The 55148-nt window shown below is 72.5% G+C and carries 52 protein-coding genes, 3 tRNA genes, 1 other RNA gene and 4 pseudogenes (2 of these 60 cut by a window edge); 29 read left to right on the top strand and 31 right to left on the bottom strand.

The window, feature by feature from the left end; genetic code table 11:
• From ACYVMZ_RS23850 to ACYVMZ_RS23810, 9 genes and pseudogenes are all read left to right on the top strand, one after another.
• On the top strand, positions 1 to 323 hold the final stretch of the coding sequence (locus ACYVMZ_RS23850) for a DUF2797 domain-containing protein (protein WP_461082878.1). Its footprint begins 559 nt before the window's first position; 323 of the gene's 882 nt are visible here — the last part of the coding sequence; the start codon falls outside the window, past its left edge; its stop codon occupies positions 321 to 323.
• Between the two features lie 160 nt (positions 324 to 483).
• Entirely contained in the window at positions 484 to 894 is a 411-nt protein-coding gene (locus ACYVMZ_RS23845) for an antibiotic biosynthesis monooxygenase family protein (protein WP_461082876.1), read from the top strand.
• A 94-nt stretch (positions 895 to 988) separates the two neighbouring features.
• Positions 989 to 1787: pseudogene (locus ACYVMZ_RS23840) on the top strand (amidohydrolase family protein).
• 106 nt (positions 1788 to 1893) lie between these two features.
• Positions 1894 to 2634 (top strand): response regulator transcription factor, encoded by a 741-nt coding sequence (locus tag ACYVMZ_RS23835; protein ID WP_461082874.1) that lies wholly within the window; start codon positions 1894 to 1896, stop codon positions 2632 to 2634.
• On the top strand, positions 2631 to 4244 hold the full coding sequence (locus ACYVMZ_RS23830) for a sensor histidine kinase (RefSeq protein ID WP_461082872.1): 1614 nt from the start codon (positions 2631 to 2633) through the stop codon (positions 4242 to 4244). The genes ACYVMZ_RS23835 and ACYVMZ_RS23830 overlap by 4 nt, the downstream gene beginning before the upstream one ends.
• Before the next feature lie 14 nt (positions 4245 to 4258).
• Complete coding sequence (locus ACYVMZ_RS23825) at positions 4259 to 5737, top strand: bifunctional glycosyltransferase family 2/GtrA family protein (protein ID WP_461082870.1); 1479 nt, start codon at positions 4259 to 4261, stop codon at positions 5735 to 5737.
• Between the two features lie 2 nt (positions 5738 to 5739).
• Positions 5740 to 7875, top strand: coding sequence for an ArnT family glycosyltransferase (locus tag ACYVMZ_RS23820; protein ID WP_461082868.1), 2136 nt, complete (start codon positions 5740 to 5742; stop codon positions 7873 to 7875).
• Between the two features lie 92 nt (positions 7876 to 7967).
• Positions 7968 to 9530, top strand: a complete 1563-nt coding sequence (locus ACYVMZ_RS23815) for an MFS transporter (RefSeq protein WP_461082866.1) — start codon at positions 7968 to 7970, stop codon at positions 9528 to 9530.
• Between the two features lie 166 nt (positions 9531 to 9696).
• The gene (locus ACYVMZ_RS23810; protein WP_461082864.1) at positions 9697 to 10464 is read left to right on the top strand and encodes a TetR/AcrR family transcriptional regulator; all 768 of its coding nucleotides are present in this window, start codon (positions 9697 to 9699) and stop codon (positions 10462 to 10464) included.
• A gap of 31 nt (positions 10465 to 10495) precedes the next feature.
• Here the strand turns inward: ACYVMZ_RS23810 and ACYVMZ_RS23805 are convergent, their stop codons facing one another.
• Both ACYVMZ_RS23805 and ACYVMZ_RS23800 read right to left on the bottom strand, forming a co-directional pair.
• Positions 10496 to 10966, bottom strand: a complete 471-nt coding sequence (locus ACYVMZ_RS23805) for a PPOX class F420-dependent oxidoreductase (protein WP_461082862.1) — start codon at positions 10964 to 10966, stop codon at positions 10496 to 10498.
• Positions 10967 to 10975: 9 nt separating this feature from the next.
• On the bottom strand, positions 10976 to 11329 hold the full coding sequence (locus ACYVMZ_RS23800) for an STAS domain-containing protein (RefSeq protein ID WP_461082860.1): 354 nt from the start codon (positions 11327 to 11329) through the stop codon (positions 10976 to 10978).
• A gap of 218 nt (positions 11330 to 11547) precedes the next feature.
• Here ACYVMZ_RS23800 and ACYVMZ_RS23795 point away from each other — a divergent pair, with 218 nt between their 5' ends.
• Positions 11548 to 12270, top strand: a complete 723-nt coding sequence (locus ACYVMZ_RS23795) for an ANTAR domain-containing protein (RefSeq protein WP_461082858.1) — start codon at positions 11548 to 11550, stop codon at positions 12268 to 12270.
• 57 nt (positions 12271 to 12327) lie between these two features.
• Entirely contained in the window at positions 12328 to 13041 is a 714-nt protein-coding gene (locus ACYVMZ_RS23790; protein WP_461082856.1) for an ANTAR domain-containing protein, read from the top strand.
• Here ACYVMZ_RS23790 and ACYVMZ_RS23785 read toward each other — a convergent pair.
• From ACYVMZ_RS23785 to ACYVMZ_RS23775, 3 genes are all read right to left on the bottom strand, one after another.
• Positions 13024 to 13845 carry a YceI family protein gene (locus ACYVMZ_RS23785; protein WP_461082854.1) on the bottom strand — a complete coding sequence of 274 codons (822 nt, stop codon included), beginning with the start codon at positions 13843 to 13845 and terminating at the stop codon, positions 13024 to 13026. The genes ACYVMZ_RS23790 and ACYVMZ_RS23785 overlap by 18 nt on opposite strands.
• Positions 13846 to 13936: 91 nt before the next feature.
• On the bottom strand, positions 13937 to 16423 hold the full coding sequence (locus ACYVMZ_RS23780) for an MFS transporter (RefSeq protein ID WP_461083002.1): 2487 nt from the start codon (positions 16421 to 16423) through the stop codon (positions 13937 to 13939).
• Between the two features lie 94 nt (positions 16424 to 16517).
• On the bottom strand, positions 16518 to 17027 hold the full coding sequence (locus ACYVMZ_RS23775) for a MarR family winged helix-turn-helix transcriptional regulator (protein WP_461082852.1): 510 nt from the start codon (positions 17025 to 17027) through the stop codon (positions 16518 to 16520).
• Between the two features lie 196 nt (positions 17028 to 17223).
• Here ACYVMZ_RS23775 and ACYVMZ_RS23770 point away from each other — a divergent pair, with 196 nt between their 5' ends.
• A complete protein-coding gene (locus ACYVMZ_RS23770) occupies positions 17224 to 17418 on the top strand; it encodes a hypothetical protein (protein WP_461082850.1) in 195 nt (64 codons plus the stop codon).
• 259 nt (positions 17419 to 17677) lie between these two features.
• Here the strand turns inward: ACYVMZ_RS23770 and ACYVMZ_RS23765 are convergent, their stop codons facing one another.
• From ACYVMZ_RS23765 to ACYVMZ_RS23730, 8 genes are all read right to left on the bottom strand, one after another.
• Entirely contained in the window at positions 17678 to 18580 is a 903-nt protein-coding gene (locus ACYVMZ_RS23765) for an RNA polymerase sigma factor SigF (RefSeq protein WP_461082848.1), read from the bottom strand.
• Between the two features lie 290 nt (positions 18581 to 18870).
• Positions 18871 to 19755, bottom strand: coding sequence for an RNA polymerase sigma factor SigF (locus ACYVMZ_RS23760; protein WP_461082846.1), 885 nt, complete (start codon positions 19753 to 19755; stop codon positions 18871 to 18873).
• A 151-nt stretch (positions 19756 to 19906) separates the two neighbouring features.
• Positions 19907 to 20200: a Dabb family protein gene (locus ACYVMZ_RS23755; protein ID WP_461082844.1), complete on the bottom strand. Its 294-nt coding sequence runs from the start codon at positions 20198 to 20200 to the stop codon at positions 19907 to 19909.
• Complete coding sequence (locus ACYVMZ_RS23750; protein ID WP_461082842.1) at positions 20197 to 20376, bottom strand: hypothetical protein; 180 nt, start codon at positions 20374 to 20376, stop codon at positions 20197 to 20199. The genes ACYVMZ_RS23755 and ACYVMZ_RS23750 overlap by 4 nt, the downstream gene beginning before the upstream one ends.
• Before the next feature lie 93 nt (positions 20377 to 20469).
• A tRNA-Ser gene (locus tag ACYVMZ_RS23745) sits at positions 20470 to 20554 on the bottom strand.
• A 62-nt stretch (positions 20555 to 20616) separates the two neighbouring features.
• A complete protein-coding gene (gene tadA / locus ACYVMZ_RS23740) occupies positions 20617 to 21048 on the bottom strand; it encodes a tRNA adenosine(34) deaminase TadA (RefSeq protein ID WP_461082840.1) in 432 nt (143 codons plus the stop codon).
• 56 nt (positions 21049 to 21104) lie between these two features.
• Positions 21105 to 21650, bottom strand: coding sequence for a tRNA adenosine deaminase-associated protein (locus ACYVMZ_RS23735; protein WP_461083000.1), 546 nt, complete (start codon positions 21648 to 21650; stop codon positions 21105 to 21107).
• A 416-nt stretch (positions 21651 to 22066) separates the two neighbouring features.
• Positions 22067 to 22297: a hypothetical protein gene (locus ACYVMZ_RS23730; RefSeq protein ID WP_461082838.1), complete on the bottom strand. Its 231-nt coding sequence runs from the start codon at positions 22295 to 22297 to the stop codon at positions 22067 to 22069.
• Between the two features lie 139 nt (positions 22298 to 22436).
• On the opposite strand from ACYVMZ_RS23730, the gene upp reads away from it, so the two are divergent.
• Positions 22437 to 23072 (top strand): uracil phosphoribosyltransferase, encoded by a 636-nt coding sequence (gene upp / locus ACYVMZ_RS23725; protein WP_461082836.1) that lies wholly within the window; start codon positions 22437 to 22439, stop codon positions 23070 to 23072.
• A gap of 62 nt (positions 23073 to 23134) precedes the next feature.
• Here upp and ACYVMZ_RS23720 read toward each other — a convergent pair whose 3' ends face one another.
• The 7 genes and pseudogenes from ACYVMZ_RS23720 to ACYVMZ_RS23690 form a co-directional block, all read right to left on the bottom strand.
• Complete coding sequence (locus ACYVMZ_RS23720) at positions 23135 to 23746, bottom strand: LytR C-terminal domain-containing protein (RefSeq protein ID WP_461082998.1); 612 nt, start codon at positions 23744 to 23746, stop codon at positions 23135 to 23137.
• Positions 23747 to 23869: 123 nt separating this feature from the next.
• Positions 23870 to 24166 (bottom strand): type II toxin-antitoxin system VapB family antitoxin, encoded by a 297-nt coding sequence (locus tag ACYVMZ_RS23715; RefSeq protein WP_004943146.1) that lies wholly within the window; start codon positions 24164 to 24166, stop codon positions 23870 to 23872.
• Between the two features lie 241 nt (positions 24167 to 24407).
• Positions 24408 to 24542 (bottom strand): hypothetical protein, encoded by a 135-nt coding sequence (locus tag ACYVMZ_RS23710; RefSeq protein WP_461082834.1) that lies wholly within the window; start codon positions 24540 to 24542, stop codon positions 24408 to 24410.
• A 109-nt stretch (positions 24543 to 24651) separates the two neighbouring features.
• Entirely contained in the window at positions 24652 to 25017 is a 366-nt protein-coding gene (locus ACYVMZ_RS23705) for a hypothetical protein (protein ID WP_461082832.1), read from the bottom strand.
• 31 nt (positions 25018 to 25048) lie between these two features.
• Entirely contained in the window at positions 25049 to 25717 is a 669-nt protein-coding gene (locus tag ACYVMZ_RS23700) for an HdeD family acid-resistance protein (protein ID WP_461082996.1), read from the bottom strand.
• 651 nt (positions 25718 to 26368) lie between these two features.
• Positions 26369 to 26980, bottom strand: coding sequence for an HhH-GPD-type base excision DNA repair protein (locus tag ACYVMZ_RS23695; protein WP_461082830.1), 612 nt, complete (start codon positions 26978 to 26980; stop codon positions 26369 to 26371).
• Positions 26981 to 27004: 24 nt separating this feature from the next.
• Positions 27005 to 27138, bottom strand: a pseudogene (locus ACYVMZ_RS23690) (SIP domain-containing protein); the annotation flags it as partial.
• Between the two features lie 106 nt (positions 27139 to 27244).
• Between ACYVMZ_RS23690 and ACYVMZ_RS23685 the strand changes: the two are divergent.
• The 4 genes from ACYVMZ_RS23685 to ACYVMZ_RS23670 all read left to right on the top strand — a co-directional run bounded on the left by ACYVMZ_RS23685 (position 27245) and on the right by ACYVMZ_RS23670 (position 32660).
• Entirely contained in the window at positions 27245 to 29368 is a 2124-nt protein-coding gene (locus ACYVMZ_RS23685; RefSeq protein WP_461082828.1) for a penicillin acylase family protein, read from the top strand.
• A gap of 10 nt (positions 29369 to 29378) precedes the next feature.
• A complete protein-coding gene (locus tag ACYVMZ_RS23680) occupies positions 29379 to 29987 on the top strand; it encodes a GNAT family N-acetyltransferase (protein ID WP_461082994.1) in 609 nt (202 codons plus the stop codon).
• Entirely contained in the window at positions 29984 to 30463 is a 480-nt protein-coding gene (locus tag ACYVMZ_RS23675; RefSeq protein WP_461082826.1) for a cupin domain-containing protein, read from the top strand. Before ACYVMZ_RS23680 ends, ACYVMZ_RS23675 begins: the two co-directional genes overlap by 4 nt.
• A gap of 154 nt (positions 30464 to 30617) precedes the next feature.
• Complete coding sequence (locus tag ACYVMZ_RS23670; RefSeq protein WP_461082992.1) at positions 30618 to 32660, top strand: copper resistance CopC/CopD family protein; 2043 nt, start codon at positions 30618 to 30620, stop codon at positions 32658 to 32660.
• Here the strand turns inward: ACYVMZ_RS23670 and ACYVMZ_RS23665 are convergent.
• Complete coding sequence (locus ACYVMZ_RS23665; protein ID WP_461082824.1) at positions 32602 to 33507, bottom strand: DUF72 domain-containing protein; 906 nt, start codon at positions 33505 to 33507, stop codon at positions 32602 to 32604. The genes ACYVMZ_RS23670 and ACYVMZ_RS23665 overlap by 59 nt on opposite strands.
• 93 nt (positions 33508 to 33600) lie before the next feature.
• Positions 33601 to 34023: a hypothetical protein gene (locus ACYVMZ_RS23660; RefSeq protein WP_461082822.1), complete on the bottom strand. Its 423-nt coding sequence runs from the start codon at positions 34021 to 34023 to the stop codon at positions 33601 to 33603.
• 166 nt (positions 34024 to 34189) lie between these two features.
• Between ACYVMZ_RS23660 and ACYVMZ_RS23655 the strand changes: the two genes are divergently transcribed.
• From ACYVMZ_RS23655 to ACYVMZ_RS23645, 3 genes are all read left to right on the top strand, one after another.
• Complete coding sequence (locus tag ACYVMZ_RS23655) at positions 34190 to 35455, top strand: sensor histidine kinase (RefSeq protein ID WP_461082820.1); 1266 nt, start codon at positions 34190 to 34192, stop codon at positions 35453 to 35455.
• Positions 35452 to 36120 carry a response regulator transcription factor gene (locus ACYVMZ_RS23650; RefSeq protein WP_461082818.1) on the top strand — a complete coding sequence of 223 codons (669 nt, stop codon included), beginning with the start codon at positions 35452 to 35454 and terminating at the stop codon, positions 36118 to 36120. Before ACYVMZ_RS23655 ends, ACYVMZ_RS23650 begins: the two co-directional genes overlap by 4 nt.
• A gap of 106 nt (positions 36121 to 36226) precedes the next feature.
• A complete protein-coding gene (locus tag ACYVMZ_RS23645) occupies positions 36227 to 38428 on the top strand; it encodes an MMPL family transporter (RefSeq protein WP_461082816.1) in 2202 nt (733 codons plus the stop codon).
• Here ACYVMZ_RS23645 and ACYVMZ_RS23640 read toward each other — a convergent pair.
• Complete coding sequence (locus tag ACYVMZ_RS23640) at positions 38379 to 38954, bottom strand: TetR/AcrR family transcriptional regulator (RefSeq protein WP_461082814.1); 576 nt, start codon at positions 38952 to 38954, stop codon at positions 38379 to 38381. The genes ACYVMZ_RS23645 and ACYVMZ_RS23640 overlap by 50 nt on opposite strands.
• An 85-nt stretch (positions 38955 to 39039) precedes the next feature.
• Between ACYVMZ_RS23640 and ACYVMZ_RS23635 the strand changes: the two genes are divergently transcribed.
• A complete protein-coding gene (locus ACYVMZ_RS23635; protein WP_461082812.1) occupies positions 39040 to 39489 on the top strand; it encodes a DUF1707 SHOCT-like domain-containing protein in 450 nt (149 codons plus the stop codon).
• A 217-nt stretch (positions 39490 to 39706) separates the two neighbouring features.
• Positions 39707 to 40501 carry an Fpg/Nei family DNA glycosylase gene (locus ACYVMZ_RS23630; RefSeq protein ID WP_461082810.1) on the top strand — a complete coding sequence of 265 codons (795 nt, stop codon included), beginning with the start codon at positions 39707 to 39709 and terminating at the stop codon, positions 40499 to 40501.
• Between the two features lie 61 nt (positions 40502 to 40562).
• On the opposite strand, the gene ACYVMZ_RS23625 is transcribed toward ACYVMZ_RS23630, so the two are convergent.
• On the bottom strand, positions 40563 to 40988 hold the full coding sequence (locus ACYVMZ_RS23625; RefSeq protein WP_461082808.1) for a PIN domain-containing protein: 426 nt from the start codon (positions 40986 to 40988) through the stop codon (positions 40563 to 40565).
• On the bottom strand, positions 40985 to 41263 hold the full coding sequence (locus ACYVMZ_RS23620) for a ribbon-helix-helix domain-containing protein (protein WP_461082806.1): 279 nt from the start codon (positions 41261 to 41263) through the stop codon (positions 40985 to 40987). Before ACYVMZ_RS23620 ends, ACYVMZ_RS23625 begins: the two co-directional genes overlap by 4 nt.
• Before the next feature lie 137 nt (positions 41264 to 41400).
• On the opposite strand from ACYVMZ_RS23620, the pseudogene ACYVMZ_RS23615 reads away from it, so the two are divergent.
• Positions 41401 to 41526: pseudogene (locus ACYVMZ_RS23615) on the top strand (integrase); the annotation flags it as partial.
• A gap of 79 nt (positions 41527 to 41605) precedes the next feature.
• On the opposite strand, the gene ACYVMZ_RS23610 reads toward ACYVMZ_RS23615, so the two are convergent.
• Positions 41606 to 41693: transfer RNA gene (locus tag ACYVMZ_RS23610), tRNA-Ser, on the bottom strand.
• A gap of 73 nt (positions 41694 to 41766) precedes the next feature.
• On the opposite strand from ACYVMZ_RS23610, the gene ffs reads away from it, so the two are divergent.
• The 6 genes from ffs to ACYVMZ_RS23580 all read left to right on the top strand — a co-directional run bounded on the left by ffs (position 41767) and on the right by ACYVMZ_RS23580 (position 51295).
• Positions 41767 to 41861: signal recognition particle sRNA small type (ffs, locus tag ACYVMZ_RS23605), an RNA gene on the top strand.
• A gap of 230 nt (positions 41862 to 42091) precedes the next feature.
• Entirely contained in the window at positions 42092 to 44533 is a 2442-nt protein-coding gene (locus ACYVMZ_RS23600) for a DNA polymerase III subunit gamma and tau (RefSeq protein ID WP_461082804.1), read from the top strand.
• A 101-nt stretch (positions 44534 to 44634) separates the two neighbouring features.
• On the top strand, positions 44635 to 45888 hold the full coding sequence (purD, locus tag ACYVMZ_RS23595; RefSeq protein ID WP_461082802.1) for a phosphoribosylamine--glycine ligase: 1254 nt from the start codon (positions 44635 to 44637) through the stop codon (positions 45886 to 45888).
• 491 nt (positions 45889 to 46379) lie between these two features.
• The gene (locus ACYVMZ_RS23590; RefSeq protein WP_461082800.1) at positions 46380 to 48440 is read left to right on the top strand and encodes a hypothetical protein; all 2061 of its coding nucleotides are present in this window, start codon (positions 46380 to 46382) and stop codon (positions 48438 to 48440) included.
• Between the two features lie 335 nt (positions 48441 to 48775).
• Positions 48776 to 50275, top strand: a complete 1500-nt coding sequence (locus ACYVMZ_RS23585) for a N,N-dimethylformamidase beta subunit family domain-containing protein (protein WP_461082798.1) — start codon at positions 48776 to 48778, stop codon at positions 50273 to 50275.
• A gap of 120 nt (positions 50276 to 50395) precedes the next feature.
• On the top strand, positions 50396 to 51295 hold the full coding sequence (locus ACYVMZ_RS23580) for a phosphoribosylaminoimidazolesuccinocarboxamide synthase (RefSeq protein WP_461082796.1): 900 nt from the start codon (positions 50396 to 50398) through the stop codon (positions 51293 to 51295).
• A gap of 42 nt (positions 51296 to 51337) precedes the next feature.
• Here the strand turns inward: ACYVMZ_RS23580 and ACYVMZ_RS23575 are convergent.
• From ACYVMZ_RS23575 to ACYVMZ_RS23555, 5 genes and pseudogenes are all read right to left on the bottom strand, one after another.
• Positions 51338 to 51413: transfer RNA gene (locus ACYVMZ_RS23575), tRNA-Gly, on the bottom strand.
• A gap of 23 nt (positions 51414 to 51436) precedes the next feature.
• Positions 51437 to 52057, bottom strand: coding sequence for a response regulator (locus ACYVMZ_RS23570; protein WP_461082794.1), 621 nt, complete (start codon positions 52055 to 52057; stop codon positions 51437 to 51439).
• 661 nt (positions 52058 to 52718) lie between these two features.
• Positions 52719 to 53865: pseudogene (locus tag ACYVMZ_RS23565) on the bottom strand (sensor histidine kinase); the annotation flags it as partial.
• The gene (locus ACYVMZ_RS23560) at positions 53847 to 54647 is read right to left on the bottom strand and encodes an ABC transporter permease (RefSeq protein WP_461082792.1); all 801 of its coding nucleotides are present in this window, start codon (positions 54645 to 54647) and stop codon (positions 53847 to 53849) included. The gene ACYVMZ_RS23560 and the pseudogene ACYVMZ_RS23565, both read right to left, overlap by 19 nt.
• Positions 54644 to 55148, bottom strand: partial view of an ABC transporter ATP-binding protein gene (locus ACYVMZ_RS23555; RefSeq protein WP_461082790.1) — the 3' portion only. Its footprint extends 485 nt past the window's final position; 505 of the gene's 990 nt are visible here — the last part of the coding sequence; its start codon lies off the right edge, out of view — the gene reads right to left on this strand; its stop codon occupies positions 54644 to 54646. The genes ACYVMZ_RS23560 and ACYVMZ_RS23555 overlap by 4 nt, the downstream gene beginning before the upstream one ends.

The raw sequence follows: 55148 nt of genomic DNA, 5'->3' as shown, positions 1-55148 counted from the left end.
TGACGCTCGGGGGGTGGCCGGAGTCGCTGGTGCCCGAGCCGTTCCGGGCCGTGGATCACGTCGGGGTGTTCGGGCTGGAGGGCCTGCCGACCGCCCGCGGCGAGGTGACCGAGCTCGTCGCCTCGGGTGTGGTGAGCGGGGAGCTGGTGGCGGCGGCCGGGCCGGACCTGCATCTGGCGACCGGGCGCGGGGTCGTCGTCCTCGACACACGGTTGATGAACGGGTGGGAGCTGGTTCCGGCCGGGGGTGGGGAACTGGCCGTTCCTGTGCGGGAGTTCAGGGAGGCCGGGGAGGTCGCGGGGGTGCAGGACGGGTTGTTCTGACCTCGGCCGCATATCAAGAAGCCGAGACAGCATGGATCCCGTTCGGCAAAGGGGTGGACCCGGCGTCCCGGCAGGCCCGATCGTGGGCGACATGAGCGACCACCGTATGGCACCTGTCGGGCCTGTGGACTCTGTCGGCCCTCTGGACCCTGTCGGGCCTGTGGACCATGTCGGCTCCGCCGCACCCGCACCCGCACCGGCACCCGCCGCACCCGATCCGGTCACATCCGTCCCCGCCGCACCCGTCCCCGCCCAGGAACCCCCTTACTACGCCGTCGTCTTCACCTCCGTCCGCACGGACGACGACGCCGGCTACGGCGAGACCGCCGAGCGCATGGAGGAACTGGTCCGCGAGATCCCCGGGTTCCTGGGCATGGACCACGCGCGGACGCCGGGCGGGCTGTCGATCACCGTCGGCTACTTCCGGGACGCCGCCGCGATCGAGGAGTGGCGCGGCGACGCGGAGCACCGTACGGCGCAGAAGAGGGGGCGCGAGCAGTGGTACGAGCGATACACGGTGCATGTCGCCAAGGTGGAGCGCAGCCACGGGTACGAGCGGGGGCGTGACTGACGTGCGCGTGGGTGTGGGCGAGGAGGCGGGTGAGGTCCGCCGCTTCCAGGAGCGGCTGGGCCTGCCCGGCCTCGTCGACGTCCACACCCACTTCATGCCCGAGCGTGTCCTGCGCAAGGTGTGGGACTACTTCGACGCGCTCGGACCGCTGACCGGCGGGGTGGAGTGGCCGATCACGTACCGGGAGGGGGAGGCCGAACGGGTCGCGGTGCTGCGGGAGTTCGGGGTGCGCGCGTTCACGGCGATGCTCTACCCGCACAAGCCGGGCATGGCGCGGTGGCTGAACGGCTGGGCGGCCGACTTCGCCCGTCGTACCCCCGACTGCCTGCACACCGCGACGCTCTTCCCCGAGCCGGGCGTCGAGGACTGCGTCCGGGAGGCCGTCGAGGCGGGTGCGCGGGTCTTCAAGGCGCATGTGCAGGTGGGGGGCGTACGACCCCGCCGACGAACTCCTCGACAGCGCCTGGGGGTTGCTCGCCGAGGCCGGGACGCCCGTGGTGATCCACTGCGGCTCGGGGCCCGCGCCCGGCAAGCACACCGGGCCCGAGCCGATCGCCCGGGTGCTGGCCCGGCATCCCCGGCTGCGGCTGGTCGTCGCGCACCTGGGGATGCCCGAGTACGAGGACTTCCTCGACCTGGCCGAGCGGTACGGCGAGGTGCGGCTGGACACGACGATGGCGTTCACCGACTTCAGCGAGAGGCTCATGCCGTTCCCCCGGCGGGCCCTGCCCCGGCTGGCCGGGCTCGGCGAGCGGATCCTGCTCGGCTCGGACTTCCCCAACATCCCGTATCCGTACGTCCATCAGCTCCACGCCCTGGAGCGGCTGGGCCTCGGGGAGGAGTGGCTGAGAGGGGTGTGCCACGACAACGCGGCGCGGCTGTTCGGGCTGTGAGGCCGGGGCATTCCCAGGAGTTCCCTGAGAGGCACCTGTGCGTTTCTCAGACAAATCACAGGTTCTCGAAAGGACGCTCTCAGAGCGCCCCGACATCGTGGCGAGCATGACCACGATCTCGCCCCAGGGGCGCACCGAACTGCTGAGGCCGGACGGGAGCCCGGTCCGGGTGCTTGTGGTGGACGACGAGCAGTCGATCACCGAGCTGCTGTCCATGGCCCTGCGCTACGAGGGCTGGCAGATCCGCACCGCGGGGGACGGACAGGGTGCCGTCCAGACCGCGCGCGACTTCCGGCCCGACGCCGTCGTGCTGGACATGATGCTGCCGGACATGGACGGGCTGACCGTGCTCGGACGGCTGCGCCGCGAGCTGCCGGACGTGCCCGTGCTCTTCCTGACCGCCAAGGACGCCGTCGAGGACCGGATCGCCGGGCTGACCGCCGGCGGTGACGACTACGTCACCAAACCGTTCAGCCTCGAAGAGGTCGTCGCGCGGCTGCGCGGGCTGATCCGCCGCTCCGGCGCCGCCGACCGGCGCTCCGACTCGCTGCTGGTCGTCGGCGACCTCACCCTCGACGAGGACAGCCACGAGGTCACCCGGGGCGGCGACTCCATCCACCTGACCGCCACCGAGTTCGAGCTGCTGCGCTTCCTCATGCGCAACCCGCGGCGCGTGCTCAGCAAGGCGCAGATCCTCGACCGCGTGTGGTCGTACGACTTCGGCGGCCAGGCCAACGTCGTCGAGCTGTACATCTCGTACCTGCGGCGGAAGATCGACGCCGGACGTGAGCCGATGATCCACACCCGGCGCGGCGCCGGCTACATGATCAAGCCCGCGGCGTCATGAGCATGCGACGACGGTCGCGTACGCAGCGGAAAACCGGCAGGCAGCCGCGAGTGGGCAAGCCGCGCACGCTGCGGACCCGGCTCGTCGTCGCGTCCGTGGTGCTGATCGCCGTGGTGTGCGCGGTGATCGGGACCGTGACCACGCTCGCCCTGCGGTCGCATCTGTACGAGCAGCTGGACGGGCAGGTCGAGGACGCCGGCAAGCGTCTGTCGGGGCCCATGAAGCCCAGGGGCGGAATCGACTCGGAGTTGCCGGACAGGCTCACCGGCTTCGTCAAGGGGCCGACGCTGCCGAAGACCATCGCCGCCGAGGCCGGCACCGACGGCACGGTCACCCGGGCGGTCATCGCCGAGAAGGCCTCCACCGACAACGGCCCCTTCGAGCAGAACCTGCCCGTCGCCCTCGACGACGAGCAGAAGGCCGCCCTCGCCAAGGTGCCCACCAGGGGGACGCACACCGCCGACATCCCCGGCCTCGGCGAGTACCTGGTGCGGTACGTCGTCGGAGAAGAGGGCAGCTACTACGTCGCCCTGCCCACCGAGTCGGTCACCAACACCATCAACACCCTCATCCTGGTGGAGATCAGCGTCACCGCCGCCGGCCTGGCCGCCGCCGGTCTGGCCGGCCACGTCCTCGTCGGCGTCGCCACCCGCCCCCTGCGCAGGGTCGCCGCCACCGCCACCCGGGTCTCCGAACTCCCCCTGCACACCGGCGAGGTGAACCTCAGCGAGCGCGTCCCCGACTCCGAGTGCGACCCGCACACCGAGGTCGGCCAGGTCGGCGCCGCCCTGAACCGGATGCTGGACCACATCCACGGCGCGCTGCACGCCCGCCAGCAGAGCGAGACGCGGGTACGGCAGTTCGTCGCGGACGCCAGCCACGAACTCAGAACCCCCCTCGCCTCCATCCGCGGATACGCCGAACTCACCAGACGGGGACGCGAACAGGTCGGGCCCGACACCCGGCACGCCCTCGGCCGGATCGAGTCCGAGGCCGGACGTATGTCCCTGCTCGTCGAGGATCTCCTGCTCCTCGCCCGGCTGGACGCCGGACGGCCGCTGCAGTTCGAGCAGACCGACCTCGTCCCGATCGTCGTGGACACGGTCAGCGACGCGCGCGCGGCCGGCCAGGACCACGTCTGGCGCCTCGACCTGCCCGACGAGCCCGCGCTCGTCCCGGCGGACGCGGCCCGGCTCCAGCAGGTCCTCGTCAACCTGCTCGGCAACGCCCGCAGCCACACCCCACCGGGTACGACGGTCACCGCGCGCGTGCAGCGGCGCGGCCCGTGGCTGTGCGTGGACGTCGAGGACGACGGCCAGGGCATCCCGCCCGACCTGCTCCCGCACGTCTTCGAACGGTTCGCGCGCGGCGACTCCGCGCGCACCCGCGCCACCGGCTCGACCGGACTGGGCCTGGCCATCGTGCAGGCCCTGGCGACCGCGCACGGCGGTGCCGTGACCGTCGACAGCGTGCCCGGACGCACCGTCTTCACGGTGCACCTGCCCGCGCTCACCCCGCAGCCCCAGCCGCAGCCGCAGCCGGACATGAACCGGCAACAGCACTCACAGGCACGCCACAGCGTCACCACACGGGCACGACAGGACACTTGACGAAGGTCGGTTCCATGCGAACCGATTCCTCTCCCGGCACCCTGCCGGCGCGGGAGCACCTCCCGGCCGCCGGAGCCGGTACGCCTGTCCTGGACGTAGTGATCCCCGTCTACAACGAGGAGAAGGACCTCCAGCCGTGCGTCCGCAGACTGCACGAGCACCTCACGCGCACGTTCCCCTACGCGTTCCGCATCACGATCGCGGACAACGCGTCGACAGACACCACCCCGCAGGTGGCCGCGCGGCTGGCGGCGGAGCTCGCGGAGGTCACCTCCGTCCGCCTGGAGCAGAAGGGCCGCGGCCGGGCGCTGCGGACGGTCTGGTCGGCCTCGGACGCCCCGGTCCTCGCCTACATGGACGTGGACCTGTCCACCGACCTCAACGCCCTGCTCCCGCTGGTGGCCCCGCTGATCTCCGGTCACTCGGACCTCGCCATCGGCTCCCGGCTCGCCCGCGCCGCCCGTGTCGTACGCGGTCCCAAGCGGGAGTTCATCAGCAGGGCGTACAACCTCGTCCTGCGCGGCTCGCTCCAGGCCCGCTTCTCCGACGCCCAGTGCGGCTTCAAGGCGATCCGCCGTGAGGTGGCACGCGTGCTGCTGCCCCTCGTCGAGGACACCGGCTGGTTCTTCGACACGGAGATGCTGGTGCTCGCCGAGCGCGCGGGCCTGCGTATCCACGAGGTCCCCGTCGACTGGGTCGACGACCCCGACTCGACCGTGCACATCGTCCAGACGGCGACCGACGACCTCAAAGGCGTGTGGCGGGTCGGCAGGGCCCTGGCCACCGGTTCCCTGCCGCTGGACCGGCTCACCCGGCCCTTCGGCGACGACCCGCGCGACCGCGAGCTCAAGGACGTTCCCAAGGGGCTGGCCCGGCAGCTGGTCGGGTTCTGCGTGGTCGGCGGCCTGTCCACCCTCTTCTACCTGCTGCTCTACACCGGCTTCCGCCAGTTCGGCGGCTCGCAGTTCGCCAACGCGCTCGCCCTGCTGGTCTCGGCGATCGCCAACACCGCCGCCAACCGGCGGCTCACCTTCGGGTTGCGCGGCCGCGGCGGCGCCGTACGGCACCAGGCGCAGGGCCTGGTCGTCTTCGGCATCGGTCTCTCCCTGACCAGCGGCTCGCTCGCCGCCCTGCACGCGGCAACCTCCACCCCGGCGCGCTCCACGGAACTGGCGGTCCTCATCGCCGCCAACCTCGCCGCCACCGTGCTGCGCTTCCTGCTCTTCAGGGCGTGGGTGTTCCCCGACCGACGCGACTACGACCGAAGCGACTACGACCGGCGCGACCACGACCGGCAGCCGTCGTCCGTCGAGGCCGAGCACAACCCGTCCTCGCCGACCTACCCCACCGCGTACCGGCGACCGACGCCATACCAGTACGCCCCGTACGACACCACCGAGTTCCGCGCCGGTGACGCCGCGGACCGCACCAGGAGGGACGCGACCCTGCATCTGCAGCCGGTGCGTCCGGCCGACACCGACCCGAGGGACTGACGATGGCCATCTCCCACGACCGGACGACCCGCCCGGCGAGTACGAGTCCCCCGGCCGACCCCACGGCCTGGCAGCGGCCCGCCGCCCCCGAGTCGGGCGAGCCCGGGCAGCCCTTCCTGCGGAGACTGTGGCGCGGCCGGCCCGAGGATCCCCGCTGGGTGCGCCCGGCCTTCCTCGGCCTGCTGCTGGTGATCGGCGCGCTGTACACCTGGAACCTCACGGCCTCCGGGTATGCCAACTCCTTCTATTCGGCGGCCGTCCAGGCGGGCAGCAAGTCCTGGAAGGCGTTCTTCTTCGGGTCGCTGGACGCGTCCAACGCCATCACCGTCGACAAGCCCCCGGGCTCCCTGTGGCCGATGTCGCTGTCGGTCCGGCTGTTCGGCCTGAACTCCTTCGCGGTCCTGTTCCCGCAGGTGCTGATGGCGGTGGCCACGGCCGGTGTGCTGTACGCGGCCGTCCGCCGCCGGTTCAGCGCCGCGGCCGGGTTCCTCACCATGGCGGTGTTCGCGCTCACGCCCGTCGCCGCGCTGATGTTCCGCTTCAACAACCCGGACGCCGCCCTCGCGCTGCTGATGGCCGCCGCGGTCTACTGCACGCTGCGCGCCCTGGAGAAGGCGCAGACGAAGTGGCTGGTGTGGGCCGGTGTCGCCATCGGCTTCGCCTTCCTGGTCAAGACCCTGCAGGCCTTCCTGATCCTGCCGGTGCTCGCGCTGGTGTACGTGGCCCTCGCGCCGACCGGCCTGGGCAGGCGCATCGGCCAGGTGCTGCTCGCCGGGCTCGCGATGGCCGTCGCGGGCGGCTGGTGGGTCGCGATCGTCGAGCTGTGGCCGGCTTCCTCACGCCCGTACATCGGCGGATCGCAGAACAACTCCTTCCTGGAGCTGACCTTCGGCTACAACGGCCTCGGCCGCATCAACGGCAACGAGACCGGCAGCGTCGGCGGCGGGGGTGGCAACGGCGGCGGCAACTGGGGCGAGACCGGCTGGGACCGGATGTTCAGCTCCAACATCGGCGGTCAGATCTCCTGGCTGATCCCGGCCGCGCTGCTCCTGCTGGTGGCGGCCCTCTGGACGACGCGCAAGGCCAAGCGCACCGACACGGCCCGCGCCGCCTTCCTCCTCTGGGGCGGTTCGCTGCTGATCACCATGGTGATCTTCAGCTTCATGCAGGGCATCTTCCACGAGTACTACACGGTCGCCCTCGCCCCCTACATCGCGCCGCTGATCGGCATGGGCGCGGCCGTGCTCTGGGAGGAGCGCGGCAGGGTCTGGGCGTCGCTGACCCTCGCGGCCGCGATGACGGCGACCGCGGTGTGGGGGTACGTCCTGCTCAACCGCTCCTCCGACTACCTGCCCTGGCTGAAGTGGCTGGTGCTGGTCGGCGGTCTGGTGGCCGCGCTGGGCCTGATCTTCGTGGGCAGGCTGGGGGGTCATCTGGCCATGGGCGTCGTCGGGTTGGGCTTCGTCGCCGCGCTGGCCGGTCCGACGGCGTACACCCTCACCACGCTGAACGAGGGGCACACCGGCTCGATCGTCACGGCCGGTCCGGCGGTCGCGGGCGGTCGCGGGGGCCCGGGCGGCGGTGGCCCCGGCGGGGGTGGCGGTCCCGGTGGCGGTGGCTTCCCGGGCGGTGGCCAGAACCAGCAGGGCCAGCAGAACCAGCAAAACCAGCAGAACGGCAACGGCACCACCCAGCCCCGGCCGGGCAACGGCTTCCCCGGTGGCGGAATGGGCGACGGCGGCCGGGGCGCCGGCGGCATGGGCGGCCTGCTCAACGGCGCCAGCGTCGGCTCCGAGGCCAAACAGCTGCTGGAGACCGACGCCGACCAGTACACCTGGGTCGCCGCGGCCATCGGCTCCCAGAACGCCGCGAGTTACCAACTGGCCACCGGCGAACCGGTGATGGCCATCGGCGGCTTCAACGGCACGGACCCGTCCCCCACGCCGGCCCAGTTCAAGAAGTACGTGGCCGAAGGAAAGATCCACTACTTCATCGCCTCCGGCGGCACGGGCGGCGGCCCGGGCGGCAGCGGCGACGGCACCTCCGCCCGGATCACCGAGTGGATCGAGGCCAACTTCAAGAAGGTCACCGTCGGTTCGGCCACCTTCTACGACCTCACGCAGAAGGCGAGCAGCTGACGGTTCTCCGACGAGGGGCGGTGGCGTGAAGCCACCGCCCTTCCCCGTATCTCCGTTGTACAGCGTATGGGAGCTGTTCTACGGTGTACGGCATGACAACGTCCCCCAAGGTTCCGCAGGACCAGGACCAGGACCAGGACCAGGAGCAGGACCAGGGCCAAGACCAGAACGAGGCCCCGGAGCAGGCCCAGGGCGGCCATCCCCAGCGCTGGCTGATCCTCGGTGTCATCTGCCTCGCGCAGCTCACCGTGCTGCTCGACAACACCGTCCTGAACGTCGCCATCCCCTCGCTCACCCGCGAGATGGACGCGGCGACCTCCGACATCCAGTGGATGATCAACGCGTACTCGCTGGTGCAGTCGGGTCTGCTGCTCACCGCGGGCAGCGCCGCCGACCGCTACGGCCGCAAGAAGATGCTGCTCGCGGGGCTGGTGCTGTTCGGCGTGGGCTCGCTGGTGGCCGGACTCGCCGACACCTCCGGCCAGTTGATCGCGGCACGGGCGGGCATGGGCGTGGGCGGCGCCCTGCTGCTGACCACCACACTCGCCGTGGCGATGCAGATCTTCACGCCCGAGGAGCAGCCCAGGGCGATCGGCATCTGGAGCGCGGTCAACGCGCTCGGATTCGCCACCGGCCCCCTCATCGGCGGCTTCATCCTGAACCACTACTGGTGGGGCGCGATCTTCCTGATCAACCTGCCGGTCGCGGCGCTGGGCCTGGCCGCCGTCGCGGCTCTCGTCCCCGAGTCCAAGAACCCCCGGGGCGACCGCCCGGACCTGCTCGGCGCCCTGCTCTCCACGATCGGCATGGCGTCCCTGGTGTACGCGATCATCTCCGGTCCCGAGCACGGCTGGACGTCCGGCCGGGTGCTGCTCACGGCGGGTGTCGCCGTGGTGGTCCTCGGCGCCTTCGCGTACTGGGAGAGCCGCATCCCGTACCCCATGCTCGACATGTCCTTCTTCAGGAACCGCCGGTTCACGGGCGCGGTCGCCGGTGCGGTGCTGATCACCTTCGGCATGGGCGGGGCGCTGTTCCTGCTGACCCAGCATCTGCAGTTCGTCCTCGGATACGACGCCCTGGAGGCGGGACTGCGGACCGCTCCGCTGGCCCTGGCGGTCGTGGCGCTGAACTTCACCGGGCTGTCGGCGAAGTGGACGGCGAAGCTGGGCGCGCCCGTGTCGATCCTGCTGGGCATGGTGCTGATGTCGGCGGGCCTGGTGTCGATCGCGACGCTGGCCTCCGGAGGTTACACCGGCACGCTGCTGGGGCTGCTGCTGATCGGCGTGGGCTGCGCGGTCGCCAACCCGGCCATGGCCCACGCGATCATGAGCGCCATTCCCCGGGAGAAGGCGGGCGTCGGTGCCGGGGTCAACGGCACGCTGGCGGAGTTCGGCAACGGGCTGGGTGTCGCGGTGCTCGGGGCTGTGCTCACCTCGCGGTTCGGGGCGTTGATTCCCGTCGCGGCGAGTTCGCTGCCCGCGGCGCTGGCGGCCGCGGGGTCGGCTAAGGAGAGGGAGGTGATCACCGAGGCGTTCTCCTCCGGGTTGGAGACCAGTCAGTCGGTGGGGGCGTTGGCCGTGTTGCTCGGGGGGTTGGTCGCGGCTGCGTTGTTGCGCAGGGCGGAGCGGGCAGACTCGGGGGCGGTGGGCGCCTGATGGCTCGGGTGGTCCGCTGGTCGTGCGGCTGCCGGTCGTTGGTGGTTGATCGCGCCCACGCGGCGGAGCCGCACGTCGGCACGGCCCCGCGCCCCTGCAGGGGCCCCCGCGCCCCTGCAGGGGCGCCTAGCATGACCGGCACTGGAAAGCTGAGGAAGGTTGTGCCATGGCGGAGGCAGCCGAGCGGGCCGAGCGGGTGGTGGGGGGCAGTGTCTGGCTGAAGGACAAGGCGCGCCGGGGCGGACGCGGCGGAGGGCAGCCGTCGGGGCTGGACCGGGAGCGGATCATCGCGGTCACCGTGCGGCTGCTGGACGCCGAGGGGCTGGCCAAGTTCTCCATGCGCCGCCTGGCCGGTGAGCTCGGTGTCACCGCGATGTCCGTGTACTGGTACGTCGACACCAAGGACGACCTGCTCGAACTCGCCATGGACGCGGCCATGGGCGAACTGCGGCTGCCCGACCCGAACGCCGACGAGGACTGGCGCGACCAACTGCGCACGCTGGCCCGGGAGTACCGGGGGCTGCTGGTGCGCCACCCCTGGCTGTCGCCGCTGGCCGGCACCTACCTCAACCTCGGCCCCAACTACCTGTCGTTCTCGCGCGTGGTGCAGCGCGTGCTCCGCAGGACGGGGCTGCCCACACACCGTGTGACGAGCGCGATCGCGGCCGTCTTCCAGTTCGTGTACGGCTACGGCACCATCGAGGGCCACCTCTTCGCCCGGGTGGCCTCCACCGGCATGACCCTGGACGACTACTTCCAGCACGCCATGAGCACGGTCAGCGAGGCCCCGCAGGCCGCCGAGGTCATCCAGGAGTCCAAGGAGATCATGGCGGCCCGGGGCGGCGACACGGTGGCGGAGATGCTGGAGCGCGACTTCGAGTTCGCCCTGGACCTGCTGGTCGCCGGCATCGAGGCGATGGTGGCCCGCGGCTGAGCCGCCCGCCCGTGGCTGACCCGCACCTGGCCTACCCCTCCTCGACCAGCCGTGCCGGGAAGCCGCCCGTGGCCACCGGCCCCCACGTCTCGGGCGTGATCCGGATGATCGACTTGCCCTGCTTGACCATCGCCTCGCGGTACTCGTCCCAGTCGGGGTGCACCCCGGCGATGTTCCGGTAGTACTCCACGAGCGGTTCCACGGAGTCCGGTGTGTCGATGACCTCGGCCGTGCCGTCGATCTGGACCCACGGCCCGTTCCAGTCGTCGCTGAGGACGATCACGCTGACCCGCGGGTCCCGCTTGGCGTTGCGGGTCTTGGCCCGCTCCGGGTAGGTGGAGACCACGATCCGGCCCGAGTCGTCGACCCCGCAGGTCAGCGGCGACCCCTGCGGGCTGCCGTCGGCCCGCCGGGTCAGCAGGATCGCGCGGTGCCGGGGGCGTACGAAGTCCAGCAACTCGTCGAGGGAGACGCGGGTGCTGGTCGCGATATTGGGTGACATGGGGCCAGCCTAGGCCGCCAGCGCCTCGGCGAGGTTGTCGTACACCGGGACGTCCCGGCGCAGTCCGGTCAGCTCCAGGACCCGCCTGGCCACGCCCTCCGCTTCCGCCACCACGGACACCCGCGCCCCGGGCGGCAGCCGGTGGCGTACGTCGTTGATGAGGCGGATTCCCTGGGAGTCCATGAAGTGCGTCGCGGTGAGGTCCAGGACCAGCACCTGCAGCCGGTCGGCACGGCTCTGAACTGCGGACATGATGAGCGTGAGCAGCTCGGTGGCGTTGCAGAAGTCGATCTCGGAGGGCAGTGCGAGCAGGACGCGGCCGGGCTGGTCGCGTAGCTCGACGGGATTCGGGAGGAAGGTCACGGCACTCACCTGGCAGACGTTCGTCCGGATTCCGGTAAGGCCGCTTCCTGACCCGTCGGCCCATTCCACCACGGCGGGGGGCGGCTGCGAAAGCGCCTCCTGCCCCCCGCCGGACGGACGTCACCTCGGCGCAACCGAGCAGCTAAAGTGCTGTCCGTCCTGTGCTCGCAGTCGGGAATGTGCTGCGGAGCTCTCCTGCGCACGGTCGTTGACCGTGCATGCCGAAGAGGTTCGTGGTGTCTGCGTCCGAGTTTTCTGATTTGCCCCGTTTTCCGGCTGGCATCGAGCTGGCGGAAGCGCTGACGGTGGCGGCTCGGCAACTGCACGAGACCCCTACTCCGCACAGCACCCTGCGCACCGCGGTCCGGCTGGCGGTGGACCTCATGCCCGGCGCCGAGCACGCCGGCGTCTCCGTCATCGAGCGCAGCAACCAGCGCCGTACGGTCGCCTGGACCGACGAGGTCGTACGCTCCGCCGAGACCCGGCACACCGGCCGTGACCAGCAGCCGTACTGGGAACGGCTGTGGACCAGCCCGGTGGTGCGGATAACGGACAGCGAGGCCGACGACGGCGGGGACGTGCTGTCCGGTCTGGGCCTGCGCTCGGCGCTGTCGCTGCGGCTGCGCGCCGACCGCCGCCGGCTGACCGTGCTCACCGCGTACGCCCGCAAGCCGGGCGTCTTCGACGAGCACGCGACCCGGATCGGGCGGCTGTTCACCGCGCACGTCAGCATCGCCCTGGACTCGGCGACCGAGCGCGAGCAGCTCACCGAGGCCATGCACACCCGGGACCTGATCGGCCAGGCCACCGGCATCCTCATGGAGCGCCTGGACATCGACGCGGCCGGGGCCTTCGAGAGCCTGGTGCGGGCCTCGCAGCGGGAGAACGTCAAGCTGCGCGAGCTCGCCCGCCAGATCGTCGACGCTCACAACACCCCATGAGGGACAGCGGGTTACATCATGGGCGTTAACAGTCGTTGACTGGATACCCGTACGGTCATGAGATCCGAGACGTCCGACACGCTGGACCAGGCGATGGTGCGCAGCAGCGGTCTCGACACCCTGCTGCGCGATCTGACCGACCGCGCGGTGCAGGAGGTGCCCGGCGCCGCCGCGTGCAGCATCACCGTGCGCCGTGCCGACCGGCTGCTCACGCTGGCGGGCAGCAGCGGCCTGCCCAGCGGACTCGACCAGAGGCAGTACGAGAACGGCTCGGGCCCCTGCGTCGAGGCCGCCGAGACCGGCACCGAGCAGTACGCCCCGGACCTGGCTGCGGAGTCCCGCTGGCCCTCGTACACGCAGTACGCGCTGTCCGCCGGCGTCCGCAGCGTGCTGGCGTTGCCGCTCGACGTCGACGGCGAGACGACGGGCGCCGCGCTCAACTTCTACGGCCTGCGGCCCGCCGCGCTGGACACGGCCCGGGACGCGGCCCGTACCTTCGCCGCCCGGGCCACGGACGCGATCAACGTGGCCCTGCACATCGAGCGCCGCCGCCAGTCGGCGGCCGACGTGCGCACCGCCCTGCTCTCCCGCAGCGTCATCGACCAGGCGATCGGCATCCTCATGGCCCGCGAGCGGATCGACGCCCGCATCGCGCTGGAGCGGCTGCGCCGCGTCTCGCAGGAGAAGAACGTCAAACTACGGGATCTGTGCAGCCAGTTGGTGGCCAGAGTCGCCGAGCGCGCCGACGCCCCGTCACGCCGCCGGCAGTGACTCGCCCTGCACGGCCTGGATGTCCAGCTCCACCCTGAGCGTCGTACCGACGGCCGCGATGCCCGCCTGCAGCACCTGGTTGTAGTGCATCGCGAAGTCCTCGCGCCGCAGCTCGGTCGTGGCCCGGAAGGCGGCCCGTACGCCGCCCCACGGGTCCGGGCCCGTGCCGAGGTAGGCCAGGTCCAGGTCGACCGGCCGGACGACCCCGTGCATGCCCAGCTCGCCGTGCAGGGTCCAGCGCTCGGAGCCGGCCGCGGTCAGGCCCGTGGAGCGGTAGGTGATCTCGGGAAACCTCTCCACGTCCAGGAAGTCCGCGGACCGCAGGTGAGTGTCCCGCATGCCGTTGCCCGTGTCGATCGAGGCGGCCCTGATCACCGCCTCCACCCGGGACTTGGTGACATCGTCCGGGGCGATCTCGATCGCCCCCGAGAACTCCGTGAACCGGCCGTGCACGCTGGAGATGCCCAGGTGCTGCGCCACGGCGGCCACGCTGGAGTGCACCGGGTCGATGGTCCACGGCCCCGGCGGCGGCAGCTCGGTGCCGCCCTGCCGGGCCAGTGTCACCGTCCCGACCTCGGCCCGCCCGCTCGCCGTGACGATCGCACTCGCGGCGGCGGGCGCGTACCCGACGGCCGTGACGATGACGGTGTACGCCCCCGGCTCCAGCGGTGTCGCGTCCCGTACGGCCCCCTCCGCGTCCGCCTCGGCGCGCAGCACCTGCGTGCCGGTCATGTCGGTCACCGTGACGACCGCGTGCGACACGGCCCACCCGTCCCGGGTACGGATCCTCGCGGTCAGTCCCATCTCACGTAACTCCCTCGGATAAGAACCGGCCCGTGGCGGGGCGCGCCTGAAGCTCGTCAGCGCGCTCGCCCGCCACGGGCCGGGGTGTGGACTACTCGCCGGGGTGGGCGAGTTCGATGTCGTGGTCGTCGATGCCCGTGCCGGTCACGGTCAGGGCGGTCGCCACCGGCGGGTAGCCCGTGGCGATGACGGTGTACTCGCCGCCGTCCAGGTCGGTGAAGGCGTACGCCCCGTCCGCACCGGTCGTGGCCGAGCCGACCACGTTGCCCGCCGCGTCGACCAGCGTCACCCGGGCGTCGGCGAGCGGCCCGTGCGGAGCCCGTACGACGCCCTGGACCCGGGCGCCCGCGTCCAGGTCGACCTCGATCCGCGTCACCCCGGTGCCGCCCACCTCGACGGGCAGGGCGCGCGGCCGGTACCCGGCGGCGTTCACCGCGACGGTCACCGCCCCCGGCACCAGCTCGGCGAGCGAGAACTCGCCCTGCTCACCGCTCGTCCCGGTGGCCAGCAGATCCCCGCGCACATCGGTGACGATCACCATCGCGTCCTTCACCGGCAGCCCGCTCCCGGCGGCCCGCACGACACCGCTCAGGCCACTGGTGCCGCTGAGCATGATGTCGTACGCGACCGGCTCGCCGTTCACGACCACCGTGGACGCCTGCGGCTGGTGACCGTCGGCGGAGGCGATCAGGACGTACGAACCGGAGCCCGGCGCGTGCAGCGTGTAGGAGCCGTCGGCCTGCGCCACGGACCGGCCCAGCTGGCGCCCGGCCAGTGAGATCAGTGTGACGGCGGCCTGCGGCACGGGCGCGGATTCGGCACCGCGCACGAAGCCGCGCACCGGTATCCCGCCGCCCGAGGCGGTCTCCTCGGGGCGGGCGACCGTGGCGACGGCCGCGAGCCGCTGCGTGGCCGTGTCCTGGCCGGAGACCTCGGTGTCCGCGACGGCCCAGCTCGGCACGTTCCCCTGCACCTTCTCCCGCACCTTCTCCTGCTCGGCGACCGGAGCGGATGCCTCGGCCGGCGCCTCGGCCGGGGTCCCGGCGGGTGCCTCCGCCTCCGCGGCCTGCGCCAGCGCGCCCTTGGTCCGCAGCGGAACCTCCTTGATGAAGACGGCCACCAGCAGGGCGAGCAGGGCCAGCGGTGCCGAGTAGAGGAAGACGTCACCGACGCCGTGGCCGTAGGCGGACTCCACCACCGTACGGACCGGCGCGGGCATCGCGTCCAGGTCGGGGATGTTCCCCTCGGCCGTGCCGGCGTGGCCGAGGGACGCGCCCTGGGCGCCGAGGCCGGCCATGCCGTCCTTGACGTAGTCGGTGATCCGGTGCGCCAGCACCGCGCCCAGCGCCGAGACGCCCACGGCACCGCCGAGGGACCGGAAGAAGTTCACGGTGGAGCTGGCCGCGCCCAGGTCGGTCGGTGCCACCTGGTTCTGCGTGCACAGCACCAGGTTCTGCATCATCATGCCGATGCCGAGACCCAGCAGGGCCATGAAGATCGCCAGGTGCCAGTACGGGGTGTCGTACCGGATCGTGCCCAGCAGGGCGAGGCCCGCGGTCACCAGCACACCGCCGGCGAGCAGCCACGCCTTCCAGCGGCCGGTGCGGGTGATGACCTGGCCGGAGACGGTGGAGGAGACGAACAGACCGGCGATCATCGGGATGGTCATGACGCCGGACATCGTCGGCGACTTGTCCCGGGCCAGCTGGAAGTACTGGCTGAAGAAGACGGTGCCCGCGAACATCGCGACCCCGACGAACAGCGAGGCCAGCGAGGCCAGCGTGATGGTCCGGTTGCGGAACAGCCGCAGCGGGATGATCGGCTCGCTCGCCTTCGCCTCGACGAGGACGAAGACCCCGAGCAGGACCACGGCACCGCCGACCATCGCACCGGTCTGCCAGGACAGCCAGTCGTACTTGTCCCCGGCGAAGGTCACCCAGACCAGCAGCAGGCTCACCGCCGCGGTGATGAAGAGGGCGCCGGCCCAGTCGACCTTGACCTTCCGCCGGACGACCGGCAGGTGCAGGGTCTTCTGCAGCACGATCAGCGCGATGACGGCGAAGGGCACGCCGACGTAGAAGCACCAGCGCCAGCCGAGCCAGCCGGTGTCGGTGATGACACCGCCGACCAGCGGACCGCCGACCATCGCGGTGGCGAACGTGGCGCCGAGGTAGCCGTTGTACCGGCCGCGCTCACGCGGCGAGATCATGGCCGCCATGATGATCTGGGCCAGTGCGGACAGACCGCCCATGCCGATGCCCTGGACCGCGCGGAACGCGATGAGCATGCCGGGGTTCTGGGACATGCCGGCCGCCGCCGAACCCAGCACGAAGACGACCAGCGCCAGCTGGATCAGCAGCTTCTTGGAGAAGAGGTCGGCGAGCTTGCCCCACAGCGGGGTGGAGGCGGTCATCGTCAGAAGGGACGCGGTCACGACCCAGGTGTAGGCGCTCTGACCGCCGCCGAGGTCGCCGATGATCCGGGGCAGGGCGTTGGACACGATCGTCGACGACAGGATCGCGACGAACATGCCGAGCAGCAGCCCGGTCAGGGCCTCCATGATCTGCCGGTGCGTCATCGGAGCGCCGTCGGAGGAGCCGTGTGAGCCCCCACCGTGCTCGGCATGGGCCCGCACACCGGCTGGTGTGGTCGTTGCCATGGACTTCCTTCTCTTACGTGGTTGCGGGTGTACGGGTGGTCTCTTCGCGTGCGGGGGGTGCGGGCCGGGGCGGCGGTCCGGCCCGGTGGGCGGGCCGGCAGTCGCCGAAGCTGTCCCGAAGCCGGGCCATCAGCCGGGCGAGCCGGCCGACGTCCTCGTCGGACCAGTCGCCCAGGCGCTCGGCGAGCACCTGCGTGGTCCGGCGGGACAGTTCGTCGAGCTGTGCCCGGCCCGCCGGTGTGAGGCGCAGGATGCGTGAGCGCTTGTCCGCCGGGTCGGGGGAGCGTTCGATCCAGCCCCGTTCGGCGACGTGCGCGACATGGCGGCTGGTCACCGACATGTCCACGGCGAGCAGCTCCGCGAGCTTGCTCATGCGCATGTCGCCGTGGCGGTCGAGCAGCGTCAGGACGGCCGCCGAGCCGCTGGGGCAGTCGGCCGGCATGATCCGGCCCAGCTCCCGCTTCACGGCACCGAAGGCGCTGAACTGACGCATCAGCTCCTCGTACTGCGCCCGTTCGGCCATCGCACCTCCCGCTTTCGTTGCTTAGGGCAACCATATGGGCTGTTGGTTGCTACAGGCAAGCAAAATGGGGCGGGTGCGGGACAAAAAGTTGGCAAAGGCAAGTATTGCGCCAGTAAACGCGCAGGTGGTGACGTTCGGGTGGGCGGGCGGACCCCCACTTGGGTCCCGCCCCCGGATTTCGCTAGGGTCTCGGGGCATGGCTAACACCCAGGGCCCTCAGGGCAACCACGACCCCGCTGGCAGCACCCAGATGTTCCGCGCGTTCGTCGACGAGGCCGCCCCGCAGGGCCGGCAGGCGGCGGCGCAGAGCGGCCCGCGCATCGGCCTCATCATCGGCGTCGTCGCCGCGGTGGCGATTGTGGCGGCGGTGGCCTGGCTGGCGCTGGGGTAAGGCCCGCTTCACTGGTACCCGGCGTTGGTGCTGGGGCGGCCCCGGCACCGCAGGGTGGACGCACCCGCGGCCCCGCCCACGCACGGCACCGGACGCCCACGGGCATACGCGCCCGCAGTCGCCCACGCACGGAAGGGGACGTGTCGGGGGGTGTCCGCCAGCCGCTGCGGGCGGACACCCCCCGACACGTCCCCGACCTACTTACCGGGCGGTGGGCGCTACTCCAGCCCCCACCCACCCGCGCAGGCCGCCGCGGGCATCAGTCGGAGATGAGCCCTTCCCGCAACTGTGCCAGCGTCCGCGTCAGCAGCCGTGAGACGTGCATCTGGGAGATGCCGACCTCCTCACCGATCTGCGACTGGGTCATGTTCGAGAAGAAGCGCAGCATGATGATCTGCCGCTCGCGGGGCGGGAGTTTGGCCAGCAGCGGCTTCAGCGACTCCCGGTACTCCACGCCCTCCAGGGCCGTGTCCTCGTAGCCGAGCCGGTCCGCCAGCGAGCCCTCGCCGCCGTCGTCCTCCGGGGCCGGGGAGTCCAGCGAGGACGCCGTGTACGCGTTGCCGACCGCGAGCCCGTCGACGACGTCCTCCTCGGACACGCCCAGCACCGCCGCGAGTTCACCGACCGTCGGCGAGCGGTCCAGCTTCTGGGACAGCTCGTCACTGGCCTTCGTCAGGGCCAGGCGCAGCTCCTGCAGCCGGCGCGGCACCCGCACCGACCACGACGTGTCCCGGAAGAACCGCTTGATCTCACCGACCACCGTCGGCATCGCGAACGTCGGGAACTCCACGCCCCGTTCGCAGTCGAACCGGTCGATCGCCTTGATCAGCCCGATCGTGCCGACCTGGACGATGTCCTCCATCGGCTCGTTGCGGGAACGGAACCGCGCGGCGGCGTACCGCACCAGCGGGAGGTTGAGCTCGATGAGCGTGTCCCGGACGTAGGCACGCTCGGGGCTGTCCTCGTCGAGCGCGGCGAGCCGCAGGAACAGGGAGCGGGACAAGGTGCGGGTGTCGATGGCTTCCGAGGCCGGGAGAGCCGGGGCCGGTGCGGCCTCAAGGGTCGACACCTCGTCGATGGGGCCGAGTGTGTCGAGCGCATGCGGCGCTGTGTCGCTCTCCGCGAGCGTGAGCACCTTCGAGCTGCCCTGTTCTGCGGACATGCCACCCCCTTTGGGTCGCGGGACGGTCGCGGCGGACGCTCCCACTTCAGGAACGCAGCCTTCACCTGAATACCGGAGCCAGAGCTCCGGCAAACGCGCTTCACGCAGAATGTCACATGTCGGCAACACGCTGTAGTGACATGTCGACATGCGAGACGTGAAAGAGCCCTGGAAACAGGCGGTCTGACGGTTTTTCGGCGCAGAACCGCCGGGAGATGCCCTGGTGAGCGATTCGCTCGCGCCGGTTACGTCTCGCTCGTGCTTTCGGTTGTGCGCCGGTCGAGTTCCCGTTACGCGTCGATCCGGTTCGCCGACCGCAACCGCTGGAAGCTACGCGCGAGTAGCCGCGAGACATGCATCTGGGAGACGCCGAGTTCCGCACTGATCTGCGACTGGGTGAGATTGCTGTAGTAGCGCAGCAGCAGAATTCGCTGTTCCCGTTCGGGGAGTTGGACGAGCAGATGCCGGACCAGGTCGCGGTGCTCGACCCCGTCCAGCGCCGGGTCCTCGTAGCCGAGCCGGTCGAGCAGCCCGGGCAGCCCGTCGCCCTCCTGGGCGGCCTCCAGCGAGGTGGCGTGGTACGAGCGCCCCGCCTCGATGCAGGACAGCACCTCCTCCTCGGTGATGCGCAGCCGCTGGGCGATCTCGGCGGTCGAGGGGGAGCGCCCGAGGGAGGTCGTCAGGTCCTCGGTCGCACTGTTGACCTGCACCCACAGCTCGTGCAGCCGGCGCGGCACATGGACCGTACGGACGTTGTCACGGAAGTACCGCTTGATCTCGCCGACCACGGTCGGCATGGCGAACGTCGGGAACTGCACGCCCCGGTCCGGGTCGAAGCGGTCGATGGCGTTGATGAGCCCGATGGTGCCGACCTGGACCACGTCCTCCATCGGCTCGTTGCGGGAGCGGAAGCGGGCGGCCGCGTAGCGCACGAGCGGGAGGTTGGCCTCGATGAGCGCCCCGCGCACCCGGTGGTGTTCCGGCGTGCCCGGCTGGAGTTCCTTGAGCTGGGCGAAGAGCACCTGGGTCAGCGCCCGGGTGTCGGCGCCACGGCGCTTGGCGGGGCTGGCCGGGGTCGCGGTCTCGGCCGGTGCCGGGGCCTGGGCGGGAACCTCGTCCTGGGGCGGCGCAGTACTGGCCGACACGGTCAACGCCACCTCTTCATCGGTCCTCATCGGTCAACTCATCCGTCAAAAGCGGTCATAGCATCACAAGACATGTGCACTGTGTGCAAGCACCGCATAACGCCGTGTTGAGGGACAAGTTGGGGCCCAGGACGCACGAAAGCCCCCCGCCGTCCGGCGGAGGGCTCCCTGAGGAGGAGGCTCAGTACTCGTAGTCGGCGATCACCCAGGTGGCGAACTCGCGCCACAGCGCCACGCCCGCCTGGTGCTCGGGGTGCTCCACGTACCGCCGCAGCGCGGCCGGGTCGTCGAACGCGGAGTTGATCGCGAAGTCGTACGCGATGGGCCGGTCGCTGATGTTCCAGCCCAGCTCCCAGAAGCGGATCTCGGGGATCTTGCCGTCGAGCGCGCGGAAGGCCTCGACGCCCTTCACCACGCGCGGGTCGTCGCGCTCGACGCCCTCGTTGAGCCGGAAGAGGACGAGGTGACGGATCATGACTTCCCTCCGTTGGCGATCCACGTCATGAAGTCGCCGACGGCCTTGGCGGCGTCGGATATGCCCTCGAACCCTATCCGGACGTAGTCGGCGGCCCCCTTCGGGTCCGTGATGATCACGTAGAGCGCGAAGACCGCGAGGACGTAGACGGCGATCTTCTTGGCGTTCACCGCCATCGCGGCCTCCCCTGTCACTCCTGTCGCTGCTGTGCGTCGAGCGGGCTCATGATCGCACGAAGGGCCCCGTCTTTCGACGGGGCCCTTCTCCAGCGGTAGCGGAGGGATTTGAACCCTCGGTGACTTGCGCCACACTCGCTTTCGAGGCGAGCTCCTTCGGCCGCTCGGACACGCTACCGAGGGAGACCCTACAGCAAGGTGGGCCATGGTTTGAAATCGATATGGGGGCTGATCCGGGGCTCAGCGAGCGCGGAAGAAGTCGGTGAGAAGCCGGGCGCACTCCTCGGCGAGCACGCCCTCGATGACCTCGGGCCGGTGGTTGAGCCGGCGGTCCCGTACGACGTCCCACAGGGAGCCGGCCGCGCCCGCCTTCTCGTCGCGGGCGCCGTAGACGACGCGGTCCACGCGGGACTGCACGAGCGCGCCCGCGCACATCGTGCAGGGCTCCAGCGTGACCACCAGGGTGCAGCCGGCGAGCCGCCATTGGCCGAGCTCTGCGGCGGCCCGCCGGATCGCGAGGACCTCCGCGTGTGCCGTCGGGTCGCCGGTGGCCTCGCGTTCGTTGTGCCCGGCCGCGAGCACGGTCGTGCCGTCCGGGGCCAGCACGACGGCGCCGACGGGGACGTCACCGCCCCGGACGGCCAGCGCCGCCTCGTCCAGGGCACGACGCATCGCGGCCCGCCAGCGGTCGCGGACCGGGTCCGGTGTGCCTGCTGCGGTCGGTGCGGTCAGCGGACGGTCTCCAGGGTCTCCGAGGCGCCCAGGGCCTCGGCGATCTCGGTGAGGGCGTCCTCCGACAGCGCGCGCAGCTCCTTCTCGGTGACACCCAGGTCCTCCAGGATCTGGGCGTCACCGACCGGGCCGTGCGGCACGGCCTCGGCGGAACCGGCGGCCGCGTCGCCGTCGTCGGCGTCCTCGGTGTCGTCGCCGGGTTCACCGTCCTCGGTGCCGTCGAGGTCGAGGGCGTCCAGGTCGGGCCCGTCGTCCCCGGGCTCCCGGCCGAGCAGCTCGTCGGTGAGCAGGATCTCGCCGTAGCTGCTGCGGGCGGCGGCGGCGGCGTCCGAGACGTAGATACGAGGGTCGTCCTCGCCGTCCACGCGGACGACGCCGAACCAGGCGTCCTCCTGCTCGATGAGCACGAGCACCGTGTCCTCGTCGGGAGAGGCTTCCCGGGCCAGGTCGGCCAGATCCGACAGCGTCTCCACATCGTCGAGCTCTGTGTCGCTCGCTTCCCACCCGTCTTCGGTGCGCGCGAGCAGTGCGGCGAAGTACACCGTGACTCTCCCACTGGTCATAGGCGTGCCGGTTGGGGATCCCCCCGGCGGAGGTTGCGGGCGGGGAGTGCTTCTCCGAGCCCCACCCACTCGGAATCGTGGCAGAAACAAGGCGTTCAGGGGACGTCTTCGGCTCCCTGTGTCCGGCAGTTTCGATCGCGGGTTTCCGAGGAGGTCCGCGAGCACGTCCGTGAAGGACTCACCAGCGCACTCGTTGCCGCCACGTGCGGGATCGTACGCGGCTTTTCCCACGGCTCACGCACGCCCACCGCGACAACGCCGGAAAGCCCGGTGATCTTCCGGCCGGGCCAGCGCGCCGTTCACCCGGATATCCCTACCGGCGGACTGCCAGGGGGACCACTAGGCGTACTGCCGGGTGGACTACCAGGCGTACTGCCGGGTGGTCACCGGGCGGACTACCAACGGAACGTCCGCATGCGCATCGCGTGCCTCAGGCGGGCCGTCTTGGCGCGGCGCGGCTGGACCCGGTCGCGCAGTTCCCGGGCCTCGGCGAGGTCGCGGAGGAACTGGGCGCGGCGCCGGCGGCGCTCGGCGTCCGTCTCGTACCTCTCGTTCATCTCATCGGTCCGCCTGGCGCCCGCCTGCGCGCGCGGCGGCGAATCGTGTCGGGAATGCCGGTCGGGCATCGGCTCACCACCCCTGTTCCGTCCCTCCCACATTCCCCCGGACGGGCGGTTTGACGCCAGCGAACAGATGACGGGCCGGACTGCGGGCTTGCCGTGCGCGGGGACGCCGGGCCCATCCGGCCCGGTTACTGTGGTGGACATGCGTCTCCACGTCGTCGACCACCCCCTGGTCGCCCACAAGCTCACCACGCTGCGCGACCAGCGCACCGACTCCGCGACCTTCCGCCGCCTCGCCGACGAGCTGGTCACCCTGCTCGCCTACGAGGCCACGCGCGACGTGCGCACCGAACAGGTCGACATCCAGACGCCGGTGGCACGGACCACGGGCGTCAAGCTCTCCCACCCCCGTCCGCTGGTCGTGCCGATCCTGCGGGCCGGCCTCGGCATGCTGGACGGCATGGTCCGGCTGCTGCCGACCGCCGAGGTGGGCTTCCTCGGCATGATCCGCAACGAGGAGACGCTGCAGGCCTCGACGTACGCCACGCGCATGCCGGAGGACCTCTCCGGGCGGCAGGTGTACGTCCTCGACCCGATGCTCGCCACCGGCGGCACGCTGGTCGCGGCGATCCAGGAGCTCATCAAGCGCGGCGCGGACGACGTGACCGCCGTGGTGCTGCTGGCCGCCCCGGAGGGCGTGGAGGTCATGGAGCGGGAGCTCGCCGGCACCCCGGTGACGGTCGTGACGGCCTCGGTCGACGAGCGCCTCAACGAGCACGGCTACATCGTGCCGGGCCTGGGCGACGCCGGGGACCGGATGTACGGGTCCGCCGAGTAGGCAGAGCAAGTGTGGTCGCCGGGCGAGTCGTCGTACGGCTCGGTCCGGCTCGGCACGGCTCGTCAGCAGCCCTGCTTCGCGGCGGGCGTCGGCTCCGGACTGGCCAGTGTGGTCAGGGCCCGGTCGGCGTCCGCCTTCTTCGCGAGCTCCTTGAAGGCGTCGCCGATGATGAGGTCGACGGCGGCGCCCTTGCGGGCCGCGTCGGTGCGGCGCTCGGCGCCGGGGAGCTGGGTGGCGAGCACGGGCAGCGAGGTGTCCAGGGCGGAGGCGGGGCCGAGCAGGACGCCGGTGCCCTTGACCTTCTTGTCGTACTCCTTGGGCGCGTTGCCGACGTCGCCGATCGTGAAGCCGCGCTTCTTCAGCTCGTCGGCGGTCTTCTTGGCGAGGCCGCTGCGCGTGGTGGCGTTGAGCACGTTGACCGTGATCCGTCCCGGCTCGGGCAGCGGCCGGGCGCTGGGCGAGGGGCTCGCCTTGGTGACGCAGTCCGTCCCGGAGCCGACTGCTGAAGCCTTTCTGCCGCCGCCGCCGAAGACGTCGATGAGCTGCAGCGTGCCCCAGCCGATCATGCCGAGCACGGCCGCGGAGGCCACGACGAGGAGCACGAGCCTGCCGCGCCGCCGGGGCCGGCGCATCCGCGGGTACTTGTCCCCCGTGATGCGGTACTGGCCGCCCATGCCGGGGGGAGTCAGCATGCTCATGGGCGCAGCGTAGTGCGCCCGAGCGACGATGCCTACTAGATGATCATTGGACGTCGCTCAGTCCAACCCGAAAGGGCCAACCCGCGGTGCGCGGCCCGGTCAGTCGAGTTCGAGGACCCGTGCGTGCAGCACCTGGCGCTGTTGGAGCGCCGCGCGGACCGCGCGGTGGAGGCCGTCCTCCAGGTACAGGTCGCCCTGCCACTTCACGACGTGCGCGAAGAGGTCGCCGTAGAACGTCGAGTCCTCGGCGAGCAGGGTCTCCAGGTCGAGCTGCTGCTTGGTCGTCACGAGCTGATCGAGGCGGACCGGGCGCGGCGCGACGTCCGCCCACTGCCGGGTGCTTTCCCGGCCGTGGTCGGGGTACGGCCGGCCGTTTCCGATGCGCTTGAAGATCACACGGAAAGCCTACCGGTCAAGACCTTCCGGGCGCAGCCGTGGCGACGTAGTGCGACGCTGAAAAAGACATCAGAAAAGGAGCAAATCGGGAACAGGTGTCTGATACGAGCGGCCGCGAGACCACGCATGCCGCAGGCCACCGTTCCCGGGGCCGGGGCGGTCCTGCCGCCCTCTCCTCGTGGGCAGGGCGTGGCGGAGGCGGTAGCCCCGAAGGACCGCCTCCGCCGTCCGGCCCTGCCGGTCAGCCGCGTTCTCGCTCCTTCTGGGACCTCTGTCGCTGCTGCTCATCGGACTTGGGCTCGGGCTTGGGCGTGTTGCGTGCGGCCTCCGCGCGCAGGAGGGCGCGCATGACCGCGTACGGGTCCTTGTTGAGCATGGCTGTGTACCTCCTTCACTGCTTCTTGCTTGCTTCCGTGCGTGACTGACGGACCGATGGGCCGATGGACCCGATGGCCCATGGGCCGACGGGCCGATGGCCGGTCCGGTCAGCAGCGCAGGACCACACAGCGCAGTGGGCGCAGGGGGCGCAGGGGGTACGGCGGCCGGGGCGGCAGCGGGACGAGCGGGACGGGGCGCGACTCGGCGTGCGTGCGCCGGGGGGCCGGCGGGGGCGCGGGACGCAGGGGTACGGCGGGCCGCCGGCCGCTGTGCGGCGCGGGCCGCAGGAAGGTGTCCAGGCCGTCGTCCTCGACGGCCGCACCACCGCTGCTCTCGCCGGACACCGCGGCGGTCGGCACCACCGTCTGCCCGCCGACGGCGGCGCCCGCCACGAGCAGGGCGAGCAGCAGGACCAGCACCCGCAGCCACGCGCTTTGGCGCGTGGCGCGAGGGGCATGCGGTGCGGGACTCACGGCAGGTCATTCCCTGAGGCGCGCATGCCGGTCACCCCACCGGCGGCGAGATCCGCCCGCTCGGCGTTCGGCGGGCGCGGATCCGCAGGGCCGTGACGATTTCGGCGGCACCGACCGCGAGCAGCCCGCAGCCGCCGACCAGGGTGAGGACGGCGACGGACTCGAAGGGCGCGACGATCAGGACGACCCCGGCGACGCCGGTGAGGAGCCCCAGGAGGACCTGCCAGCCGCGGGCCGGCATCGCCGGGTCGTGGGCGGCGGCCAAGGTCTGGGTGATCCCGCGGAACAGCCAGCCGATGCCGATCCACAACCCGAGCAGCAGGATCGACTGGAGCGGGCCGCGGAAGCAGAACAGGCCCAGCAGAATCGACAGGGCACCGCTGACGAAGGCCAGGACGCGCAGGGAGGTCGTGCGGTGCGTGCCGAAGGCGGCGGCGAGCTGGAGGACGCCGCTGACCAGGAGGTAGAGGCCGAACAGCACCCCGGCGGCGAGCAGCGAGGCACCCGGCCAGACCAGCGTCAGCACCCCCAGCACGAGGGATGCGGCACCGGTGAGCAGGACGGACTGCCAGGCGGTGCGCGACAGCAGATGGAGCGGCCCCACGAGGGGCGGCTCCGGCTCCCGGCCGCCCGGCGGGGATATCGCCGTGTGCGCATGGCGCGGGGTGGGCCCGTGCGGTCCGTGCGGGTCGGTCGGCATCTGGTCGTACGGGTCGCGCGGGGCGCGCCCGTGCGCGGTGCCCGGGCCGGGACCGTGGGGGTCGGTAGGGGCGCGGCTGTACGGGTCGTTCAGCTCGGCCGGGTCCTGCGGCGCGCGGGCACGAGGAGCGGCCGGCCCGCGAGGGCCCTCGCGCTCCGGTTCCCAGGGGGAGCCGCCAGGTGGCTCGGTCATGGTCCATGCTTGGACCCCGCGCGACCACTCCGCCAGCTGGGCGGGCCACTTGGCTGACGTGTGGGTCGGGGGTTGCCGACGTGGGTCGGGGGTTGGCCGACGTGTGTGTCGGGGGCTGGTTGCCGCCGGCGGTCTTGCGGTCTCGTGGCTTTGGGGGGTTGCGGCCTGTCGGCTTCCCGGCCCATCGGCTTCCCGGCCTGGCGGCCGCGGTCCCGGTGCGGCGGTCTCGCGGGCCCTGGGCCCGCAAGGTCCCGCGCGGCTTCCTGGGCCCGGCCCTTCTTCCCCGCCCCCTTCACAGCCTTCGCCGCTTGCGGCTTCCCGGGCTCGTGGCCTCACGGCCCCCGGCCCGCGGACCTCCTGCCGCCCTCCAGCCTCCGGCCCCCGGAAACTCCAGCCTCCGGACCTCCTGCCTCCGGACCTCCTGCCCCCCCAGACCTCCTGCCCCCGCCATCTCCCGCCCTACTTCCCCACCCCCTTCGTCCCCTTCACTCCCTTCGCCGCCTTCGCCGCGGCCTTCATCTCCTGCTTGTGGGCTCGTACCTTGGCCAGCGACTCCGGGCCGGTGATGTCGGCGACGGAGCGGAAGGACTTGGGTTCGCCGTAGGGGCCCGCGGCCTCGCGCCAGCCTGTGGGGTGTACGCCGAGTTGTTTGCCGAGGAGGGCCAGGAAGATCTGGGCCTTCTGTTTGCCGAAGCCGGGCAGGTCCTCCAGGCGCTTCAGCAGTTCCTTGCCGGTGTCGACGCCCCGCCAGAGCGCCTCGGCGTCACCGTCGTAGTGTTCGACCAGGTACTGGCACAGCTGCTGGATGCGCCCGGCCATCGACCCGGGGTAGCGGTGCACGGCCGGTTTCTCGGAGAGGAGTGCGGCGAAGGCGTCGGGATCGTACGCGGCGATCTCGTGTGCGTCCAGGTCGTCCGTGCCGAGTCGCTGCGCGATCGTCGCCGGTCCCTTGAACGCCCACTCCATCGGGATCTGCTGGTCCAGCAGCATCCCGACCAGCGCGGCGAGCGGACTGCGGCCGAGCAGGGCGTCGGCCTGGGGGTCCTGGGCGAGGTGAAGAGTGACGTCCATGACCCGATGATCGCGCGTGCGCGCTCAGCTCGCGCGCCAGTGCCCCAGCGCGTGCATCCGGTGCTTCGGCATGCCCAGCTCCTTGCGTGCGTACGCCGACAGCGCCCGGTCGTCGCGGTGTCGCAGGCGATCCAGACGTACGGGTCGGGGGGTGCTGCTCAGCAGGTCGGGCCCGCCCCTGCCCATCGCGTCCGCACCCTTCGCGTACGATTTCGCCCCGAAGGACTTAGGCGAGCCTAACCTAAAGGAAAGCGGGGACACAGGGTGGGCACCGAGATCTACCGCGATGCCTGGGGCATCCCGCATCTGCGCGCGGGCGGCGCGGCCGAACTCGCCCGCGCCCAGGGCCGCGTCACCGCCCGCGACCGGGCCTGGCAGCTGGAGGTCGAGCGGCACCGCGCGCAGGGCACCTCGGCGTCCTTCCTGGGCCCCCAGGCCCTGCCCTGGGACCGGTTGGCGCGGCGGGCCCGGCTCGCCGACACCGCCCGCCGATGCTGGGCGGAGCTGGAGAGACGGGACCCGGAGACGGCGCAGTGGGTGCGGGCGTACGTCGACGGGGTGAACGAGGGCCTGGCGGAGGTCCGGGCGTCCGTCGCGGGTGCCGGCCCGGCCCGTAGGGCCCCCGAGTTCGGCCGGGCCGGGCTCGTCCCCGGCCGCTGGGAGCCCTGGACCCCGCTCGGCGTCTGGCTCGCCGCGCACATCCTCTTCGCGGGCTTCCCGGCCAAGCTCTGGCGCGAGCAGGTCGCGGCCCATCTCGGCCCGGACGCCGTCGCCCTGTTCGCCACCGACGGCCCCGGCACCTCCGGCAGCAACGGCTGGCTGGTCGGCGGCGAGCGGACCACGACCGGGCAGGCGGTCATCGCGGGCGACCCGCACCGGTTCATCGAGGACCCGGGCGTGTACCAGCAGATCCACCTGTCCTGCCCCGAGTTCGACGTCGTCGGCCTCGCGGTCCCCGGCGTTCCCGGCATCGCCCACTTCGGCCACACCGGCACGGTCGCCTGGGCCATCACCAACGCCATGGCCGACTACCAGGACCTCTACCGCGAGCGGCTGCGCCGCACCGGCGCCGGCGTCGAGGCCCTCGGCCCGGACGGCGTGTGGCGGCGCGCCGCCCGGCACACCGAGACGATCGCCGTGGCGGGCGAGGAGTCCGTCGAGGTCGAGGTGATCGAGACCGACCGGGGCCCGGTCGTCATCGGCGGGCCGGAGGGCCTCGACGGCGGTGTGCCCGACCCGGGCACGCCCCCGGTCGCGATCAGCCTGCGCTACCCGCCCCGCGTCACCGGCGACCTCGGCTTCGCCGCCCTGCTTCCGCTGCTGCGGGCCCGCCGGGTCGCCGACGTGGACCGGGCCTTCGACCGGTGGGCCGATCCGGTCAACGTCGTCCAGGCCGCCGACACCGAGGGCGGCCTGCTGCACCGCGTCGCGGGCCGGGTGCCGGTGCGCGCCGAGGCCAACCGGATCCGCCTGGTGCCCGCCTGGGAGCCCGGCCACGAGTGGCGCGGCTGGCACGAGATGCCCCGCGCGGGCCTGACCGACGGCGTCGCCGTGATGGCCAACCAGCGCGGCCCGGCGACCCCGCTCGGCGTCGAGTTCGCCCCGCCGCACCGCGCCGACCGCATCGCCGAGCTGCTCGCGCGGCGGGAGCGCTGGTCCGCCGCCGACATGCCCGCCATCCACACGGACACCCACCTGGCCTCCGCCGCGCCCCTGCTGGAGCACCTGCGCGCCCTCGACGGCCTCACCCCCGAGGCCGCCGCGATCAGGGACCGCCTGCTGCGCTGGAACCGCCGTATGGACGCCGGCAGCACGGACGCGGCGGTGTACGCGGCGGTGCGCGGCGCGGTCGTACGCCGGCTGGCGGCGCACCCCGCGTTCGCCGCGCTGGCCGTGCCGCCCGCGTACCCGGAGGTGTTCCTGCCCTGGCTCGCCCTCGTCCCGCGCATCGGCTTCGCCCTCGAACACCTGCTGACGGCGCGGGAGTTGTACGGCATCGACCGCCCGGCGGCCGTCCGCGCGGCGCTGGAGGAGGTGGCCGCCCGGCCGCCCGCCGGCACCTGGGGGGACACCCACCGGCTGGCCCCCTGGCGGGCCCTGACCGACACCGGCACGTCGTACGACGAACCGGGCCTGTCCGGCGACCACGACTGCGTGCTGTGCACCTCCGCCGTGCCCGGTCTCACGGACCTCGCCGCGCGCGGCCCGGTCGCCCGGTACGTGTGGGACCTGGCCCGCCGCGAGGACAGCCTCTGGGTGGTCCCCCTCGGCGCCTCCGGCGTCCCCGGATCACCCCACCACCGTGACCAACTCCCCTTGTGGCTCAAGGGAGATCTCGTCCCGGTCGTCACCGACTGGGCGCAGCTGGAGAAGGAGCCCCATGACTGACCCGACTGACCTGACTGACCCGTACGCCTCCCGCACCGCGGTCCACGAGCAGGTGGTCGACGGCTTCGGCACCGTCCGCGTGCTGCCGCTGGACGCGCGGGCCGACGCCGGGGTCGTCCACCGCTGGGTGAGCGAGGAACGGGCCGTCTTCTGGGGCATGACCGGCCTGACCGAGGAGCAGGTGGCGGAGATCTACGCCCACATGGACACCCTCGACACCCACCACGCCTTCCTCGTCGTGAAGGACGGCGAACCCGCCGCGCTCCTGCAGACGTACGAGCCGGAGGCCGACCGCGTCAGCGAGTGCTACGCCGTCGAACCCGGCGACATCGGCCTCCACCTGCTCCTCGCCCCCGCCGGCCCGGGCGGCGCGCGCCCCGGCTGGACGGCGGCGCTGTTGACCGTCGTCAGCGCGTATGTCCTGCTGGGCCTGGACCGGCAGCGGATCGTGGTCGACCCGGACGTGGCCAACGAGAAGGCGATCGCCCGCTTCCTGAGGCAGGGCTTCACGGCGGGCCCCGTCGTCGTCCTGCCCGAAGTCGACCTCCCCGACGTCTACTTGCCGGAGAAGAAGGCACAGCTCTCCTTCCTCACCCGGCAGGTAGCCTTCCCGGCGTGACCCCGGAGCAGCTTGTCGCGCACTACGGACTGGAGCCGATCCCGCGTGAGGGCGGGCGGTTCCGGCAGACCTGGGCCGGGCCCGAGCGGGCCGACGGCCGGCCCGAGGGCACGGCCATCGTCGCCCTGCTGACCTCCGACCCGGACGACTTCTCCGCCCTGCACCGCCTGCCCACCGACGAGATCTGGCACTTCTACCTCGGCGACCCGCTGGAACTCCTCCTCCTCGCCCCGGACGGCACGTCCCGGACGGCCGTGCTCGGCCCGGACGTACTCGGCGGCCAGCACGTCCAGGTGACCGTCCCCGCCGGCACCTGGATGGGCGCGCGGGTGGTGGCGGGCGGTGCGTGGACGCTGTTCGGGTGCACGATGGCGCCCGGTTTCACGTACGAGGGCTACGAGCACGGTGACGTGGCGGAGCTGACGGCACGCTACCCGGACCAGGCGGCGCGGATCGTGGCGCTGTGCCGTCCCTGACGCCCCCACCCCTCGCTCCGTGCGGCGCGGGTGAGCGCGCGGCGGCTCACGTCCGTACCTGTCCATGAGGCGGCAAGTCCGACAACGGAGAAGCGACGTGAGGTGTGACCGTGTGTACGACGCGGGCCGAGGGCGACGGGGACTTCAAGGGCTGGTGCTGCTGGGCACCGTGCTGGTCCTGCTCCTCCTCGGCGGCGCGGGACCGGCGACGGCCCACGCCGCCCTGCGCGGCACCGACCCCAAGGACGGAGCCGTCCTCAAGTCGGCCCCCCGCCACCTCACCCTGACCTTCACCGAGTCCGTCGGCCTGCTGGAGGACTCCTTCCGCGTCTACGACCCCGAGAACCACCGGGTGCGCACGGGCGAGCCGCAGCACGCGGACGGCCGTTCCGACACCGCCCGGATCACCCTGCCCGCCGAGCTCGGCGAGGGCACCTTCACGGTGGCCTGGCGGGTGGTGTCGGCGGACAGCCACCCGGTCTCCGGCGCCTTCACCTTCTCGGTGGGCAAACCCTCGCCGACGACGGCCGCCGTCCCCACGGGCCCCGACGAACATCCCCTGACCGGCACCCTCCACGACACCGCCCGCCTCCTCGCCTACCTCGCCGCCGCCCTGCTCATCGGCACGGCGGCGTTCGCGGCCCTGTGCCGCCCCCCGGACCCGGCCCCGCTGCGGCTGCCGCTGCGGGCGGGCTGGTGGACGCTGCTGGCGACCACCGTGGTCCTCCTCCTGCTGCGCGCCCCGTACGAGACGGGCACGAGCCCCGCGTCGGCCCTGGACCCCTCGGCCCTCGGCCGCACCCTGACCGGCCGCCCGGGCCTGGCCCTGCTGGCCCGGCTGGCCCTGCTGCTGACGGCGGCCTTCCTCGTACGCCTGTCCGCGCGCGTACGACTGGCCGAGCGGCGCGGGCAGGAGCGGGGATCCGGCGAGGACGAGTCGCGGCCCGGCGAGGGGGCGCCGACCCCGGTGACCCTCGTGGCGGGCGGCGCCTTCGCCGTCGGCCTGGCCCTGACCTGGGCCGCCGCCGAGCACGCCTCGGCCGGGATCCAGGTGCCGCTGGCGATGGCGTCGTCCGTGCTGCACCTGCTGGCGATGGCGGTCTGGCTCGGCGGCCTGGTCGCCCTGCTGATCCTGCTGCGCCGCTCGGCCTCCGCCCCCTCGCTCCCGCCGGCCACGGTCACCCGCTTCTCCCGCGTCGCCTTCACCTCGGTGACCGTCCTGGTCGTCACCGGCGTCTACCAGTCTTGGCGCGGCCTCGGCTCCTGGACGGCGTTCACGGACACGTCGTACGGCCGGACGCTGCTGCTGAAACTCGCGGCGGTCGTCGCGCTGCTGATGGCGGCGGGCTACTCGCGGCGCTGGACGGCGCGGCCGGCGAGGGCGGGCGCGGGCGCGGGTGCGGAGGCAGAGACGGGGGCAGGGACGGAGGCGGAGACGGAATCGGAGATGGCCGTACGGGAACGGGTTCTGGAGTCGGTGGGCGGTCCGCAGTCCGCGCCGAAGCCGGAGCGGAAGACGGGAGCCGAACCGGAGATGGAGGTGGAGGTGGAGGCGTATCCGGATCCGAGGCCGAGTCCGAATCCGAATCCGAATCCGAATCCGGATCCGAGGCCGAATCCGGAGCCGAAGCCGGGGACGGAGATGGGAACGGGAACGGAGCCGGAGCCCGGAACCGACCAGGCAGCCCCCCCGGCCGCGACCGGCACCCACCACCGTTCCCTGCGCCGCTCGGTCCTCGCCGAAGTCGCCGTCAGCGCGGTGGTGTTGACGGTCACGACCGTCCTGACCGGCACCCTGCCGGCCCGCGCGCAGGCCGAGGCGGCGCAGGTGCCCGCGACGACACCCGGGCTGCCCGCGGCCACCGTCGCCACGATCCCCTTCGACGTCGGCACCCCGGGCGGACGCGGCACGGTGCAGATCACCCTGGACCCGGGCCGTACCGGCGACAACGGCGTGCAGGCCGTGGTCCTCGGCGCCGACGGCGGCCTGACCACCATCCCCGAACTGCGCCTGTCCTTCACGCTCCCGGCGCAGAAGCTCGGGCCGATCGACGCCAAGCTGACCGACCGGGGCGGCTACTGGGCCACCAACGACCTCACCCTGCCCATCCCGGGCACCTGGACGATGAAGGCGACCGTCAGGGTGTCCGAGCTGGACCAGGTGAGTGTGACGAAGCCGGTGCGGATCGCCCGGTAGCGGGCTGACCGAGCAGCCGGGTCATCGCCTCGGCGGCCCGGACGGCGGCGTCGCCGCAGCAGTTGTTGAACAGGACGTGGACCTGGTCGGCCCGTTCGGCGAGCCGGTGCAACCGGGGCAGCCACTCGGCGAGTTCGGCGTCGCGGTAGCCGTACCGGAAGCGATCCTCCTTCGTGCCGGTTCCCCAGGCGGTACTGCGCCCGTGGAAGCGTACGACGGCCAGCCGGGGCCAGGTGACGGGCGTGACCGGCGGGACGGAGGACGGCAGCGTCTGCACCATGTCGACGGCGACGGCGGCCATGCCGTACCGCCCGAGCAGCGCGCACGTGGCCTCGGCCCGCCCCTCCTCCCACCACGCGGGATGCCGGAACTCCACGGCGACGGGCCACCCGTCCGTCCGCCGGGCGGTGTCCGCCAGGAACCGCTCGGCGCGCTCCCCGGGCCGGAACCACGGCGGGAACTGGAACAACACGCCGCCCAGCCGCCCTGCCTGCCGCAACGGGGCGATTCCGTCGGCGAACCGCGCCCACACCTCGTCCAGCACCCCCGGATCCCGGGAGTCGGCCGGGATTCCCGGCGGCAGCGCGGAGCTCCGGGTCGGGTGCCCGGTGAGCAGCGAGAAGGCCTTCACGTCGAACACGAACCCGTCCGGTGTCCGCTCGGCCCACAGCCGGCTGTTCCGCTCGGCGGGCAGGGCGTAGTACGTGGCGTCCACCTCCACGACCGGGAACCGCTCGGCGTAGTACCGCAACCGTCCCTCGGCGTCCCGCCGCCCCACCGGGTACCAACCGCTGCCGACCAGCGCCCGGTCCGTCCACGAACACGTGCCCACCAGGATGTCGCCCATGGGGGTGCGGTTACCCGCAGGGAGCGCAGGCAGACTGACGATGTGTCAGCCACGTGGACGCGGCGGTGTCAGCCACGCGGACGCGTGCGGCCCTCAGTTCCGCGCCCGCAAGCGCCGCACCCCGACCGCGCAGACTCCGCAGAACGCGCCCCACAGCCCGTTGACGAGGAACAGCGGGACGATGGCCTGCGGGTGGGCGAGAGGCCCCTGGAGCTCTCCGGTGAGGACGGGGGAGAGGACCGCGCTCAGGACCAGGGCGGCCAGGGCGTATCCGAGGCCGGCGGCCACGAGCGTCAGGAACGGCTCGGGTACGCGGGTGAGGCCGACGGCGAGGACCCAGGTCAGCGTGATGAGCGCGGTGAGGGTGAGGGCGGTGGCGGGCTTCCCGACGGCCTCGCTCAGGCCGGTGACCGAGAACAGCGGCCGGACCAGCGCGATGCCGGTCAGGGCGGCCACCATCGGCCGGTGCAGGCCGCGCAGCCGCTCGGCGAGCGGAGGACTGGTGTCGGTGCTCATGGGCCCCAGCGTCGGCGGACGGCCGGCTCCGGGGCGTCGGCCCGTGGCGGACACCTGCCGTACCCCACCGGTTGCGGGTCGCCGCGCCCGGCTACCCCCGGGGTTGCGGGTCCGCTCCACCGTGTGGAGGACGGCACGGCACGAGCGGCCTGCCTACGCTGACGGCATGGTTCTCCACGCCGTCGCCCGTGCGCGGCTGCCGCGCGGCCGTGCGGCGGACGCCGCCCTGGCCGGTGGCCTCTTCGTCCTGGTGGCGGTGGGCAGCCTGCGTTCGCTGATCGGCGAGCGGGCGGAGTCCTGGCCCGTCACCGCCCTGGGCTGGGCCCTGATGGCGGCCGCCTGCGGGGCGCTGTACCTGCGCCGCCGTCACCCGGTGGCCGTCGCCGGGTCCGTCCTGGCCGCCACCATCGCCTACTACCTCGTCAGCGTCTACGACGGTCCCCTCATGGTCGCCTTCGTCGTGGCCCTGTACGCGGTCGCGGCCGAGGGGCGGCTGCGGGCGGCCGTCGTCCTGGCCGCGCTCACGGTGCTCCTCACCGGCACCGGCACGCTGCTGGGCAACCACGACGTCAACGGCGTCGCCCTGTTCATGCTGACCGGCTGGCTGGTGGGCGTGGTCGCCCTCGGCTGGGTGCGGCACAACCGGCTGGCCCTGGCCCGGGAGGCCGAGCAGCGGGCGGCGAGCGAGGAGCGGCTGCGCATCGCACGGGAGCTGCACGACGTCGTCGGCCACCACATCTCCCTCATCAACGTCCAGTCGGCGGCCGCCCTGCGCCGCCTGCGCAAGGACCCGGACGGCGGCCCGGAACGGGCGGAGCAGGCCCTCGGCGCGATCAAGGAGGCCAGCCGGGAGGCGCTGCGGGAGCTGCGCGCGACGCTGGGGGTGCTGCGCCAGGCCGACGAGGCCGCGCCCACCGCGCCCACGGCCGGCCTCGACCGGCTCGGTGAACTGGTGGAATCCGCCCGGCTCGCCGGCCTCCAGGTCCATGTGCACACCGACGGCGACCACCGGCCGCTGCCCGCCGAGGTGGACCTGGCCGCGTACCGGATCGTGCAGGAGTCCCTCACCAACGTCACCCGCCACGCCCACGCCACCGCGGTCACCGTCCGCACCGAGCGCGGCTCGCACCACGTCACGGTCGAGATCACCGACAACGGCCGCGGACCGGCACGCCCGACCGGCACACTGGCCGGCAGCGGCATCACCGGCAGCGGCATCACCGGCAGTGGCGTCACCGGCAGTGGTCTCACGGGCAGTGGCATCACCCGCAGCGGTATCACCGGCAGCGGCATCACCGGCATGCGGGAGCGGGCCCGTGCCCTGGGCGGCGATCTGACGGTGGGCCCCGGCCCGGACGGCGGTTTCACGGTGCGGGCCAGACTGCCCTGCCGGAACCTCCCGCGCCCGAACGGAGCACTCCACCGATCATGATCACAGTCGTACTGGCGGACGACCAGCGCCTGGTCCGGGCCGGGTTCCGCTCGATCCTGGAGGACGAGGACGACATCGAGGTGCTCGGCGAGGCGGGCGACGGTGCCGAGGCCGTGGCCGCCTGCCGCGCCCTGCAGCCCGACGTCGTCCTCCTGGACATCCGCATGCCGGGCGTCGACGGCCTCCAGGCGGCCCGGGAGATCGCCGCCGACCCGCGCCTGGACACCGTCAAGGTGGTCATCCTGACGACCTTCGACCTGGACGACTACGTGTACGGCGCCCTGCGCGCCGGCGCGACCGGCTTCCTGGTCAAGGACACCGAGCCGGAGGAACTCGTGCACGCCGTACGGGTCGCGGCCCGCGGGGACGCCCTGATCAGCCCCTCCGTCACCCGCCGGCTGATCGCCGAGTTCGCCGGCCGCGCCAGGCCCCCGCGGCCCGGCCCGCGCCTGAACGCCCTCACCGACCGCGAGCGCGAGGTCATGCGCCTGGTCGCCGCCGGCCTGACCAACGACGAGATCGCCGCCCGTCTCGTCCTCAGCCCCGCCACCGCCAAGACCCACGTCAGCCGCATCATGACCAAGCTGGACGTCCGCGACCGCTCCCAGCTGGTGGTGCTGGCGTACGAGTCGGGGATGGTCAGTCCGCGGTGGCTGACGGAGTAGCGACCACGGGTGTACGGGGCGGCGGTCACCCACAACCCGTGGGGCAGGCCAGGTGTCCGCCCGGGGCCGACGCGCCGTGCCGGGCCGTGACCGGACCCTGCGCTGTATGAGCACCCCTACCTCCGTGATCGCGCGCCCGGCCCGCGTGGGCGCTTTCGGCCGCCTCGCGACCTGGTCCCAGCGACACCGCTTCGGCGCCCTCCTCCTGTGGATCGTCGTGGTCGCCGCCATCACGGCCGGCGCCCAGAGCGCGGGCAGCGCCTACCGCAACGACTTCACCCTGCCCGGCACCGATTCCCAGGCCGCCGCCGACCTGCTGGAACGGCACGGCTCGGCGCAGGCGGGAGACAGTGTGCAGATCGTCTTCCGGGACCCCGACGGCCTGGACGGCGACCGCCCGGCCGTCGAGCGGCTCCTCGACCGCGTACGCGAGCTGCCCGGCGTCACCGAGGTCCGCAGCCCGTACGCGGACGCCTCCGCCGTCTCCGACGACGGCACGACCGGCTACGCCACGGTCGTCCTGGACGGCAAGGCGGAGGAGGTCCCCCGCCAGGACGTCACCCGCATCATCGACACCGCCCGGTCGGCAGCCGGAGACGACCTGACCGTCGAACTCGGCGGGGACGCGGTGCGCGGTGCCGAGGAGGAGGGCGGCGGGGCCGCCGAGGGCGCGGGCATGCTGGCCGCGCTGGTGGTCCTGGTGCTGCTGTTCGGCTCGCTGGTGGCGGCCGCACTGCCCCTGGTCACGGCGCTCTTCGCGGTCGGCGGAGCGGTCGGCCTGATCGCGCTGGCCTCGCACGTCTTCACGGTCGCCGACTTCACCCCGCCGATCATGATGCTGGTCGGCCTGGGCGTGGGCGTCGACTACGCCCTGCTGATCTTCTACCGCTACCGCTCCGAACTCACCGACGGCACGGACCGCGCGAGTGCGGCCCGTATCGCGCTGGACGCGGCGGGCCGTACGGTCTTCTTCGCGGGCTGCACCGTCATCATCGCCCTGCTCGGCCTGGTCGCCCTCGGCCTCGGCTCCCTCCAGGGCGTGGCCCTCGCCGTCGCACTGACCGTCCTGGTCACCATGGCCGCCTCCCTGACCCTGCTCCCGGCCCTGCTGGCCCTGTTCGGCGCCCGCATCGAGCGCCAGGTGCACAGGCGGGCCGCCAGGGCGAGGTCCAAGGGCAGGCAGGAGGGCCACCGCTGGCGCCGGCTGGCCACGGCCGTACAGCGCCGCCCGCTGCCGGCCCTCCTGACGGCGGTACTCGCCCTGCTGGCCCTCTCCGCCCCGGCCCTCGGCCTGCGCCTGGGCTTCGCCGACGCGGGCAACGACCCGGCGACGTCCACCAGCCGCAAGGCCTACGACCTCCTGGCCGAGGGCTTCGGCCCGGGCTTCAACGGCCCCCTGGTGCTGGTGACCGACGGCGACCCGGCAGCGGCACGCGAGCTGCGCACGACGCTGACGCGAACCCCCGGCATCGCGGCCACCACCCCACCCCTGCCCACCGGCAACGGAAGGATCTCCACGGTCATCGCCTTCCCCACCACGGCCCCCCAGGCGGAGCGGACCGCGGACCTGGTCCACACCCTGCGGGACGACACCCTGCCCCGCCTGGCCGTCCGCACCGGCGCCACGTACCTGATCGGCGGCCCCACGGCGGCCGCCCAGGACTTCGCGGACTCGGTGTCGGCCCGCATCCCGCTGTTCGTCACGATCGTGGTCGGCCTGTCCGCCCTCCTGCTGCTCCTGGTGTTCCGCTCGCTCCTGATCCCGCTGAAGGCGGCGCTGCTGAACCTGCTCTCCATCGCCGCCGCCCTGGGCGTGATCAACCTGGTCTTCCAGCACGGCTGGTTCGGCGTGTCACCCGGTCCCGTCGAGGCCTTCATCCCGGTGATGATCTTCGCGATCGTCTTCGGCCTGTCCATGGACTACGAGGTCTTCCTCGTCTCCCGCATCCACGAGGAGTGGGAACGCACCCGCGACTCCTCCCACGCCGTCCGCGAGGGCCTGGCCGCCACCGGCCGGGTCATCACGGCCGCCGCGGCCATCATGATCGTCGTCTTCGCCGCGTTCGTCCTCAGCCCCAGCCGCATGCTCCAGCAGTTCGGCCTCGGCCTCGCGACCGCGATCCTCCTCGACGCGGTGGTGATCCGTTGCCTGATCGTCCCGGCGGTCATGCAACTCCTCGGCACCCGCGCCTGGTGGCTGCCCGCACCACTGGCCCGCCGCCTGCCGAGGCTGTCCCTGGAGCGGCCGGACGGCGGTTCTAGCCCTGACCAGGAACCAGGGCGTCCAGGGCCTGGTTCAGGGCACTGAGCAGCGGCTCCCGCTCCTCCGGCGCGTACAGCATGCGCAGCGCCAGGCCGTCGCTCAGGGCGATGAGGGCATCGGCGAGGGCCCCCGCGCCGCCGCCGTGCCCGGCCGCCTCCAGCCAGGCGGCCAGCGCCCGGCGGACGTCCCGGTCGACCTCGCGGCGGATCGCGGCCAGGCGGGGATGGTGTACCGCGTGGACGGCGAAGGCGAGCTGAGCGACGGCCTCGGCACGGCGCTCCGCGTCCACGGGCAGCGTGGTCAGAATCAGCTCGCGCAGCGCCTGGCGCAGCGGCAGCGCCGTGTCCACCCCGCCCATCCGCCGCTCGATCCGCTCACCGGCCAGCTCGGCGGCGAAGACCAGCATCTCCTCCTTGGTACGGAAGTACTTCTGCACGGCCCCGGCAGAACGCCCGCTGGCAGCGGCCACGGTACGCACGCTGACCTCGTCGAGGCCACGCTCGGAGACGAGGCGGAGCAGGGCCGCACCGATCTGCCGGCGCTGCTCCTCCCGGTCGACGGTCTTGGGCATCGGGCCTGCTTCCCCTCTTTGAGATACGATCGTATTCTAAAAGCGCGTCCGCGAGATGGTACGCGGCAGGGGAAGGGGGACACGTATGAACGATCGGCACGACCACCCGGCTATGCCGGCCACGCCGATCACGCGGGCCGTGCGGGTCTCGGACCGTGACCGGGACGAGGCGCTGGGCGTACTGGCGGCGGCGCTGACCGAGGGCCGACTCGATCCGGCCGAGCACGCGCGGCGCTCGCAGCAGGCCCTCCAGTCCCGCACGGCCGACGAACTGGCCGCACTCACCGCCGACCTGCCCACACCGGCACCCACCCGCGCGGAACAGGACCGCAAGGACCTCGCGGACTGGCTGGCCGAGTGGCGCTACTGGCTCGGCGGAGCAGTGATCATGTCCGTGATCTGGGGCGCGAGCTGTGCGAAGGCCGGGGAGCTGACGTATTACTGGCCGGTCGCGCCGCTGGGCGTGTGGGCGGCCGTACTGATCGCCATCGCGATCTGGCCACGCGACGGGGGCGACGCCAGGCACACCGACTGACCGAGCCGAGCGCTGGGCCGGTACGGGTCCAGTGGATGGCGGGTTGGCGCGGACGGAGGCTGAATGGGATCAGCAAGGGCATCACCGACGGCCCGACAACCACCGACGGCCGAAGACCACCGACGGCCAGCGAAGACCACCGACGACCGCCGACGGCCGTCGCCCGGCAGGCGGGCCCGGCAGGCACCCGGCGTCATCCGGTCGAAGGAGGTGCTCCATGCCCGAGCTGCCAGACGTCGAGGGATTCCGGAAGGTGCTCGAGTCCTGCGCGACGGGCAGGGTCATCCAGCGCGTCGAGGTGCGCGACACGGGCGTTCTGCACGGGGTCAGCGCGCGTGGGCTGCGGGGCGCGCTCGAAGGCCGCCGATTCACCGAGCCGGTGAGGCACGGAAAGTGGCTGCTCGCCCACACCGACGACGGCCCCACCCTGATGCTCCACTTCGGCATGACCGGCCGACTGGTCTGCGCCCGTCCGCACGATGCGGCCGAGCCCCATGACCGCGTCCTGTTCACCATGGCCGGCGGCCGTCAGCTCCGCTACCGCGACCAGCGCAAACTCCAGGGCCTGTGGCTGGCCGCCGACGACTCGCAGGTCGCACGGCGGCTGGCGCGCCAGGGCCCCGACGCCCTGGCGGTGGACCGCGAAACGTTCGAGGCCGCGCTCTCCTCCCACCGCGGCAGAGTCAAGACCGTCCTCACCGACCAGTCCGTCCTGGCCGGCCTCGGCAACCTGCTCGCCGACGAGATCCTCTGGCGCGCGAGACTGTGCCCGACCAGCAGGGCGAGCGACCTCACCGAGTCCGACCGCCGTCGCCTGTACACCCAGATGCGCCGCACCCTGCACTCGTCGATCACCGCCGGCTGCGTCCCCCCGCGCGACACCTGGCTCACCGGCCACCGCGACGACCCGTCCCCGACCTGCCCACGCTGCGGCGACACCCTGCACCGGTCCCGTGTGGCGCGGCGGGGGACGGTGTGGTGTGGGCGGTGTCAGGGGGGTGGGGAGGGGTGAGCAGCATCTGGGGTTCGGGATGAAAGGGGGCGCTCTGACCGAACTGTGGCCAGAGCGCCAGTCATACCCGCTTGACGACGATCGAACCCGGGACCAGCCTCTCCAGGTCCTCCACGTCCGAGGTGAAGACGGTGACCTGCCCCTTCTGCTGTCGCGCGACGACGGCGAGCACCGCGTCGATCGCGTACCTGTGGCCGTGGAGCTTGGCGTCGGTCAGGAGCCGACGGGCCTGCCGGGCCTCGTCCTTCCCGATGTCGGCGACTTTGAGCCGCGAGAGCACCCAGTCCCAGCGCTGCTCGGTGGTTCTACCGTCGTACGCCTCGACCAGCGTCATAGGAGACGTGACCACTTCGGCTTCGCCCCGGGCCGCAAGGTCGAGCCAGGCGATCATCTTCCGGTCGCCACGCACGGCCAGTGACAAGGCCTCGCAGTCGAGGACGAAGACGCGCAGTGGCCGCTGCCTGTGCTCACTGGCACGCTTCTTCACGCGGCCTCTCCGGCGTTGCGTCCTCCGGCGGTGCGGCGGCGCTCGTGCTCGGCGTCGAGATCTTCCAGTTCCGCGAGTGCTGCCGCGTGCTCGTCCTCGGTGACCGGGCCGTGTTCCTCCTGCAGCCAGTCGACCAGCTCCAGCAGCCGGTCCCGGTCGCGCTTGAATCGCAGTGCTTCGGTTACATACGCCGAAAGTCCCCGCTCAGCCGCCTCGGCGCGGATCTCGTCCAGGAGATCCTCGGGGATCGTCACCGTCACCTTCTTGGTCGCCATACAAGAGACCATACTCTTGGTGTAAACGCCCCTACCAGGGTTGCGAGGGGGTTGCTGCGATCGGTCAGACCCACGAGGTCAATGCTCAACCTGTGACTCTTCCCGCACATGATTGGCGGGTCATGCCGCTTCACTCGGTCGGTTGGGAGCCCGGGGGAGCGGCCCGGATGCGCGCCCGCTACATGCACGTGACGGGGACCATGCTCCGCGAGGTCGCGCAGCAAGTCGGCGACGCGCTGTGGGAGCTCCCGGAAACCAACTGAGACGGAAACTGAGACGGACCACGTCGAAGGGCCCCACCGTGAACGGTGGGGCCCTTCGACATCGTGCCCGGTGAGGCACTGGCGGAGGATACGAGATTCGAACTCGTGAGGGGTTGCCCCCAACACGCTTTCCAAGCGTGCGCCCTAGGCCTCTAGGCGAATCCTCCGCCGGAAACATTACATGACCGAGAGGAGTGCTCGCGAACTCGTTCCCCGCTGCTGAGATCGGGTAGGCTGTGCGAAGCCCCTCACGCGGCGCTATCTGACTGAACTCCCCCAGGGCCGGAAGGCAGCAAGGGTAGGTTGGCTCTGGCGGGTGCGTGGGGGGCGTTTGCGTGCCCAGGCGGCCGGTGGTTCCTGGCCCATCGCTCCTCGGGCCGGTGGTTCCCCGCCGACCCGGTCACTCCCCGGCCCATCCGCTTGCTCCCCAGCCGACGTCGGTCACTCCCCGGCCGACCGCTCCCCGGCCAGTGGATCCCGGCCGACGCCGGTCGCTCCCTGGCCGACCTCTCCCCGGTTCCGCGGGCGGAGCTCGATGTCAGTGCGCGCCTATAACCTCGTAAGCGTGTCGTCTCTCGCGCTGTACCGCCGCTATCGCCCGGAGTCCTTCGCCGAGGTCATCGGGCAGGAGCATGTCACCGACCCGCTGCAGCAGGCGCTGCGGAACAACCGGGTCAATCACGCGTACCTGTTCAGCGGTCCGCGTGGCTGTGGCAAGACGACCAGTGCGCGGATCCTGGCCCGGTGCCTGAACTGCGAGCAGGGGCCGACCCCGACCCCGTGCGGTGAGTGCCAGTCCTGCCAGGACCTCGCGCGCAACGGGCCCGGTTCGATCGACGTCATCGAGATCGACGCCGCCTCGCACGGTGGTGTGGACGACGCGCGTGACCTGCGGGAGAAGGCTTTCTTCGGCCCTGCGCGGAGCCGGTACAAGATCTACATCATCGACGAGGCCCACATGGTCACGTCGGCCGGTTTCAACGCGCTGCTCAAGGTCGTCGAGGAGCCGCCGGAGCACCTCAAGTTCATCTTCGCGACCACCGAGCCCGAGAAGGTCATCGGGACCATCCGGTCGCGGACCCATCACTATCCGTTCCGGCTCGTGCCGCCCGGGACCCTTCGGGACTACCTCGCCGAGGTGTGCCAGAAGGAGAACATCCCGGTCGAGGACGGGGTCCTGCCGCTCGTCGTGCGCGCCGGTGGCGGGTCCGTGCGTGACTCGATGTCCGTCATGGACCAGCTGCTGGCCGGCGCCGGTGCCGACGGTGTGACGTATGCCATGGCCACCGCGCTGCTGGGGTACACCGACGGGTCGCTGCTCGACTCCGTCGTCGAGGCCTTCGCGACCGGGGACGGGGCCGCCGCCTTCGAGGTCGTCGACCGGGTCATCGAGGGCGGGAATGATCCGCGCCGCTTTGTCGCCGATCTGCTGGAGCGGCTGCGGGATCTGGTGATCCTCGCCGCCGTGCCGGATGCGGCGGAGAAGGGGCTCATCGACGCTCCGGCCGATGTCATCGAGCGGATGCAGGCCCAGGCCGGCGCCTTCGGTGCCGCCGAGCTGAGCCGTGCCGCCGACCTCGTCAACGAGGGGCTGACCGAGATGCGCGGCGCCACCTCGCCCCGCCTCCAGCTCGAACTGATCTGCGCCCGCGTCCTGCTCCCGGCCGCCTACGGCGACGAACGGTCGGTCATGGCCCGCCTGGACCGGCTCGAGCGCGGCGTCAACTTCTCCGCGGGCGCCGGCATGCCCGCCATGGGATACGTGCCCGGGCCGGAGGCGCATGGGGGAGCGGCTGCTGCGCCACCTGTTCCGCCGGGGGGCGGCCCTGCGGCAGCACGGGCGGCGGTACGGGCTTCGGGGGCGCCGGGCAGCGGCAACGGCGGTGGCAGCGTCAACGGCGGTGAAAACGGCAGCGGTGGTGGCAGTGGTACGGCGACCGGGGCGGGGTATGCCGCACCGGCCCCTGCACCTGCCCCGCCTGCCGCCCCGGCCCCGGCGCCCGCACCGGCGCAGGGGGCGGGTGCCGCTGCCGGATCCGGTGGGCCTGCCGGGCCCGCTGTCTCCGGCCCTGGTCCTTCCACCGGGGGGCAGCCGCAGCCGACTCAGGCGCCGCCCGCGGCCCAGCCCGCCCCGGCCCCGGCACAGGCACCCGCGACCGCCGCGCCCGCCCCCGGCGCCTGGCCCACCGCCGCGTCCGCCGGCAGTGGCCGTCGGCCCGGCGGCTGGCCCACGGCCGCACCGGCCGGCGGCGGGCAGCCCCCGGCCACACCGAACGCGTCGGCGACAAACACCTCCGCCTCCCCGAACGCACCTGCGCCGACGCCACAGTCCGCTGCACCGGCGCCCGCCGCGCCCGCGCCCGCTCCCGCGCCCTCGAGCGGCGGCCTCGACCCCCGCATGCTCTGGCCCAACATCCTGGAGGCCGTCAAGAACCGCCGCCGGTTCACCTGGATCCTCCTCAGCCAGAACGCCCAGGTGACGGGCTTCGACGGCACGACCCTCCAGCTCGGCTTCGTCAACGCGGGCGCGCGTGACAACTTCCTGAGCAGCGGCAGCGAGGACGTCCTGCGACAGGCACTGGCCGAGCAGTTCAACGTCCAGTGGAAGATCGAGGCGATCGTCGACCCCTCCGGCGGCGGCGCCGCACCGGCCCCCGGCGGCACCTCCGGCCTCAGCGGCCGTGCCGGAGGAAACACCGGCGGCGGCTACGGCGGTGGCGGTGCCGGCGGCAGTGGTTACGGCGGTGCCACGACCGCCCAGCGCCCGGCGCCCGCTCAGCCGACGACCCCCGCCCCGGCGCAGCCCACCGGCACACCGGCTCCCGCGCCCACCCCGGCACCGGCCCCCGTACCGCAGCCCTCCGCCCCGGAGCCGCCGCCCATCTCCCCCGAGGACGACATCCCCGAGGACGACGATCCCGACCTCGACGAGTCCGCCCTCTCCGGCCAGGAGCTCATCGTCCGGGAGCTGGGGGCGACGGTGGTGGAGGAGTACACGAACGAGTAGCCACCCCTGGATGGCCTCGGACGAACCTCCAAACCCCTTCCCCCCACCCCTTCAGCGGCCCACACAAACCGCCCGGCCCCGCTCCGGTTAGGCTGACCCCCGTGAAGGTCCTCGTCATCGGCAGCGGCGCCCGCGAACACGCCCTGTGCCGCTCCCTGTCCCTCGACCCCGACGTCACCGCGCTGCACTGCGCCCCCGGCAACGCCGGCATCGCCGAGGTCGCCGAGCTGCACCAGGTCGACGCCCTGGACGGTGCGGCCGTGTCCGCGCTGGCCAGGCGGCTCGGCGCGGACCTGGTGGTGGTCGGCCCGGAGGCACCGCTCGTCGCCGGTGTCGCCGACGCCGTGCGCGAGGCGGGCATCCCGGTCTTCGGCCCCTCCAAGGAGGCCGCGCAGCTCGAGGGGTCCAAGGCCTTCGCCAAGGACGTCATGGCGGCGGCCGGGGTCCCCACGGCACGGTCGTACGTCTGCACGACGGCGGAAGAGGCCGACACGGCCCTCGACGCCTTCGGTGCCCCGTACGTCGTCAAGGACGACGGTCTCGCCGCCGGCAAGGGCGTCGTCGTCACCAGCGACCTCGACCAGGCCAAGGCCCACGCCGCCGCCTGCGAGCGCGTGGTCATCGAGGAGTACCTCGACGGCCCGGAGGTCTCCCTCTTCGCCGTCACCGACGGCGAGACCGTCCTCCCGCTCCAGCCCGCCCAGGACTTCAAGCGCGCCCTGGACAACGACGAGGGGCCGAACACCGGCGGCATGGGCGCGTACTCCCCGCTGCCCTGGGCCGACCCGAAGCTGGTGGACGAGGTCATGGAGACCGTGCTCCAGCCCACCGTCGACGAGATGCGTCGGCGCGGTACTCCGTTCTCCGGTCTCCTCTACGCCGGCCTGGCCATCACGAGCCGGGGCGTGCGCGTGATCGAGTTCAACGCCCGCTTCGGCGACCCAGAGACCCAGGTCGTCCTGGCCCGCCTGAAGACCCCGCTGGCCGGTGTCCTGATGGCCGCCGCCACCGGCAACCTGGCCCACCTGGAGCCCCTGCGGTGGAGCGACGACGCGGCGGTCACCGTCGTCGTCGCCTCGCACAACTACCCCGGCACCCCGCGCACCGGTGACCCGATCACCGGCCTCGACGAGGTCGCCGCCCAGGACGCCCCGCACGCGTACGTCCTGCACGCCGGGACCAGGCGCGACGGCGAGGCCGTCGTCAGCGCGGGCGGCCGCGTCCTGTCCGTCACGGCCACCGGCCAGGACCTCACCGAGGCCCGCGACCGCGCGTATCGCGCCGTCTCCCGCATCCACCTCGACGGCTCCCAGCACCGCACGGACATCGCGGCGCAGGCGGCGCGGGGCGTCTGACCTGACCGACTGCCGGCCCTCCCGACTGCCGCCCTCCCGACTGTCGGCCCTACCGACTGCGGGACCGACCGCCGGCCCTCGATGAACCCCACAGGCCCCGGATTCGTCTCAGAATCCGGGGCCTGCTCTTTGCGGGATTCGAGGTCTGGTCCATGCCGGATCCGGGGTGTGATCCGTGCCCGGGCTGCAGGTCTGATCCATGCCGGACCCGGAGTGTGCCCCTTGCCGGAGCCCGACTCGTGATCCGCGCCGGGACCCGGGGCCTGATCCTCGCTGTCCGTCATCCACCTTTCCCCAAAGCCATTCCATCGAGTGACTGGTGCCCATCCGGCTGACGAGGGCCGGGGCCCCAACTAGGGTGCGGCGCAAGCGCTCCGGCACTTGGCCCACCGGCATTGCGATGTCAGTAGCGGGTGCCACAGTGGGGGAGTGAGCAACGCCAGGACAGCGTCAGGACCGCTGGGAGGGGGTGAGTTCGGACCGTGACCGGAATGGGTGTGGAAGCAGGTGCGCAGGCCGCGCGCTCGAGGGCGCTCGCCATGCTGCGCATCCGCAGCCGGGCACTGGCCGTCGCCCTGCTGCCGGCCGCCGTCGCCGTGATCCTGCTCGCCGGCGGCTCCACCGGCCATCTCGTGGGCCCGGGCTGGGATGTCGCGCGCTGGACCGTGACGCCTCTCGCGCTCCTCGTGCTGCTCGCCGCCGGGGGTATCGCCCTGGTGGTCGCCCGCGCTCGCCCCGCGATGAGCCCCACGGTCCCGATAGCCGAGGAAGCGGCCCCCGACCTGTACCGGATGGTGCGCGACCTCGCCGACCGCCTCGACGTCCCCGCTCCGTCCGCGATAGCGCTCACCCCGGACTGCGACAGCTGGCTGGAGGACCGCACCCACCCGGCGCACGGTCCGCCGCCGGGCTCCCGGTTCCGCCCGGGCAGGGCGGTCCTCCCCGCTCCCGGGGAGCACGACGACCTGGAGGGCGCGGGCAGCCATGCGTACCGCCGGAGCGCGGCCGCACCCGTACTCGTCATCGGCTCCCCGTTCCTGTGGTGGATGCGGGTGGGCGAGCTGCGCGCGGTCCTCGCCCCGGTGGTCGCCGGTACGGGACCCTCGGCGCACCCGGACATAGCGGCCGCCCGGCGCTTCGTCCGGGGTCTGGACGCCGCCGTCGCGGTGGCGTCGACGCGCAACCGCTGCCTGATGTTCCGCGCGGTCTGCGCGGGCGTCGGCTGGGTCGCCCGGGTGCTGCTGCGCAGCTGCCGCGGCCATGCCGCCGAGATGGAGCGCGGGGTCGCGGCCGCGGCCGCGGAGCGTGCACAGGCTGTGGATTACGGGCTGCGGATCGTCGCCCAGGAACAGGTCGGCCTCGCCTACGCGGGCTGGGACCGCCTCCTCACCCGCGTCGCGCTGCCCGCCTGGCGGATGGGTCGCTGGCCCTCCCGGCTGGACGCCGGTGTCGTAGCGGCGCTCACCGAGTTGTCGCGCCGGGACCGCCTGGCCGAGGGCTTCGCCTCCCGGCTGGGCGAGCGTCCCGCCTGCGACCTGCTGGAGGAGCCCGGCGCGGTGGACGAGGCGGCCTCCCTCCTCGCCGCCCGCCTCTTCCACGGAGGCCCCGCCGAGCCCGGCCCGGCGTGGTCCCCGGTGGACTGGAACGAGTACCCGGAGGAGGTCGTGGACCGCAAGTGGCGTACCGACGCGGCCCGCCTCCACCGCGTCCTGGACGCGATGGGCGTACGCCCCGCCACCGGCGGTACGGCCGCGAACGCCGAGGGCCCCACCCTGGCCCGCGTGATCGACCACCTCGCCGACAGGGCCGCCCCGGCAGGGGACCGCTCGGCCGACCGTCACCCCCCGGCTGACCACCTTGCCGACAAGGCCCCGGCAGGGTTCCGCTCGGCCGGTCATCACCCGACTGACCTCCTCGCCGACCACCCCCCGACCCCGCCCGGCGAAGCCCCGGGAGACCCGAGGCCGGAACAGGAAGCCGCAGACGAGCCGGCCCTGACCGCCCACCCGCGAGCCGACGACGAGGAAGACCTCTCCGGCACCACGCCTCGCAGCGCCGCCCTGGCCGCTCGCCTCAGCGCCGAACTGGCCCGGGAGGAGACCACGACCGCCCGGTCGGCCATAGCGTCGGCCACCTCAGCCACCTCGGCCACCTCGATCACCTCCGTCACCTCCGCAGCCCCGGCCACCGCGACCGCACCTGCCCCGACCACCACCCCGGCCATGGAAACCACCCCGCCCCCCAACGCCCCGGACACCGTCCTCTGGGACGACCGAGCCCTCCCGCTCTTCCCCCTCCAGCCCCCGCGCACCGCCCGCGAACTCCTCGCCGACCACATCACGGCGATGGTCTGCTGCGCGGCCATGGACACCGCGGGCGCGACACCGGGCCTCGACTGGCTCGATGGCCCGACCCTTCTTGTCAACGGCGAACGGGCGGCGGACCTGACCCCCGGAGTCCTGGCCCTGGTCGAGGACGGCGACCCGACCCCCCTGCGGGCGTGGCTGACACAGCTGGGGATACGCGCCGAAAAGCCCGTACGGCTCGGCTGAAACCGACAGCGCACCACCCCCTCTTCCGGAGCCTGTGCCTCCCCTTTCGGTCAATTCGAAACGAACGGTGACGGACTGCGTGCGTTATGTGATGTGCTTGGACCGATCGCGCACATGGCAAGGGCTTACGGCACAAGCCAGGCGCAAACGCGACACGTGACACGCACAACCCGTCAGGCACAACCGGTCACGCACAACCGGTCACGCACAACCCGTCACGCACGGGAGCGCGCCACGCCACACGGCGGGCAGCGCCCTGCGAGACACCCACCGCACAACGGCACGACGCACACCACAACGCACGACCACGGGGGCGAAGGGGAGGGGAGCCAACCATGGGTTCGAAGCAGATCCGCCGCTGGGAGTCGGGAGCACTCGCGCATGGCGTGACGGATCCCTTCGGGCAGGGGCCCGTCCCGTGGCTGCGCGGCAGGGAGACGTACTTCGCCGAGTCGGGCCAGGTCGTCCCCTGGTACGTGGACCCGGACCCCGCCCCCACCCCGCACCGCACACCGGCGCGCGTCCCCGCCCCCCGCTCCGGCGCCGGCGGCCCCCGCTCGGCCGACGACGTGCACCGCCAGATCAAGGGCTTCACCGCCACCGGCGCGGCCGCCCCCGGCGAGGCGATCGACTTCCACATCACCGTCGATCCGCCCCAGGAGTTCAGCGTCGACATCTACCGCATCGGCCACTACGGCGGCGACGGCGCGGCCAAGATGACCACCAGCCCCCGCCTGTCCGGCATCGTCCAGCCCCCGCCGCTCACCGCCGACCGCACGGTCTCCTGCCACCACTGGTGGCTGTCCTGGCGGCTGCAGATCCCGTCGTACTGGAGCATCGGCGCGTACGTCGCCGTCCTGACCACCGCCGACGGCTACCGCTCCCACGTCCCCTTCACGGTCCGCGACGACCGCCCCGCGGACCTGCTCCTCCTCCTGCCCGACATCACCTGGCAGGCGTACAACCTCTACCCGGAGGACGGCCGCACCGGCGCCAGCCTCTACCACGCCTGGGACGAGAACGGCCGCCTGCTCGGCGAGGCCGACGCCGCCACGACGGTCTCCTTCGACCGCCCCTACGCCGGCTGGGGCCTGCCCCTGCACGTCGGCCACGCCTACGACTTCATCCGCTGGGCCGAGCGCTACGGCTACGACCTCGCCTACGCCGACGCCCGCGACCTGCACTCCGGCCGCGTCGACCCCACCCGCTACCGGGGGCTGGTCTTCCCCGGACACGACGAGTACTGGTCGATCCCGATGCGCCGCACGGCCGAACGCGCCCGCGACAACGGCACCTCGCTGGTCTTCCTCTCCGCCAACACCATGTACTGGCAGGTGGAGCTGGGCCCCTCCCCCTCGGGCGTCCCCGACCGCCTGCTGACCTGCCGCAAGCGCAAGGGCCCGGGCAAGCCGGTGCTGTGGCGGGAGATCGGCAGCGCGGAACAGCAGCTCCTCGGCATCCAGTACGCGGGCCCCGTCCCCGAGCCGCACCCGCTGATCGTCCGCAACGCCGGGCACTGGCTGTGGGAGGCGACCGGCGCGCACGAGGGCGACGAGATAGAGGGCCTGGTCGCGGGTGAGGCCGACCGCTACTTCCCGCGCACCCCGCTGCCCGAGCACGAGGAGCGCATCCTGCTCGCCCACTCCCCGTACACCGACAAGCAGGGCGTCGTCCGCCACCAGGAGACGTCCCTGTACCGCGCGCCCTCCGGCGCCTGGGTGTTCGCGTCCGGAACGTTCGCATGGTCCCCGGCTCTGGAGCGCCCCGGCCACGTCGACCCCCGGATCCAGCGCGCCACGGCCAACCTCCTGGACCGCATCTGCAAACGCGACTGACCCACTGTCCGTGATCACCCGGTCATACGGGAGAATCGGAGCATTGGCCCGCCCGTCTCCCACCACCACCCTGTTCGAGCCCTGCGGGCGCCCCTTTTGCTTCAACCACGGGGAGGAACCGTGTCCGGATTCGTCGAAAAGCCCGAGCCGATCCAGGTTCCGGGTCTGGTGCATCTGCACACCGGCAAGGTGCGCGAGCTGTACCAGAACGAGGCGGGCGACCTCGTGATGGTCGCCAGCGACCGCATCTCCGCCTTCGACTGGGTGCTGCCGACCGAGATCCCCGACAAGGGCCGCATCCTCACGCAGCTCTCCCTGTGGTGGTTCGACCAGCTCGCCGACCTGGTCCCCAACCACGTCCTGAGCACCGAGCTGCCTCCCGGCGCCCCCGCCGACTGGGCGGGCCGCACCCTGATCTGTAAATCCCTGCAGATGGTCCCCGTGGAGGCGGTGGCCCGCGGCTACCTCACCGGCTCGGGCCTGATCGAGTACAACGAGTCCCGCACCGTCTGCGGCCTCGCCCTTCCCGAAGGCCTGGTGGACGGGTCGGAACTGCCCGCCCCGATCTTCACCCCGGCCACCAAGGCCGCCGTCGGCGAGCACGACGAGAATGTCTCCTACGAGGAGGTCGCCCGCCAGGTCGGCGCGGACACCGCGGCCCGCCTGCGCCAGGCCACCCTCGCCGCCTACTCCCGTGCCCGCGACATCGCCCGCGACCGCGGGATCATCCTCGCGGACACCAAGTTCGAGTTCGGCTTCGAGGGCGACACCCTCGTCATCGCGGACGAGGTCCTGACTCCGGACTCCTCCCGCTTCTGGCCGGCCGACCAGTGGCAGCCGGGCCGCCCGCAGCCCTCGTACGACAAGCAGTTCGTGCGTGACTGGCTGACCTCGCCGGAATCCGGCTGGGACCGCAAGAGCGAGCAGCCCCCGCCGCCGCTGCCGCAGCACGTCGTGGACGCCACCCGCGCCAAGTACGTGGAGGCCTACGAGCGCCTGACCGGCATCAGCTGGAGCTGACCGCACGGACAAGGCCCCGGTCGATGACCGGGGCCTTGTCCGTGGAGCGGACGACGAGGCTCGAACTCGCGACCTCAACCTTGGCAAGGTTGCGCTCTACCAACTGAGCTACGTCCGCGCTGCGCCGTGGCGCGAGAGCAACTATACCCAACCTCGCTCACGCGCGAGACGTACAGCCGCATGACGGTTCTCCGCCCCGAGCTTCGAGACGGCCGACGACAGATAGTTCCGTACGGTCCCCCGCGACAGCGCGGCCCGCTCCGCGATCTCCGCGACGGGCGCCCCGTCGGCGGCGAGCTCCAGCACCTCCGCCTCCCGCGCGGTCAGCGGCGAGTCCCCGGCGGCGATCGCGTCGGCCGCCAACTCGGGGTCGACAAAACGGTTTCCCGCGTGCACGGTCCGGATGATCTCGGCCAGCCGCTGCGCACTGACGGTCTTCGGTACGAAGCCCCTCACACCCGCCGCAAGCGCCCGCTTCAGATGCCCGGGCCGCCCATGACTGGTCACGATCAGCACCTGGCAGCCGGGCAGCTCGGCTCTGAGCGATGTGGCCACCTTCACACCGTCCGCGCCCGGCATCTGCAGATCCAGTACGGCCACGTCGGGCGCGTGAGCCCGGGCCATCGCCAGCGCCTCCGGCCCGGTGGCGGCCTCGGCCACCACCAGGATGTCGTCCTCCAGCGCCAGCAGCGCGGCGAGCGCGCCCCGGATCAGGTGCTCGTCATCGGCGAGCAGCAGACGGACGGGCGGGGCGGACGTCATGGCGCGACCTCACTGACGGAGCGGGGAACGGACGGGGCAGTATTGGAGGGGGCAGGGCCGGGGGCCTCGGTGCCGGGGGACGTGTGAGTCACCGGTGCCGTACCGGGGGAGTCAGGGCCGGTCACCGCCGTGCCGGAGTCCGCAGGAGCCGACGGCAGCGGGATCTCGGCGGTCAGCCGGAACCGCCCCTGCCCGGCCGGCCCGGCCCGCAGTGTCCCGCCGATCTCCGCCAGCCGCTCCCGCAGCCCGGCCAGACCGGACCCACCACCGGAGACCCTGGCACTGATCCCCCCGCCGGAACCCCCGCCGGCCCTGCCACTGATGCCTCCACCGGATCCACCGCCGGCACCCTCGCCGGATCCATCGTTGATGTCTCGACCGGGTCCACTGTCGGCATGCTCGCCGGATCCATCGTTGATGTCTCGACCGGGTCCACTGTCGGCATGCTCGCCGGATCCATCGTTGATGTCTCGACCGGGTCCACTGTCGGCACCCTCGCCGGATCCACCGCCGATGCCTCCGCCGGGTCCACCGCCGGAACCCCCGCCGGCCCTGCCACTGATGCCCCCGCCGGAGCCACCACCCACTCCACTGCCCGACCTGCCACCGACCCCCCTGCGGAACCCGCTCCCGGCACCCCCGCCGGACCCCTGGTCCTTCCCCTCCGGCACCCCGTCGTTCTCCACGGACAGCACGGCCCGCCCCTGCGTCACGCGCAGCTCCACCGCGCAGTGCCGCGCGTCCCCATGGCGCAGGACGTTGGTCGCAGCCTCCCTGACGACCCAGCCCAGCGCGGACTGTGCCGCCGCCGGAAGCCCGGCGGCCGAGCCGGTGACCGTGCAGTCGATGCCGGCGGCCGCCAACACCCCCTGCGCACCGACCAGTTCGGTACCGAGGTCGGCCTCGCGGTACCCGCGTACGACCTCGCGGACCTCCCGCTGGGACTCCTGGGCCAGCCGCTGCACCTCCACCATCTGCGCCACGGCCTCCGGCCGCCCCCGCTGGGCCAGCTGCACGGCCAGCTCGCTCTTGAGCGCGATCACGGCCAGGTTGCGCCCGATCACGTCGTGCAGATCCCGCCCGAACCTGAGCCGCTCCTCGGCCACGGCGAGCCGCGCCTCGACCTCGCGGGCGCGTTCGGCCTCCCAGACCACGCCGAGTGTCCAGACCCCGCACCGGGACATCAGCAGGCTCATGCCGGTCGCCAGCAGCACGATCACCGCCAGGGCGAACAGTCCGAAGCCGTTGGTTCCCCCGACCAGGGCGTGCGCGGCCACGACGAGGGCGCCGAGCGCGCTGTACCGGGCGAGGAAGCGGCGGGGCGGAACGAGCAGGCAGTACGCGGCGCCGAAGGGCAGCAGGGAGTAGAGGGTGATGAAGGCGATGCCCCCGAGGTCCATGTCGGCCACGGCCCGCAGTGCCAGGGTGAGCGCCAGCACCGCCCCCATCAGCACCCCGGACCCGACGAGCCGGCGGTGCGGCACCGCGCTCCTGCCCAGGTACGTGTCGACCGCGTGCCGCTGCAGCCGGTTGCCGAACAGGGCCTGGGCCGCGCCGAGGACCATCAGTAGGCCGCCGAGGGCCCAGTCCAGGGGGTGGTGACGCAGGGAGGACAGCAGCGGTACCGGGCACCAGCTCAAGTAGAAGAACCAGATCGAGCAGTACCAGATGACCATGGACTGCAGCTCGACCCGCTCGGCCTTGCTGCGCTCTCCCCAGTGCCGCCGCTGCCATCCCCGGATCCGGCCCAACACCCGTTCCCCTCCCCGTGTCCGTGGGTCCGGCGCGGTCAGCGCCGCGGCTCCCACCGGAACCACCGCCGTACAGCAAACACCGCCACGGCCGTCCAGGCCACCGCCGTCGCCATGGCGCCCAGCGCCTCGTACGCCGTCAGGTCGCCGGTCCAGCCGCCGCGCACCAAAGTGATGACGGGCGTCAGCGGCAGCAGCTCGCAGACGGAGGCCAGCCGCTCGGGCAGCACCTCCAGCGGGATGCTCACGCCGGAGCCGAGCAGCGACACCAGCATGAACGGCATCGGGGTGACCTGGGCGCTCTCCGAGGTCCGGGTGAAGCTCGCGGTGAGCGCCGCCAGCGCCGCGCACATCACGAGCCCCAACAGCAGCCCTATGACGGCCAGATGGGCAGCCGGGGGCGCGGGGACATCCAGCAGCACCGTGCAGCCCGCGACCAGCAGCAGCGACTGGACGAGCCCGGTCGCGGTGGCCGGCAACGCGCACCCGGCCATGATCTCGACGTCCCTCAGCTCACCGGTGCGCAGCCGCTTCAGGACGAGTTCCTCGCGTCGGGTGACGAAGACGCCGACGAGTGCCGCGTACACGGCGAAGAGCAGGGAGAAGCCGATCGCGGCGGGCAGCACGACCGTGCCGACGCTGAGCCCGACCTCGGCGAGGTCCATCCCCTCGGCCGCCGACCGCACGCTGATCGGCAGAACCAGCGGAACGAACAGTGAGGCGACGAGCGTGCCCTTGCTGCGCCCCAGCAGCGTCAGCTCGGCCCGGGCGAGGGCCGTCATCCGTCGCCGCGGGCCGGTGACCGAGCGTCCCTTCGACGTCATGACCGCGCCACTCATGCCACGTACTCCTCGTGCGCTTCGTGCTCCTCGTGGCCCCGGACAGCCGCGGAACCCTCGGAGGCCTCCCGGGCGATCCCCAGGAACGCCTCCTCCAGCGAGGCCGACCGCACGTCCAGCCGGCGCAGCTCGACCCCGGCCCGCTCGGCCCACACCAGCAGCCCGGTGGCCGCCCGCTGCAGCTCCCGGGTCCGCAGCCGTACGACCCGTCCCTCGACCTCGTGCCCGCACACGCCGAGCTCGCCGAGCGGCGGCAGGTCTCCGACGAAGTAGCCCTCGGGCAACTCGAAGGAGATCCGGGACGGCTGGGCGGCGGTCACCTCGGCCGGTGTCCCGGCGGCCGCGATGCGTCCGTCGTGCAGGATCGCGAGCCGGTCGGCCAGCGACTCCGCCTCCTCCAGGTAGTGCGTGGTCAGCAGCACGGTCGTCCCGGCGTCGCGCAGCGTCCGCACCAGCTGCCAGGTGTCGCGGCGCCCTTCGGCGTCCAGCCCGGTCGTCGGC

Source organism: Streptomyces deserti (genome assembly GCF_054782695.1).
The sequence above is the reverse complement of the archived record's forward strand: the minus strand, read 5'-3'. Positions and strand labels throughout refer to the sequence as shown.

Bases quoted from the DNA above. Each gene is read 5' to 3' on its own strand.
- ACYVMZ_RS23835 (WP_461082874.1), top strand. From the start codon at position 1,894: ATGACCACGATCTCGCCCCAGGGGCGCACCGAACTGCTGAGGCCGGAC.
- ACYVMZ_RS23830 (WP_461082872.1), top strand. From the start codon at position 2,631: ATGAGCATGCGACGACGGTCGCGTACGCAGCGGAAAACCGGCAGGCAG.
- ACYVMZ_RS23825 (WP_461082870.1), top strand. From the start codon at position 4,259: ATGCGAACCGATTCCTCTCCCGGCACCCTGCCGGCGCGGGAGCACCTC.
- ACYVMZ_RS23820 (WP_461082868.1), top strand. From the start codon at position 5,740: ATGGCCATCTCCCACGACCGGACGACCCGCCCGGCGAGTACGAGTCCC.
- ACYVMZ_RS23815 (WP_461082866.1), top strand. From the start codon at position 7,968: ATGACAACGTCCCCCAAGGTTCCGCAGGACCAGGACCAGGACCAGGAC.
- ACYVMZ_RS23810 (WP_461082864.1), top strand. From the start codon at position 9,697: ATGGCGGAGGCAGCCGAGCGGGCCGAGCGGGTGGTGGGGGGCAGTGTC.
- ACYVMZ_RS23805 (WP_461082862.1), bottom strand. From the start codon at position 10,966: ATGTCACCCAATATCGCGACCAGCACCCGCGTCTCCCTCGACGAGTTG.
- ACYVMZ_RS23795 (WP_461082858.1), top strand. From the start codon at position 11,548: ATGCCGAAGAGGTTCGTGGTGTCTGCGTCCGAGTTTTCTGATTTGCCC.
- ACYVMZ_RS23790 (WP_461082856.1), top strand. From the start codon at position 12,328: ATGAGATCCGAGACGTCCGACACGCTGGACCAGGCGATGGTGCGCAGC.
- ACYVMZ_RS23785 (WP_461082854.1), bottom strand. From the start codon at position 13,845: ATGGGACTGACCGCGAGGATCCGTACCCGGGACGGGTGGGCCGTGTCG.
- ACYVMZ_RS23780 (WP_461083002.1), bottom strand. From the start codon at position 16,423: ATGACGCACCGGCAGATCATGGAGGCCCTGACCGGGCTGCTGCTCGGC.
- ACYVMZ_RS23775 (WP_461082852.1), bottom strand. From the start codon at position 17,027: ATGGCCGAACGGGCGCAGTACGAGGAGCTGATGCGTCAGTTCAGCGCC.
- ACYVMZ_RS23770 (WP_461082850.1), top strand. From the start codon at position 17,224: ATGGCTAACACCCAGGGCCCTCAGGGCAACCACGACCCCGCTGGCAGC.
- ACYVMZ_RS23765 (WP_461082848.1), bottom strand. From the start codon at position 18,580: ATGTCCGCAGAACAGGGCAGCTCGAAGGTGCTCACGCTCGCGGAGAGC.
- ACYVMZ_RS23760 (WP_461082846.1), bottom strand. From the start codon at position 19,755: ATGAGGACCGATGAAGAGGTGGCGTTGACCGTGTCGGCCAGTACTGCG.
- ACYVMZ_RS23755 (WP_461082844.1), bottom strand. From the start codon at position 20,200: ATGATCCGTCACCTCGTCCTCTTCCGGCTCAACGAGGGCGTCGAGCGC.
- ACYVMZ_RS23750 (WP_461082842.1), bottom strand. From the start codon at position 20,376: ATGGCGGTGAACGCCAAGAAGATCGCCGTCTACGTCCTCGCGGTCTTC.
- tadA (WP_461082840.1), bottom strand. From the start codon at position 21,048: ATGCGTCGTGCCCTGGACGAGGCGGCGCTGGCCGTCCGGGGCGGTGAC.
- ACYVMZ_RS23730 (WP_461082838.1), bottom strand. From the start codon at position 22,297: ATGCCCGACCGGCATTCCCGACACGATTCGCCGCCGCGCGCGCAGGCG.
- upp (WP_461082836.1), top strand. From the start codon at position 22,437: ATGCGTCTCCACGTCGTCGACCACCCCCTGGTCGCCCACAAGCTCACC.
- ACYVMZ_RS23720 (WP_461082998.1), bottom strand. From the start codon at position 23,746: ATGGGCGGCCAGTACCGCATCACGGGGGACAAGTACCCGCGGATGCGC.
- ACYVMZ_RS23710 (WP_461082834.1), bottom strand. From the start codon at position 24,542: ATGCTCAACAAGGACCCGTACGCGGTCATGCGCGCCCTCCTGCGCGCG.
- ACYVMZ_RS23700 (WP_461082996.1), bottom strand. From the start codon at position 25,717: ATGCCGACCGACCCGCACGGACCGCACGGGCCCACCCCGCGCCATGCG.
- ACYVMZ_RS23695 (WP_461082830.1), bottom strand. From the start codon at position 26,980: ATGGACGTCACTCTTCACCTCGCCCAGGACCCCCAGGCCGACGCCCTG.
- ACYVMZ_RS23665 (WP_461082824.1), bottom strand. From the start codon at position 33,507: ATGGGCGACATCCTGGTGGGCACGTGTTCGTGGACGGACCGGGCGCTG.
- ACYVMZ_RS23660 (WP_461082822.1), bottom strand. From the start codon at position 34,023: ATGAGCACCGACACCAGTCCTCCGCTCGCCGAGCGGCTGCGCGGCCTG.
- ACYVMZ_RS23655 (WP_461082820.1), top strand. From the start codon at position 34,190: ATGGTTCTCCACGCCGTCGCCCGTGCGCGGCTGCCGCGCGGCCGTGCG.
- ACYVMZ_RS23650 (WP_461082818.1), top strand. From the start codon at position 35,452: ATGATCACAGTCGTACTGGCGGACGACCAGCGCCTGGTCCGGGCCGGG.
- ACYVMZ_RS23645 (WP_461082816.1), top strand. From the start codon at position 36,227: ATGAGCACCCCTACCTCCGTGATCGCGCGCCCGGCCCGCGTGGGCGCT.
- ACYVMZ_RS23640 (WP_461082814.1), bottom strand. From the start codon at position 38,954: ATGCCCAAGACCGTCGACCGGGAGGAGCAGCGCCGGCAGATCGGTGCG.
- ACYVMZ_RS23635 (WP_461082812.1), top strand. From the start codon at position 39,040: ATGAACGATCGGCACGACCACCCGGCTATGCCGGCCACGCCGATCACG.
- ACYVMZ_RS23630 (WP_461082810.1), top strand. From the start codon at position 39,707: ATGCCCGAGCTGCCAGACGTCGAGGGATTCCGGAAGGTGCTCGAGTCC.
- ACYVMZ_RS23620 (WP_461082806.1), bottom strand. From the start codon at position 41,263: ATGGCGACCAAGAAGGTGACGGTGACGATCCCCGAGGATCTCCTGGAC.
- ACYVMZ_RS23590 (WP_461082800.1), top strand. From the start codon at position 46,380: ATGGGTGTGGAAGCAGGTGCGCAGGCCGCGCGCTCGAGGGCGCTCGCC.
- ACYVMZ_RS23585 (WP_461082798.1), top strand. From the start codon at position 48,776: ATGGGTTCGAAGCAGATCCGCCGCTGGGAGTCGGGAGCACTCGCGCAT.
- ACYVMZ_RS23570 (WP_461082794.1), bottom strand. From the start codon at position 52,057: ATGACGTCCGCCCCGCCCGTCCGTCTGCTGCTCGCCGATGACGAGCAC.
- ACYVMZ_RS23560 (WP_461082792.1), bottom strand. From the start codon at position 54,647: ATGAGTGGCGCGGTCATGACGTCGAAGGGACGCTCGGTCACCGGCCCG.